This window comes from Mesorhizobium sp. M0051 (genome assembly GCF_040323235.1).
Classification (GTDB): Bacteria; Pseudomonadota; Alphaproteobacteria; order Rhizobiales; family Rhizobiaceae; genus Mesorhizobium.
This window is the reverse complement of sequence record NZ_JAMYUT010000001.1, coordinates 227,909-281,984: the sequence shown is the minus strand read 5'-3', so window position 1 is coordinate 281,984 and position 54,076 is coordinate 227,909. Positions and strand designations below refer to the sequence as shown.

General features: G+C 62.8%; 64 protein-coding genes, 1 tRNA gene and 1 pseudogene (1 of these 66 only partly in view). 30 read left to right on the top strand and 36 right to left on the bottom strand.

Going from position 1 to position 54,076, the window contains the following annotated elements; translation table 11 throughout:
- Positions 1-177: 177 nt before the first annotated feature.
- The 5 genes from NKJ90_RS01365 to NKJ90_RS01345 all read right to left on the bottom strand — a co-directional run bounded on the left by NKJ90_RS01365 (position 178) and on the right by NKJ90_RS01345 (position 6,112).
- Complete coding sequence (locus tag NKJ90_RS01365; protein WP_023760755.1) at positions 178-2,463, bottom strand: ATP-binding protein; 2,286 nt, start codon at positions 2,461-2,463, stop codon at positions 178-180.
- Positions 2,464-2,606: 143 nt separating this feature from the next.
- Positions 2,607-3,596: an acrylyl-CoA reductase (NADPH) gene (gene acuI, locus NKJ90_RS01360; RefSeq protein WP_023760754.1), complete on the bottom strand. Its 990-nt coding sequence runs from the start codon at positions 3,594-3,596 to the stop codon at positions 2,607-2,609.
- Positions 3,597-3,651: 55 nt separating this feature from the next.
- On the bottom strand, positions 3,652-4,149 hold the full coding sequence (gene lspA, locus NKJ90_RS01355; RefSeq protein WP_023760753.1) for a signal peptidase II: 498 nt from the start codon (positions 4,147-4,149) through the stop codon (positions 3,652-3,654).
- 13 nt (positions 4,150-4,162) lie between these two features.
- The gene (locus NKJ90_RS01350) at positions 4,163-5,020 is read right to left on the bottom strand and encodes a TrmH family RNA methyltransferase (protein ID WP_023760752.1); all 858 of its coding nucleotides are present in this window, start codon (positions 5,018-5,020) and stop codon (positions 4,163-4,165) included.
- Positions 5,021-6,112, bottom strand: a complete 1,092-nt coding sequence (locus NKJ90_RS01345; protein ID WP_023760751.1) for an RsmD family RNA methyltransferase — start codon at positions 6,110-6,112, stop codon at positions 5,021-5,023.
- 136 nt (positions 6,113-6,248) lie between these two features.
- On the opposite strand from NKJ90_RS01345, the gene NKJ90_RS01340 reads away from it, so the two are divergent.
- From NKJ90_RS01340 to NKJ90_RS01330, 3 genes are all read left to right on the top strand, one after another.
- Entirely contained in the window at positions 6,249-6,938 is a 690-nt protein-coding gene (locus tag NKJ90_RS01340; protein WP_023760750.1) for a helix-turn-helix transcriptional regulator, read from the top strand.
- A gap of 74 nt (positions 6,939-7,012) precedes the next feature.
- Positions 7,013-7,408: a VOC family protein gene (locus NKJ90_RS01335; protein ID WP_023760749.1), complete on the top strand. Its 396-nt coding sequence runs from the start codon at positions 7,013-7,015 to the stop codon at positions 7,406-7,408.
- 63 nt (positions 7,409-7,471) lie between these two features.
- Complete coding sequence (locus NKJ90_RS01330) at positions 7,472-7,843, top strand: EVE domain-containing protein (protein ID WP_348626171.1); 372 nt, start codon at positions 7,472-7,474, stop codon at positions 7,841-7,843.
- Here NKJ90_RS01330 and lhpI read toward each other — a convergent pair.
- From lhpI to sppA, 4 genes are all read right to left on the bottom strand, one after another.
- Positions 7,840-8,805 carry a bifunctional Delta(1)-pyrroline-2-carboxylate/Delta(1)-piperideine-2-carboxylate reductase gene (gene lhpI / locus NKJ90_RS01325; protein WP_023760748.1) on the bottom strand — a complete coding sequence of 322 codons (966 nt, stop codon included), beginning with the start codon at positions 8,803-8,805 and terminating at the stop codon, positions 7,840-7,842. The two genes, NKJ90_RS01330 and lhpI, sit on opposite strands and share 4 nt — an antisense overlap.
- 37 nt (positions 8,806-8,842) lie before the next feature.
- Positions 8,843-9,208 carry a DUF1049 domain-containing protein gene (locus tag NKJ90_RS01320; protein WP_023760747.1) on the bottom strand — a complete coding sequence of 122 codons (366 nt, stop codon included), beginning with the start codon at positions 9,206-9,208 and terminating at the stop codon, positions 8,843-8,845.
- Between the two features lie 56 nt (positions 9,209-9,264).
- On the bottom strand, positions 9,265-9,549 hold the full coding sequence (locus NKJ90_RS01315; protein WP_006200394.1) for an integration host factor subunit beta: 285 nt from the start codon (positions 9,547-9,549) through the stop codon (positions 9,265-9,267).
- An 82-nt stretch (positions 9,550-9,631) separates the two neighbouring features.
- Positions 9,632-10,588, bottom strand: coding sequence for a signal peptide peptidase SppA (gene sppA, locus NKJ90_RS01310; protein WP_023760746.1), 957 nt, complete (start codon positions 10,586-10,588; stop codon positions 9,632-9,634).
- A 403-nt stretch (positions 10,589-10,991) separates the two neighbouring features.
- Here sppA and lptC point away from each other — a divergent pair, with 403 nt between their 5' ends.
- The 6 genes from lptC (at position 10,992) to ptsN (ending at position 16,240) form a co-directional block, all read left to right on the top strand.
- Positions 10,992-11,705 (top strand): LPS export ABC transporter periplasmic protein LptC, encoded by a 714-nt coding sequence (gene lptC / locus NKJ90_RS01305; RefSeq protein ID WP_023760745.1) that lies wholly within the window; start codon positions 10,992-10,994, stop codon positions 11,703-11,705.
- A complete protein-coding gene (locus NKJ90_RS01300; protein WP_023760744.1) occupies positions 11,692-12,276 on the top strand; it encodes an LptA/OstA family protein in 585 nt (194 codons plus the stop codon). The genes lptC and NKJ90_RS01300 overlap by 14 nt, the downstream gene beginning before the upstream one ends.
- Entirely contained in the window at positions 12,276-13,094 is an 819-nt protein-coding gene (lptB, locus tag NKJ90_RS01295; protein ID WP_023760743.1) for an LPS export ABC transporter ATP-binding protein, read from the top strand. The genes NKJ90_RS01300 and lptB overlap by 1 nt, the downstream gene beginning before the upstream one ends.
- A gap of 200 nt (positions 13,095-13,294) precedes the next feature.
- Positions 13,295-14,821: an RNA polymerase factor sigma-54 gene (gene rpoN, locus NKJ90_RS01290; protein ID WP_023760742.1), complete on the top strand. Its 1,527-nt coding sequence runs from the start codon at positions 13,295-13,297 to the stop codon at positions 14,819-14,821.
- Positions 14,822-15,086: 265 nt separating this feature from the next.
- The gene (gene hpf, locus NKJ90_RS01285) at positions 15,087-15,671 is read left to right on the top strand and encodes a ribosome hibernation-promoting factor, HPF/YfiA family (protein ID WP_023760741.1); all 585 of its coding nucleotides are present in this window, start codon (positions 15,087-15,089) and stop codon (positions 15,669-15,671) included.
- Positions 15,672-15,775: 104 nt separating this feature from the next.
- Positions 15,776-16,240, top strand: a complete 465-nt coding sequence (gene ptsN, locus NKJ90_RS01280) for a PTS IIA-like nitrogen regulatory protein PtsN (RefSeq protein WP_013529589.1) — start codon at positions 15,776-15,778, stop codon at positions 16,238-16,240.
- A gap of 65 nt (positions 16,241-16,305) precedes the next feature.
- On the opposite strand, the gene NKJ90_RS01275 is transcribed toward ptsN, so the two are convergent.
- Complete coding sequence (locus NKJ90_RS01275; protein ID WP_023760740.1) at positions 16,306-16,560, bottom strand: BQ00720 family protein; 255 nt, start codon at positions 16,558-16,560, stop codon at positions 16,306-16,308.
- Positions 16,561-16,625: 65 nt separating this feature from the next.
- Positions 16,626-17,051: an Hsp20 family protein gene (locus NKJ90_RS01270; RefSeq protein ID WP_023760739.1), complete on the bottom strand. Its 426-nt coding sequence runs from the start codon at positions 17,049-17,051 to the stop codon at positions 16,626-16,628.
- 315 nt (positions 17,052-17,366) lie between these two features.
- Here NKJ90_RS01270 and NKJ90_RS01265 point away from each other — a divergent pair, with 315 nt between their 5' ends.
- The gene (locus tag NKJ90_RS01265; RefSeq protein WP_023760738.1) at positions 17,367-18,308 is read left to right on the top strand and encodes a nucleoside hydrolase; all 942 of its coding nucleotides are present in this window, start codon (positions 17,367-17,369) and stop codon (positions 18,306-18,308) included.
- A 55-nt stretch (positions 18,309-18,363) separates the two neighbouring features.
- On the opposite strand, the gene NKJ90_RS01260 is transcribed toward NKJ90_RS01265, so the two are convergent.
- From NKJ90_RS01260 to NKJ90_RS01225, 8 genes are all read right to left on the bottom strand, one after another.
- The gene (locus tag NKJ90_RS01260; RefSeq protein WP_023760737.1) at positions 18,364-18,978 is read right to left on the bottom strand and encodes a LysE family translocator; all 615 of its coding nucleotides are present in this window, start codon (positions 18,976-18,978) and stop codon (positions 18,364-18,366) included.
- Positions 18,979-19,137: 159 nt separating this feature from the next.
- Positions 19,138-20,589: an amidase gene (locus NKJ90_RS01255; RefSeq protein ID WP_023760736.1), complete on the bottom strand. Its 1,452-nt coding sequence runs from the start codon at positions 20,587-20,589 to the stop codon at positions 19,138-19,140.
- A 1-nt stretch (position 20,590) separates the two neighbouring features.
- Entirely contained in the window at positions 20,591-21,496 is a 906-nt protein-coding gene (locus tag NKJ90_RS01250) for a ribokinase (RefSeq protein ID WP_352485552.1), read from the bottom strand.
- A gap of 155 nt (positions 21,497-21,651) precedes the next feature.
- Positions 21,652-22,134 carry a hypothetical protein gene (locus NKJ90_RS01245; protein ID WP_023759630.1) on the bottom strand — a complete coding sequence of 161 codons (483 nt, stop codon included), beginning with the start codon at positions 22,132-22,134 and terminating at the stop codon, positions 21,652-21,654.
- Positions 22,109-22,621 carry a hypothetical protein gene (locus NKJ90_RS01240; protein ID WP_023759631.1) on the bottom strand — a complete coding sequence of 171 codons (513 nt, stop codon included), beginning with the start codon at positions 22,619-22,621 and terminating at the stop codon, positions 22,109-22,111. The genes NKJ90_RS01245 and NKJ90_RS01240 overlap by 26 nt, the downstream gene beginning before the upstream one ends.
- Entirely contained in the window at positions 22,588-22,980 is a 393-nt protein-coding gene (locus tag NKJ90_RS01235; RefSeq protein ID WP_023759632.1) for a hypothetical protein, read from the bottom strand. The genes NKJ90_RS01240 and NKJ90_RS01235 overlap by 34 nt, the downstream gene beginning before the upstream one ends.
- Positions 22,981-23,002: 22 nt before the next feature.
- The gene (locus NKJ90_RS01230) at positions 23,003-23,473 is read right to left on the bottom strand and encodes a hypothetical protein (protein WP_023759633.1); all 471 of its coding nucleotides are present in this window, start codon (positions 23,471-23,473) and stop codon (positions 23,003-23,005) included.
- Between the two features lie 222 nt (positions 23,474-23,695).
- Positions 23,696-24,571 carry a methylated-DNA--[protein]-cysteine S-methyltransferase gene (locus tag NKJ90_RS01225; protein WP_023759634.1) on the bottom strand — a complete coding sequence of 292 codons (876 nt, stop codon included), beginning with the start codon at positions 24,569-24,571 and terminating at the stop codon, positions 23,696-23,698.
- A 113-nt stretch (positions 24,572-24,684) separates the two neighbouring features.
- Here NKJ90_RS01225 and NKJ90_RS01220 point away from each other — a divergent pair.
- Positions 24,685-24,789, top strand: a pseudogene (locus NKJ90_RS01220) (class I SAM-dependent methyltransferase); the annotation flags it as partial.
- 35 nt (positions 24,790-24,824) lie between these two features.
- On the opposite strand, the gene NKJ90_RS01215 reads toward NKJ90_RS01220, so the two are convergent.
- Positions 24,825-25,319, bottom strand: a complete 495-nt coding sequence (locus NKJ90_RS01215; RefSeq protein ID WP_023759636.1) for a DUF2244 domain-containing protein — start codon at positions 25,317-25,319, stop codon at positions 24,825-24,827.
- Positions 25,320-25,341: 22 nt separating this feature from the next.
- Here NKJ90_RS01215 and nth point away from each other — a divergent pair, with 22 nt between their 5' ends.
- A complete protein-coding gene (gene nth / locus NKJ90_RS01210; protein ID WP_023759637.1) occupies positions 25,342-26,136 on the top strand; it encodes an endonuclease III in 795 nt (264 codons plus the stop codon).
- 22 nt (positions 26,137-26,158) lie between these two features.
- On the opposite strand, the gene NKJ90_RS01205 is transcribed toward nth, so the two are convergent.
- Positions 26,159-26,614, bottom strand: a complete 456-nt coding sequence (locus NKJ90_RS01205) for a DUF2214 family protein (RefSeq protein ID WP_023759638.1) — start codon at positions 26,612-26,614, stop codon at positions 26,159-26,161.
- 198 nt (positions 26,615-26,812) lie between these two features.
- Between NKJ90_RS01205 and NKJ90_RS01200 the strand changes: the two genes are divergently transcribed.
- Together NKJ90_RS01200 and NKJ90_RS01195 are read left to right on the top strand one after the other, a co-directional pair.
- Positions 26,813-27,346 carry a GNAT family N-acetyltransferase gene (locus tag NKJ90_RS01200; RefSeq protein WP_023759639.1) on the top strand — a complete coding sequence of 178 codons (534 nt, stop codon included), beginning with the start codon at positions 26,813-26,815 and terminating at the stop codon, positions 27,344-27,346.
- Positions 27,347-27,539: 193 nt separating this feature from the next.
- Positions 27,540-28,640 (top strand): OmpA family protein, encoded by a 1,101-nt coding sequence (locus tag NKJ90_RS01195; protein ID WP_023759640.1) that lies wholly within the window; start codon positions 27,540-27,542, stop codon positions 28,638-28,640.
- A gap of 150 nt (positions 28,641-28,790) precedes the next feature.
- On the opposite strand, the gene NKJ90_RS01190 is transcribed toward NKJ90_RS01195, so the two are convergent.
- Both NKJ90_RS01190 and NKJ90_RS01185 read right to left on the bottom strand, forming a co-directional pair.
- Entirely contained in the window at positions 28,791-29,267 is a 477-nt protein-coding gene (locus tag NKJ90_RS01190; protein WP_023759641.1) for an NUDIX hydrolase, read from the bottom strand.
- A gap of 126 nt (positions 29,268-29,393) precedes the next feature.
- The gene (locus NKJ90_RS01185; protein ID WP_245266640.1) at positions 29,394-29,663 is read right to left on the bottom strand and encodes a hypothetical protein; all 270 of its coding nucleotides are present in this window, start codon (positions 29,661-29,663) and stop codon (positions 29,394-29,396) included.
- A 155-nt stretch (positions 29,664-29,818) separates the two neighbouring features.
- On the opposite strand from NKJ90_RS01185, the gene NKJ90_RS01180 reads away from it, so the two are divergent.
- On the top strand, positions 29,819-30,031 hold the full coding sequence (locus NKJ90_RS01180) for a hypothetical protein (protein ID WP_156938556.1): 213 nt from the start codon (positions 29,819-29,821) through the stop codon (positions 30,029-30,031).
- The gene (locus NKJ90_RS01175; RefSeq protein WP_023759644.1) at positions 30,031-30,606 is read left to right on the top strand and encodes an invasion associated locus B family protein; all 576 of its coding nucleotides are present in this window, start codon (positions 30,031-30,033) and stop codon (positions 30,604-30,606) included. Before NKJ90_RS01180 ends, NKJ90_RS01175 begins: the two co-directional genes overlap by 1 nt.
- Positions 30,607-30,704: 98 nt before the next feature.
- Here NKJ90_RS01175 and coaBC read toward each other — a convergent pair whose 3' ends face one another.
- The 3 genes from coaBC to ubiE all read right to left on the bottom strand — a co-directional run bounded on the left by coaBC (position 30,705) and on the right by ubiE (position 34,689).
- Positions 30,705-32,174, bottom strand: coding sequence for a bifunctional phosphopantothenoylcysteine decarboxylase/phosphopantothenate--cysteine ligase CoaBC (gene coaBC / locus NKJ90_RS01170; RefSeq protein WP_023759645.1), 1,470 nt, complete (start codon positions 32,172-32,174; stop codon positions 30,705-30,707).
- A 93-nt stretch (positions 32,175-32,267) separates the two neighbouring features.
- Positions 32,268-33,842: a 2-polyprenylphenol 6-hydroxylase gene (gene ubiB, locus NKJ90_RS01165; RefSeq protein ID WP_023759646.1), complete on the bottom strand. Its 1,575-nt coding sequence runs from the start codon at positions 33,840-33,842 to the stop codon at positions 32,268-32,270.
- Positions 33,843-33,912: 70 nt separating this feature from the next.
- Entirely contained in the window at positions 33,913-34,689 is a 777-nt protein-coding gene (ubiE, locus tag NKJ90_RS01160) for a bifunctional demethylmenaquinone methyltransferase/2-methoxy-6-polyprenyl-1,4-benzoquinol methylase UbiE (protein ID WP_023759647.1), read from the bottom strand.
- 133 nt (positions 34,690-34,822) lie between these two features.
- Between ubiE and NKJ90_RS01155 the strand changes: the two genes are divergently transcribed.
- The 3 genes from NKJ90_RS01155 (at position 34,823) to NKJ90_RS01145 (ending at position 37,358) form a co-directional block, all read left to right on the top strand.
- Positions 34,823-35,797: an adenosine deaminase gene (locus tag NKJ90_RS01155; protein WP_023759648.1), complete on the top strand. Its 975-nt coding sequence runs from the start codon at positions 34,823-34,825 to the stop codon at positions 35,795-35,797.
- 146 nt (positions 35,798-35,943) lie between these two features.
- Positions 35,944-36,573, top strand: coding sequence for a uracil phosphoribosyltransferase (gene upp, locus NKJ90_RS01150; RefSeq protein WP_023759649.1), 630 nt, complete (start codon positions 35,944-35,946; stop codon positions 36,571-36,573).
- Between the two features lie 221 nt (positions 36,574-36,794).
- A complete protein-coding gene (locus NKJ90_RS01145; RefSeq protein ID WP_023759650.1) occupies positions 36,795-37,358 on the top strand; it encodes a TIGR02281 family clan AA aspartic protease in 564 nt (187 codons plus the stop codon).
- Here NKJ90_RS01145 and deoA read toward each other — a convergent pair whose 3' ends face one another.
- The 6 genes from deoA to NKJ90_RS01115 form a co-directional block, all read right to left on the bottom strand.
- Entirely contained in the window at positions 37,359-38,678 is a 1,320-nt protein-coding gene (deoA, locus tag NKJ90_RS01140) for a thymidine phosphorylase (RefSeq protein WP_023759651.1), read from the bottom strand.
- Entirely contained in the window at positions 38,678-39,487 is an 810-nt protein-coding gene (locus NKJ90_RS01135; RefSeq protein WP_352485547.1) for a purine-nucleoside phosphorylase, read from the bottom strand. The genes deoA and NKJ90_RS01135 overlap by 1 nt, the downstream gene beginning before the upstream one ends.
- Positions 39,488-39,500: 13 nt before the next feature.
- Positions 39,501-39,893, bottom strand: coding sequence for a cytidine deaminase (cdd, locus tag NKJ90_RS01130; RefSeq protein ID WP_023759652.1), 393 nt, complete (start codon positions 39,891-39,893; stop codon positions 39,501-39,503).
- Between the two features lie 63 nt (positions 39,894-39,956).
- Positions 39,957-40,928: an ABC transporter permease gene (locus NKJ90_RS01125; protein ID WP_023759653.1), complete on the bottom strand. Its 972-nt coding sequence runs from the start codon at positions 40,926-40,928 to the stop codon at positions 39,957-39,959.
- Between the two features lies 1 nt (position 40,929).
- A complete protein-coding gene (locus tag NKJ90_RS01120) occupies positions 40,930-42,069 on the bottom strand; it encodes an ABC transporter permease (protein ID WP_023759654.1) in 1,140 nt (379 codons plus the stop codon).
- Positions 42,066-43,598 carry an ABC transporter ATP-binding protein gene (locus NKJ90_RS01115; RefSeq protein WP_023759655.1) on the bottom strand — a complete coding sequence of 511 codons (1,533 nt, stop codon included), beginning with the start codon at positions 43,596-43,598 and terminating at the stop codon, positions 42,066-42,068. Before NKJ90_RS01115 ends, NKJ90_RS01120 begins: the two co-directional genes overlap by 4 nt.
- 212 nt (positions 43,599-43,810) lie before the next feature.
- Here NKJ90_RS01115 and NKJ90_RS01110 point away from each other — a divergent pair, with 212 nt between their 5' ends.
- Together NKJ90_RS01110 and NKJ90_RS01105 are read left to right on the top strand one after the other, a co-directional pair.
- Positions 43,811-44,020, top strand: a complete 210-nt coding sequence (locus NKJ90_RS01110) for a SlyX family protein (RefSeq protein WP_031260294.1) — start codon at positions 43,811-43,813, stop codon at positions 44,018-44,020.
- Between the two features lie 23 nt (positions 44,021-44,043).
- A complete protein-coding gene (locus tag NKJ90_RS01105) occupies positions 44,044-44,427 on the top strand; it encodes a hypothetical protein (protein WP_023759657.1) in 384 nt (127 codons plus the stop codon).
- Positions 44,428-44,443: 16 nt separating this feature from the next.
- On the opposite strand, the gene NKJ90_RS01100 is transcribed toward NKJ90_RS01105, so the two are convergent.
- From NKJ90_RS01100 to NKJ90_RS01085, 4 genes are all read right to left on the bottom strand, one after another.
- Positions 44,444-44,905 (bottom strand): GNAT family N-acetyltransferase, encoded by a 462-nt coding sequence (locus NKJ90_RS01100; RefSeq protein ID WP_023759658.1) that lies wholly within the window; start codon positions 44,903-44,905, stop codon positions 44,444-44,446.
- Between the two features lie 112 nt (positions 44,906-45,017).
- A complete protein-coding gene (locus NKJ90_RS01095) occupies positions 45,018-46,007 on the bottom strand; it encodes a BMP family lipoprotein (protein WP_023759659.1) in 990 nt (329 codons plus the stop codon).
- A 210-nt stretch (positions 46,008-46,217) separates the two neighbouring features.
- Positions 46,218-46,877 (bottom strand): peptide-methionine (S)-S-oxide reductase MsrA, encoded by a 660-nt coding sequence (gene msrA / locus NKJ90_RS01090; RefSeq protein WP_023759661.1) that lies wholly within the window; start codon positions 46,875-46,877, stop codon positions 46,218-46,220.
- 35 nt (positions 46,878-46,912) lie between these two features.
- The gene (locus NKJ90_RS01085) at positions 46,913-47,233 is read right to left on the bottom strand and encodes a hypothetical protein (RefSeq protein WP_023759662.1); all 321 of its coding nucleotides are present in this window, start codon (positions 47,231-47,233) and stop codon (positions 46,913-46,915) included.
- 398 nt (positions 47,234-47,631) lie between these two features.
- Between NKJ90_RS01085 and NKJ90_RS01080 the strand changes: the two genes are divergently transcribed.
- The 9 genes from NKJ90_RS01080 to NKJ90_RS01040 form a co-directional block, all read left to right on the top strand.
- Positions 47,632-47,721 (top strand) — tRNA-Ser (locus tag NKJ90_RS01080).
- A gap of 193 nt (positions 47,722-47,914) precedes the next feature.
- The gene (locus NKJ90_RS01075) at positions 47,915-48,139 is read left to right on the top strand and encodes an alkylphosphonate utilization protein (protein WP_023759663.1); all 225 of its coding nucleotides are present in this window, start codon (positions 47,915-47,917) and stop codon (positions 48,137-48,139) included.
- 157 nt (positions 48,140-48,296) lie between these two features.
- Positions 48,297-48,461 (top strand): hypothetical protein, encoded by a 165-nt coding sequence (locus tag NKJ90_RS01070; protein ID WP_023759664.1) that lies wholly within the window; start codon positions 48,297-48,299, stop codon positions 48,459-48,461.
- Positions 48,462-48,883: 422 nt separating this feature from the next.
- On the top strand, positions 48,884-48,973 hold the full coding sequence (gene kdpF / locus NKJ90_RS01065; protein WP_023759665.1) for a K(+)-transporting ATPase subunit F: 90 nt from the start codon (positions 48,884-48,886) through the stop codon (positions 48,971-48,973).
- 19 nt (positions 48,974-48,992) lie between these two features.
- Positions 48,993-50,696: a potassium-transporting ATPase subunit KdpA gene (gene kdpA / locus NKJ90_RS01060; protein WP_023759666.1), complete on the top strand. Its 1,704-nt coding sequence runs from the start codon at positions 48,993-48,995 to the stop codon at positions 50,694-50,696.
- Between the two features lie 7 nt (positions 50,697-50,703).
- Positions 50,704-50,919: a hypothetical protein gene (locus NKJ90_RS01055; protein ID WP_023759667.1), complete on the top strand. Its 216-nt coding sequence runs from the start codon at positions 50,704-50,706 to the stop codon at positions 50,917-50,919.
- Positions 50,916-53,009, top strand: coding sequence for a potassium-transporting ATPase subunit KdpB (kdpB, locus tag NKJ90_RS01050; protein WP_352485543.1), 2,094 nt, complete (start codon positions 50,916-50,918; stop codon positions 53,007-53,009). Before NKJ90_RS01055 ends, kdpB begins: the two co-directional genes overlap by 4 nt.
- 11 nt (positions 53,010-53,020) lie before the next feature.
- Entirely contained in the window at positions 53,021-53,590 is a 570-nt protein-coding gene (gene kdpC, locus NKJ90_RS01045) for a potassium-transporting ATPase subunit KdpC (protein WP_023759669.1), read from the top strand.
- Positions 53,591-53,644: 54 nt separating this feature from the next.
- A protein-coding gene (locus tag NKJ90_RS01040) for a DUF4118 domain-containing protein (RefSeq protein ID WP_023759670.1) crosses the window boundary here: on the top strand, positions 53,645-54,076 show its 5' portion. 2,298 nt of this gene lie beyond the right edge of the window; 432 of the gene's 2,730 nt are visible here — the first part of the coding sequence; it begins with the start codon at positions 53,645-53,647; its stop codon lies beyond the right edge, outside the window.

Sequence of the window (54,076 nt, the reverse complement as noted above, 5' to 3'; positions counted from 1 at the left end):
GTATGCACGAGTGATTCTCCTTCGAGCCATCCCTCTTGGCACGGGGATACGGTGTAGGTGCAACAGGATTGTGACAGTACCGTGATGCGGCCTTGCGGGCAATACTTCGTCGGCTGGCGAATACGATCAACCGGCTACGTTACGTGATCGCGTGGCGCGGATTGGACGGTGAAAAACTCAGGCTGCGACGACCTGTCCCTCGACGGCATTGACCAGCGCCTCAGGGTCGAGCGGCTTGGTGACAAAGCCGCTGGCGCCATGAGCCAACACCGCATGGCGGGTCTTTTCCTGGCTGTCGGCCGACAGTACCATGATCGGCACCGGCGACATTGCGGTTTCTTCCTCATGGCGGCGGATGGCGGCAATCGCGTCCAATCCGTCCATGACCGGCATGTGCAGGTCCATCAGAACCACGTCGAAGCGGTGGTTGTGCCCGGCGCCCGTGACAGCCTCGACGGCGGCCTTGCCATTGCCGACCACTTTGACGCGATGCCCGGCCTTCAACAGCGTGGCGCGGGCCAGCATGGCGTTGATGTCATTGTCCTCGGCGATCAGCACCGACAGGCCCCGCTGTCGGTTGCTGACGGTGCGAAGCGTCGGCCCGCCACGCTTTTCCGGCTGCGGCTGGGCGAGGCTTGGGGCATGGCTGCTCAACAGCACGCGCAGAAGCGTTCCGCCACGCACCGGCCTGGCCAGGAAAGTTGCGTAGCCGCTGGCGCGGAACTCGCCGAGCATGCCGCGGTCGGTCGGCGCGATCAGCGTGATGGCCTCGCAGTGGGAAAAACCGCTGAGGCGTAGGCGCTTGAGCAGCCTTCCGTCGCTTTCTTCCATCGCCGCATCGACCAGAAGCGCATCGCAGCCGGCGGCGAAGGGGGCGGCCTGCGCGGCGGTGGTGGCGAGGTCGACCGCGCCGCCATTGGCGCGGATGGTGCGGGCGATGGCATCGGCCTCGACAGCGTTTTTCGAAAGGATCACCGCGCGCCTGCCCGAAAGCGCGTTTTGGCGGCCCTGCTGTGCCTCGGTGGCTGCTATCGCCGGGATCTCGAAGACGAACTCGGATCCCTGGCCGATCCGGCTGGACACCGAGATCGTGCCGCCCATGGCGGCCACTAGGCGTTTGGAGATGGCAAGGCCAAGACCGGCCCCGCCATGCGCACGCGTCGACGTGCCGTCGGCTTGCTCGAACTCCTCGAAAATGCGGTCCAGATCCTCATCGTGCAGGCCCGGACCGGTATCGGCGATGGTGAAGCAAATGCGGTCGGTGGTTTCGGTGCGCACACGCGCAACGCTCACCAACACGCCGCCGCTGTCGGTAAACTTGATGGCGTTGCCGATAAGGTTGAGCAGCACCTGCCTGACCCTGCCCGGATCGGCAGTGATCAACTGCGGCACGTCGGGTTCGACATAGCAGCCCAGCCCGATATCCTTGGCGAAGGCGCGCGCGGCCAGCAATTCGATGATGTTGTCGGCGATCTCGCGCACCGACATCGGCTGCGGCTCCGGGTCGAAGCGCCCGGCTTCGATCTTGGAGTAGTCGAGAAGATCCTCGATCAGGGCAAGCAATGCGCTGGCTGAGGTCGAGACGGCGCCGACATAGGTCTGCTGCTCCGGCGACAGGCTGGTGTCCGCCAGCAGCCTGGCCATGCCCATGATGCCGTTCATCGGCGTGCGAATTTCATGGCTGACGGTGGCGAGGAAGCGCGATTTGGCCTGGCTGGCGTATTCGGCCCGTTCGCGTGCGGTGATCAGCGAGGATTCGGCGCGTTTGCGGGCGGTGATGTCGCGGGCGATGGCGCGATGCGAAACGGCGCCGCTGTCCTTGTCGCGCACCGATAGTTCGATCCACGAAAACCAACGCGGGCCGCTGGGCGTATTGATGGCGACATCGGTGGAACTCAGGCATTCATGATCGGAAAAGGCGGCATCAGGGACGATGCCGACCTCGATGCCGAGTTCCGCCAGGGTCTTGCCTGCAAGGTCGCGCTGATCGGTTTCGACGAGATCGGCGAAGACCCTATTGGCATAGACGATGTAGCCGTCGCGGTTGCGATGAATGACGAGATCGCCGAGCGCATCGATCAGGCCGCGAAAGCGCTCATCACTCTCCTGCATTTCCCACATGCGATCGGCCAGCGTCTCGATCTCGGCGCGGCTGCGGGCGGTGGTTTGGTCAAGAAGGGCAGCGGTGCGGTGTTCGCTCCGCATCGAGTGCAGATGCAAGCCAATGCCGGCAAGGCCGGTTGCCAGCAATGCGACGCTGATGAAGATTGGTGCTCCGGTCAGATGCGCCAGGCCTGCCAGCACGATGATGGCGACGAAGGCCAGGAGCGGAAGCCCCTCGCGTCTGGCGGGCCCCGGCTCAGGCATCAGCGGTGGCGCGGCGACAAAGCGCCGCGCCGACGTCTGCACTGCATCGGCGTCGTTGTCAGTGTCCGCCTCTTGGCTGCCGGATTCCGCGATCATGCGAAACCCTTGCCAGACAGAGATTATGGAAAATTGCGGCGGATCGTTCGAATTTTAGCGGATGGGCCGATTTTGCCGAAGCTGCGGCAGATTTGCCATCAGGCGCAGCAATTCCGTCCGCCTTTCTCCGGCATTCGCACGGTTCACATGTCCACGACGACCCGGCCGCGGATCTTGCCGTCAACGATATCGCGCGCGGCATCGATGATGCCGTCGAACCCGATGGTCCTGGACAGGCTGGCGAGCTTCTGCAGATCGAGGTCGGTGCCGATGCGCCGCCATGCTTCGAGGCGGACGACCTTCGGCGCCATTACTGAATCGATGCCGAGCAGCGAGACGCCACGCAGGATGAAGGGGGCGACGCTGGTCGGCAGGTCCATGCCGCCGGCCAGGCCGCAGGCGGCGACCGCACCGCCATAGGATGTCATCGAAAGCACATTGGCCAGCGTGTGGCTGCCGACGGCGTCGACGCCACCAGCCCAGCGCTCCTTGGCCAGCGGCTTTGCCGGCTGGGCAAGCTCCTCGCGCGATATTACTTCGGCAGCGCCAAGGTTGATCAAATAGGGGCTTTCGGCATTGCGGCCGGTGGAAGCAATGACATGATAGCCGAGACTGGACAGGATCGAGACCGCGACCGAGCCGACGCCGCCGGCCGCGCCCGTCACCACCACAGGGCCGCGATCGGGCAGAATGCCGTGCCGTTCCAGCGCCATGACGCAGAGCATGGCGGTGTAGCCGGCAGTGCCGACGGCCATCGCGTCATGAGGGCTGATGCCTTGCGGCAGCGGCACCAGCCAGTCACCCTTTACACGGGCGCGGCCGGCATAGGCACCGAAATGGGTTTCACCGACGCCCCAGCCGTTCAGGATGGCCTTGTCTCCAGCCCGCCAGTCGGGATGAGAGGACGAGATGACAGTGCCGGCGAAATCGATGCCCGGCACCAGCGGCCAGCGGCGGATCACCGGCGCTTTGCCTGTGATCGCCAGACCATCCTTGTAATTCACGGTCGTCGCCTCGACCGCGATGGTGACATCGCCTTCCATCAGGTCAGCTTCGGTGAGATCGGTCACGGTTACCGACTGCTTTTTCTCGGCGTCACGCGAAACGACGATGGCTTTGAAGGTTTCGGACATCTCTTTCTCCGCGTCTGCTTGGCGACATGAACTGTGCGGCGCCGGCCGCGTGAGGTCAATCTTTGGAAGACTTGGCGTTTGAAGGCTTTGGCTCGCGCCGCCAGCCGAACAGTTCGTCGAAGACGACCAGTGCCGCGCCGACCGAGATGAAGGCGTCGGCAAGATTGAAGACGGCGAAGGACCAGACCGGCGTGTGGAACAGGACGTAGTCGATGACGTGACCGTAGACGGCGCGGTCGATCAGATTGCCGAGGGCGCCGCCGACGATCAGCGCAAAGCCGGCGCGGGCAAGGATCTGGGACGGCGCGATCCGCGTCGCCAGGAACAGCACGAATGCGACGACCGCAAGCGAGATGACGATCAGCCCGGTGTCGCCGAAGGACGAGAACATCGAGAAGGCGATGCCGGTGTTGTAGGTGCGAAACAGCGCCAGGAAGGGCACCAGGTCGAGCTTTTCCTGAAAGGCGAGACCGGTCTCGACCAGGTGTTTCACCCACTGGTCCAGCGCTATGGCCGCGACGACGAGCAACGCGTAGGGAGACCATGATCTCACGAGTGGGCAACTTTCATTGCTGGTCCAAGATTGGCTCGAGCTTCAGCGCGCCGCGCCGGATCTCGAACAGCATGACGCCGGTAGCAACGGCCAGGTTAAGCGAATCGGCACGGCCCGCTTGCGGAATTCTGAGCAGCCTGTCGCAACTCGCAGCCAGGATTTCGGGCAGCCCCTGCTGCTCGTTGCCCATCATCAGCAGCACGGGCCCGCGGGAAAAATCGACCGAGCGGTAGTCGACCGCGCCCTTCAGGTGGGTGCCGGCGACGAGGCCTGAAAAGCCGCCTCGCCAGGCAAGGAAAGCCTCGGTTGTCGCCTTGGCCACCGGCACGGCAAAGATCGAACCCATGGTGGCGCGAACCGTCTCCACGGAAAAAGGATCGGTGGTGTCGCCGACCAGGATGACGCCCTTGGCACCGACGGCGTCGACGGTGCGGATGACGGTGCCGAGATTGCCGGGATCGCGCACCCGGTCGAGCGCAACCCAGACATCGCCATTGTCGGCGCGGACATCCTTCAGGGCCAGGAATTTTTGCGAAAAGACGCCGACCACCATTTGCGGATTGTCGCGGCGGGTGATGGCGACCAGTACCTTTTCCGATACTTCGAGCACCATGCCGCCGGCGGCAACCGTGCGTGCGGCGACTTTCTCCACCGCCGCGTTGCCGCGCCCGGCCTTGGCGAAAACCAATGTCCTGATCTGCCAGCCGAGATCCAGCGCATCGATGACCAGCTTCAGTCCCTCGGCCATGAAAGCATTCTGCTGGTCGCGGAATTTCTTCAGGGCGAGCGCCTTGATATCCTTGACCAGCGGATTCGCGAGGCTGGTGACTTCCTTCACCTGCCCGGGTGCGCCTGCGTGCCGTTCGTTCATTCAGGCCACCCAACGCGAAAACAACGAGGTCGAAAGTGCCCGGCCAGCGGACTTTTCGCGGATGATCAGCTCGCCTGATTCGACTTTGCCGCCCAGGCCGGCAAAGGTGTCGCGCATCAGGGCATGGATGGCGAAGAAGGAGGCGCGGATCGAATAGGCGGTCAGCACAACGGCAAGCGGCTTCGGGGTCAAGATCGCGCGGCATAGGTCGGTCAAATCAGGCAAATCCTCGAACAATTGCCAGACCTCGCCCTTGGGACCGCGGCCATAGGCCGGTGGATCGAACAGGATGATGTCGTAGCGGCTGCCGCGACGCTCCTCGCGCTCGGCGAATTTCACCGCGTCGTCGACGATCCAGCGTATCGGCTTGCTGCCGAGGCCCGCCATCTCCTGGTTTTCGCGAGCCCAGCCGATCGCCTTCTTCGAGGCATCGACATGGGTGACCTCGGCGCCGGCACGAGCCGCAATCAGCGAGGCAAGACCCGTATAGCCGAATAGGTTCAGCACCTTGACCGGCCGCTTCGCAGCCGCGATCAGCCCGGCCATGTGGTCCCAGTGAGAAGCCTGCTCGGGAAAGACGCCGACATGGCGAAACGAGGTGAAACGGCCGAGATAGTCGATGCCGTCATGTTTCATCGGCCAGGTCTCGCCGAGCGGCATCTTAGGGAAGCGCCAGCGGCCGATGCCTTCCTCGTCGACGTCACCGGTGAAGACGGCGTCGGCGCGCTCCCAGTCTTTTGCCGGCATGGCCTTTTGCCAGATTGCCTGACCTTCAGGCCGCACGATCCGGTAAGGGCCGTATTGTTCGAGCTTTTGGCCGGCGCCACTGTCGAGCAGCGCATAATCGGCATTAGGCGCCACTTCGAGGATCACCGGAAGATGCTCAGCGGGCAAGGTGCCGGCGCGGCGGGCAAGGACGCGTGGCGCCGATTTCGGCTCGGACCGGTTGCCCGCTTTCGCCTCATGCTGTTGGCGCGGCTGGGCGTCCGGTCCGGCAGGAACCTGGCCGGTACGCGGGCGTGACACCTCCGCCGCAGCCTTCGCGGAGGGATGCGGACGGTTGTCGCGGCGTTTGTCGCGAAAAGACTTCAAGCAGGAGCAACTCCGAGCGGCGTGGCCGCTTTTGACATAGGGCAACCCGCTTCGCAACCAAGTCCGACGCGCCAGCCTCTCCGGTTTATGTCGGCCGGCGATGGACCAATGTCAAAGAAACAGGCAAATCTGCCGGATGTCCCGCTCCGAACGCCTGCTCGACCTGATCCAGACGCTGCGCCGGCACCGCCGGCCGGTGAGCGGGCAGGCTCTGGCCGATGAGCTCGGGATTTCGATCCGCACGCTCTACCGCGACATCGCGACGTTGCAGGGCCAAGGTGCGCCGATCGAGGGGGAGGCGGGGCTGGGCTATGTGCTCAAGCCAGGCTTCATGCTGCCGCCGCTGATGTTCAGCGACGAGGAGATCGAAGCCATCGTGCTTGGCTCGCGCTGGGTCGCCAAGCAACCGGACCAGCGTCTCTCGGCTGCTGCCGCCAACGCGCTGGCCAAGATCGCCGCCGTGCTGCCGGACGATCTGCGCGAGGATCTCGACGCGAGCACGTTGTTGGTCGGGCCTCCGGCCGCGGCCGTCGAGGGCATCGATCTCGGTATCGTGCGGCAGGCCATCCGCAACGAGCGCAAGCTCGGCTTCCTCTACCGCGACGCGGCCGGCGCCGCGTCCGAGCGCGTGGTCTGGCCGTTTGCCCTTGGCTTCTTCGACAAGGTGCGGGTGGTGGTGGCATGGTGTGAGATGCGCAAGGATTTCCGGCATTTTCGCGCCGATCGCATCGAAGCACTTCAGGCAACAGACTTGCGCTATCCGCGCCGCCGCCAAGTGCTGCTCAAGGAATGGCGGGCGACGCTCGACAAATCGCGCGGTCCATGACGGCTACTGCCAGAAACTGACAGTATGGCATCCTATGTTCGGCAGATCGAAACCCTGAACCTTGGAGAACGGACATGACCACCCCGAATTTCGTCATCCTCTATGTCGACCAGCCGCAGCAGAGCGGCGCCTTCTACAGTGCGCTGCTCGGCCGCGAGCCGGTCGAAAGTTCGCCCACTTTCGTGCTGTTCGTGCTCGATGCGGGTTTTAAGCTCGGCCTCTGGTCGCGCCACACAGTCGAACCGACAGCGGCCGCGGCAGGTGGCGGCGCCGAGCTCGTCTTTGCGCTGGATACACCCGACGCGGTCGATGCCGCTCATGCCGACTGGTCGGGGCGCGGGCTGAAGATCCTGCAGACGCCGACCGACATGGATTTCGGCCGCACCTTCGTTGCGCTCGATCCCGATAATCATCGGCTGCGCGTCTGCTGGCTGTCCGACGGGGAACAGGCCAATGGAGGACAGAAATGAGAGCATACTGGGATCGCCGTAGCCTCGGCTGAACATGTCAGGCGCGGCCGCCAGGTCGGCTTCATGCAGGTCAACCACGGCAAGGCGTCACCGCTGCGCCGGGTCCGGCCCGGTGATGGCATCGTCTATTATTCGCCGACCACCATTTTCGGCGAAAAGGACGGTTTGCAAGCTTTCACCGCGATCGGCACGGTGCGGGAAGGCGAACCCTATCAGGGCGACATGGGCGGCGGCTTCACGCCGTTCCGTCGCGATGTCGAGTGGGCAAAGGCCGAGGAGACGCCGATCAAGCCGCTGCTCGACAGGCTGGACTTCAGCGCGGGGAAGTCGAATTGGGGCTATCAGCTTCGGTTTGGCCTCTTCCCGATCAGCGCGCATGATTTTTCGCTGATCGCCGAAGCGATGGGCGCCAAAATGGCTGTATCGGCGAACTAGGGCTTGAGCACGTCATAGACCGCTATGCCGGCGGCAAGGTCTTCGAGCGCTGCGCCGACCGATTTGAACAGCGTGATCTCACCAGCGCTCTCGCGGCCTTTCTTCTGGCCGCGTGCGAGTTCATGCAGATCGGCGACAATGGCTTCCGGCTTCAATACGCCGGAGGCGAGCGGCTGGACGATGTCGCCAGCCTCCTTGGTGGCGCCGGCGCGGGTGTCGACAAAGACGCGGGCAAGCGCGATCGCGTCATCATCGCTTTCGCGCATCGTCGGCGTAAAGCCGCCGACTAGGTCGACATGTGTTCCCGGCCGCAACAGTGTGCCCTTGATCAGCGGCGTCGTCGTGATCGTCGCCGACGAGACGATGTCGGCCTGCTGAAGCTCGGCATCGAGATCGGTGGCGGCGCTGGCGGCGAAGCCTTCGGCCCGCAAATCGGCTGCGACCTTCTCGGCATTGGCCGGGGTGCGGTTCCAGATGCGGATGGATTTGATCGGCCGCACGGCGCTATGCGCCTTGGCGAGGAAAGGCGACAGCGCGCCGGCTCCGACCACAAGCAGCCGCGAGGCATCGCCGCGGGCCAGATAGGAGGCCGCGAGCGCCGAAGCGCAGGCGGTGCGCCACTGAGTCAGCCGCTGGCCGTCGATCAACGCCTCGGGCTCGCCGGTGGCGCCATTGAGCAGCAGGTAGAGTCCCATCACCGCAGGCTTGCCGACGGTGTTGTTGTCGGGCGAGACGGTGACGATCTTGACGCCGATGTGACCACCAGCCGACGTTCCGGCCGCGTTGAAATCGGTCCAGGCCGGCATCAAAAGCAAGGTGGAGGCCGCACCATCGGGCCGCTCGATCGTATGATGATGCCTGACCGGCTGCACCGCACCCTCGCGAAACGCCGTGCGCAGCGTCTCGACCAGTCCGGGAAAGTTCAGCGCGTGGTCGACCTCTGCGGCCGAAATGGTCAGCATGAAAAACTCCGTGGGGACAAAACCGCCGACGGGCGGTTCAAGTGGTCGGCTTCGGCAATGCCGCCCCTTGGGTCGATCCCTGGGCCGATCCTTGGTCCGGGCCTTTCGCCGCCGGCACGCGGCTGACCGCCTGGCGCAGGTTCTCGGCCTCGATGCCGCGCTGGCGCGCCAGCTTGCGATAGCGGCCCTGCTTGACCCAGGTTGCCAGGCTGCCAACGATCATGCCGATGGCGAGGGCCAGGAACAGAAAGATGAACAGCGGCAGCGTCAGCGTCAGCTTCGGATTGCCGGGATTGAACGGATCCAGCGTGAAGGCAACCAGTTCGCGATTGGCAACGGCGAGTGCGATCAGGATGATCGCAAGGGGCACGAAGATCACGATGAGGACGAAGCGATTGAACATGATGTTTTCCGTCGGAAGCTGGCCTCTCCGAGAGGCCGTCTGGCGCAGACGCCCGCCTACTTGCCGCCGTTCAGCCTTTCACGCAGTTCCTTGCCGGTCTTGAAGAACGGCACCCATTTCTCCTCAACCTCGACGGATTCGCCGGTGCGCGGGTTGCGGCCGGTGCGGGCGGGACGGTTTTTCACCGAAAAAGCACCGAAGCCGCGCAGCTCGACCCGGTTGCCTTCGGCAAGGGCGTCGGTGATTTCATCGAAGATCGCGCCAACGATGTTTTCGACGTCGCGTAGGAAAAGATGCGGATTGCGCGTGGCAATAATCTGCACAAGTTCGGACTTGATCATGAGACGGATCCCCGTGAAAGCAGTGCGGTCAAAATTATGAGGATGATTTTATTTGTTTTTTTCACTTGCCCCAAGCGGCATCTCAAGGGTGCCAGACGGAAACGAGACCGTCAAGAAACAAGCGGTCGGCGCCGAGTTCATGGATGATGTCGCCGCTGGAGGCCGGCAGGCCGAGCGCGCTGCCGATCGTCTGCGCCATCGCCTTGGAGAATAGGAAGCCGCCCCGCCGTCCGGTGTCTTTCCATTCGACGACCTCGAGTTTGGCATCGACGCCCTTGGTCGCCAGCCAGTTGACGGCTTCGGTCTCGCCGCCGACGGCGTCGATCAGTCCGTTGGCGACACCCTGGCGACCGGTGAAGATCGAGCCGTCGGCAAGTGCCAGCGCTTGTTCGCGGGTCATCTTGCGGCGCTCGGCAACAATGCCGACAAACCAGTCGTAGCTGTCGAGGATGAGCTTGCGGACCATGGCGCGCTCGTCGTCATTGGTCGCCTTGAACGGAGAGGGCGCAGCTTTCAGCGGCGAGGATTTCACTTCCTCCAGCTTGACGCCGAGCTTGTCCATCAGGCCGCTGACGTCGGGATATTGGATCAGGACGCCGATCGAGCCAACGATCGAGGTCTTGCGGGCAACGATATGATCGGCGGCACTGGCGATCATATAGCCCGCCGATGCGGCGAGCGTGCCGACCTCGGCCACGACAGGTTTGTCGGCGGCCAGCTTGCGCACCTCGTCATAGATCGATTCACCGCCGACCGTGGTGCCGCCAGGCGAATCGATCGACAGGATCACGCCTTTCACCTTCGATGACAGGCGAATGGTTTCCAGCCGCTTGATCAGTTCCTCGTCCTCGGTAATCGTGCCTTCGATCTTGACCTTGGCGATATGGTCGACCACCGAGCCGCCGAAATCGTCGCCATAGAACCAGGCTGAAAGCGCGATCACCCCGAGGGCTACGATGCCGATCGCGGCAACGCGCCAGAATGTCAGCTTGCGCCGTAAGCGGCGGCGGTCGATCAGGTCGTCGGCTCTCGGTGCCATGGTCAGCCTTTCAGTCGGCGGGAGGAGACGCTTTTAGACCATGATCCTCCCATCGGGAAGCAATTCTCTTTTGTGCATGGCGAGACAATTCATTCAGCAGGGGCGAGATGGCCACCCGCGTCGGCAATCGAGTAGGACGGCTAGACGGGCTCCCACCCCTTTCTGCTCACGTATTTGTGCAGTCGCCCCGAGGCGCGCAGCGCGACCGATGGCGGATATAATTTTACGCCGCGTGTCTGTTTCTGCTATGGAGAACGTGCGGTTGTGCGGATCTCGTTTTCATCTGTACAAGAGCGGCTGTCACATTTTTGCAGTTTTCGTGGGCTTGTGCTTGCTTGAAGGCGCCGGCGTCCCACCTATAGGCGGTGCTCGGGGCGGGCAGGGGTTTAGAAGAAAGCAGTGAATGTTAGCGCGACCGATTGAACCGACCAACGCCGAGATGGAGTTGGCTCCCCCGGCGGACGGCCGGACGCGCGGCGACGCTTTCGACCGCGCGCGGCGTCATTCGCGCCGCGTGCGCGTTCTCAAATTCGCCGTGCCGCTGGCTGCTGCACTGATCGCCATTGCTTTCCCGGTCTATTCCTATCTCGCCGCACCAGTCTCCGTCACGGTCCAGGCGGAAGGCACGGCCTTTTCCAACGGCAAGCTGGTGATGGCCAATCCTAAGCTAAACGGTTTCACCAAGCAGAAGCAGCCCTATTCGATGACCGCGCTGCGGGCCATTCAGGATGTCGGCACGCAAGGCATCATCGAACTGGAAGGCATCGATGCCAAGGTGCCGATCGCGCCTGACAATGTCGCTGCGATCAAGGCTTCGCATGGCACTTACGATCGTGACGGCAACACGATGAACCTGACAAGCGACGTGACGATCACCACAAGCGACGGCATGCAGGCCAATTTCAAATCTGTCTTCCTCGACATGGGCAAAGGCACTATGAAGACGGGAGATCCCGTCGATGTCAGCCGAGGCGGTTCGCGGATAACAGCGGATTCGATGTCGGTCCGGGACAATGGCAAGGTTCTGGTTTTCGAAAGCAAAGTGCGCGTCAATATCGATTCCGCCGCCTTGAAAACGGCAGAGGGAAACAGCGGAGAAACCAATGCGGCTCAGTAGTTCGACGCGGCTCGCGGCTGCAACTTCAGCGTTGCTGCTGCTCGGACTGGCGCCGTCATTGGCGCAGACCACCAGCCAATCAGGTCTCAAGCTGTCCGGCGACAAACCGATCCAGATCGAAAGCGACAAGCTGGAAGTCCGTCAGGCCGACAGTGTCGCCATCTTCACCGGCAATGTCAGCGTCGTCCAGGGGCCGACATTGATGAAGGCCGGCAAGATGATGGTCTATTACGTCAAGGATTCCAACGCCGGCGGCAAAGGCACGGAAGCGGCCGGCGCGGCGGCGATGACCGGTTCGGCCAACATCGATCACATGGAGATATCCGACAAGGTCTACATCAAGTCGGATGCGCAGATCGCGACCGGCGATCAAGGCAGCTTCGATATGAAGAGCCAGGTTCTGGTGCTTTCGGGCAAAAAGGTCGTTCTGTCGCAAAACGACAACGTCCTGGTCGGCTGCAAGCTCACAGTGCAGATGAAAAGCGGGCTGGCTCAGGTTGATCCATGCGCTGGTCAACGCGTCCAGATGTCGATCACCCCGCCGCCGAAATCGGGAGCGACGAACCCCTGATGGCCAGCCTGTCGTCGCTGACGGCGCGTCTTCCGGGACGGGCCGCCGGCAAGCTTTCGGCGCCGACCACGGTGACCGTCGATACGGGAAAGTTCAAGGGAACCCTAATCGCCAAGGGTCTGACCAAGAGCTACAAGGGCCGCAAGGTCGTCAGCGGCGTCACCATCGGCGTGCGCGCCGGCGAGGCCGTCGGACTGCTCGGGCCCAACGGCGCCGGCAAGACGACCTGTTTCTACATGGTCACGGGCCTGGTGCCTGTGGATGAGGGTACGATCGAGATCGACGGCTTCGACGTGACCTCGATGCCGATGTACCGTCGCGCCCGCCTCGGCATCGGCTATCTGCCGCAAGAGGCCTCGATCTTCCGCGGCCTCAATGTCGAGCAGAACATCCGCGCCGTGTTGGAAGTGGTCGAAAAAGACCGCAAGGTGCGCGAACGCAATCTCGACGAGTTGCTTGAGGAATTCCACATCAGCCATCTGCGCAAGTCGCCGTCCATGTCGCTCTCCGGTGGCGAGCGGCGGCGCCTGGAAATCGCGCGTGCGCTGGCGACCCGTCCGGCCTACATGCTGCTCGACGAGCCTTTTGCCGGTATCGATCCGATCGCCGTCGCCGATATCCAGCAATTGGTGCGCCACCTGACAGCGCGCGGCATCGGCGTCCTCATCACCGATCACAATGTGCGCGAAACGCTTGGCCTGATCGACCGCGCCTATATCATCCATGCCGGCCAGGTGCTGACCCACGGTCGGGCCGACGAAGTGGTTGCAAACGCCGATGTGCGGCGGCTTTACCTCGGCGAGGGTTTTACGCTCTGAGCGTGAAATTTGTTTCCTGACGCGATTTTTTTGCGCTCGCGGGGCTTTTTTCCTCGATTTTGCTCCGCGATAACGCTCCGGTAAGTGGGTTTTGCTAGCAATTGCCTTGACAAGCAAAAGCCGGGCCAGTTTCTATGACCGGCTGCAAAAATTGTTCTCCGGAAGTCCGGATGCGTAGACGAGGCGTTTGAAACCGAACCATGGCATTGGCGGCCAAACTACAGCTACGACAATCACAGTCGCTGGTGATGACGCCGCAGCTGATGCAGTCGATTCGGCTGCTGCAGTTCACCCATGTCGAACTCGAGCATTTCATCGACGAGGAAATCGAGCGCAACCCGCTGCTTGAGCGCGCCGAGCCGCAGGACGATGCCGCCAGCGAACAGGCGCAGAAGGTCGAGGCGGAGCCGCAGGCCACCACCGAAGGCGACTGGTTCGAAAACGAAATGCAGTGGAGCGCCGAAGCGATTTCGGACAAGCTCGACACATCACTGGAAAACCTGTTTCCCGACGACCCGGGAACCAGCGAGCGGCTCGGTCCCGACCTGACGGCGCAATGGAAATCGGCTTCCGGCAATGGCGCGAGTTCCTCATCCGAAGGTTTAGACGCCGGCGACATGGCGGCCGCGGCGATCACGCTGCGTGACCATGTCGGCGAACAGGTCGCGCTTGCCTTTGCCGATACGACGGCACGGTCGATCGCCGCCGACCTGGCCGATGGCCTCGACGAGGCCGGTTATCTGCGCGCCGACCTGGCCGAGATCGCCGCCCGTATCGGTACGGACGCCGCCGCAGTGGGGAAGGTACTGGCGGTGTGCCAGACCTTCGAGCCGGCCGGCCTGTTTGCCCGCGACCTTGCCGAATGCCTGTCGCTGCAGCTTGCCGTGCGGGACCGGCTCGATCCGGCGATGACGGCGCTGATCGCCAATCTCGAACTCCTGGCGCGGCGTGATTTCCACGCGCTGAAACGGATCTGCGGCGTCGACGAGGAGGATCTGCTCGACATGCTGGCCGAGATCCGGGCGCTCGATCCCCGGCCCGGTATGGCATTTTCGGGTGGCGCCAGCGATGCGATCGTCGCCGATGTCGAGGTGCGTGCCGCCAATGACGGCAGCTGGACGGTAGAACTCAATGCCGAAACGCTGCCGCGCGTGCTGGTCGATCATATCTATTTCGCCCAGGTCTCGCCGCAGGCGAAGAACCAGGCCGAAAAGGATTTTCTGGCCGAATGCCTGCAGAACGCCAACTGGCTGACACGCAGTCTCGACCAGCGGGCGAAGACGATTCTTAAGGTGGCCTCGGAAATCGTGCGTCAGCAGGATGCCTTCCTCGTCCATGGCGTGCGCCAGTTGAAGCCGCTCAACCTACGCACGGTGGCCGATGCCATCGGCATGCACGAATCGACGGTCAGTCGGGTCACCGCCAACAAATACATGCTGACGCCGCGCGGCGTGTTCGAACTGCGTTACTTCTTCACCGCCTCGATCGCGGCGTCGGGCGGCGGTGACGCGCATTCCTCGGAAGCCGTGCGTGACCGCATCAAGCAACTGATCGACGAGGAAAAACCCGTCGACGTACTTTCCGACGATGCGATCGTCGACATGCTGCGGGAGAGTGGTGTCGATATTGCCAGGCGTACGGTCGCCAAGTACCGGGAAGGAATGAATATTCCCTCCTCGGTGCAGCGCCGGCGCGAGAAACGGGCAATGGCCAGCGCCGGGCGCTGACGCGGTTCGACTTTCCTCAGGCCAGCACTTCATTGACAAGCCGCGGTGAAGTGGCTAGAAGCCCGCCCGCATGAGACGGGCTAGATGCCTGCATGCGGATGGTCCGTCACGACGTTGGCCTCGGGACGGTCAAAAGGCGGCTTGTGATCAACCGGAAAGTTCGGATTTAAAATCGGCGCGAGTGACGCCGCAAAGCTTGTGCGCACGGATCACGAGTATAAACTCGGGCCAGTTTGAAGCCTGAGCAAGGAAGGTCAGTTTTCAGATGAATCTGCGCATATCGGGAAAACACATGGATATCGGCGATGCGTTCCGCACACGCATCAATGATCGTGTCGGCGAAGCGATCGGCAAATATTTCGATCGCGGCTTTGCCGGACACGTCACGGTCATCAAATCGGGCTCGCGCTATTCGGCGGATTGCATGATCCGGCTGGATTCCGGCGCTTCGCTGCAGGCTACCGGCGATGCCCAGGATCCGACATTGGCCTTCGAGGCCGCGGCGGATCGTCTGGAGACCCGCCTTAGGCGCTACAAGCGGCGACTGAAGTCGCACAGTTCGGGTGCCGCAAATGGCGAACCGACTGACATTGCCTACACGGTGATGGCGCCGCTTGCGGACGACGACGAGGATATTCCGGAGAATTTCGCACCGGCTATCGTCGCCGAATCGACCATGACGCTGAAGACCATGTCGGTGGCGTCGGCGGTCATCGAGCTCGACAACAAGGACAGCCCGGTCTTCGTCTTCCGCAATGCCGGAAACGACCATCTCAACATCGTCTATCGCCGGCCCGATGGAAACATCGGCTGGATCGACCCGTTCACGACCAAGGTCGCACAAGCGTGACGACAAGGATCGCACGGACGTGACGACCACGGTCGCACTGGGATAAGAGCCGGCCGCACGAGGGGTGGGGACTGGTGACGGCAGGCGAACAAGGGATTTCAAGCATGGATCTGAGCGATCTTATCAACGTTCCGGCGATACTGCCGGCGTTGAAGGCGAACTCCAAGAAGCAGCTGCTGCAACTGCTGTCCGAACGGGCAGCGGCGATTTCCGGCATTCCGGAACGGGAGGTGTTCGACACCATCCTGCAGCGTGAACGGCTGGGCTCGACCGGCGTCGGCAACGGCATCGCCATTCCGCACGGCAAGCTGGCCGGCGTGAAGCGCATCGCGGGGGTTTTCGCGCGGCTGGAGACGCCGGTGGATTTCGAGTCGCTCGACGATCAGCCGGTCGACCTGGTGTTCCTGCTGCTGGCGCCGGAAGGTGCTGGCGCCGATCATCTCAAGGCCTTGTCGCGCATCGCGCGGGTGCTGCGCGACGCCGACACTGTGGCCAAGATCAGGGGCACACGCGACGCCGCGGCAATTCACGCGCTTTTGTCGGACACCCAGGCCTCACACGCGGCCTGAACTCAGGACGAAACCGTCGCAAGGGCCGCCACGGACGGCCCTATTCGTTTCAATTGGGGATCACCTCAGTGAATGGCGACCGTGGTCAGGTCGTTTTCCATGGCGCCGGCCAGTGCACGGTCACGCGCATCGGAAAGCAGGATCGGCTGACCATTAGCGGCAAACAGCGCCCACAGTTCCATGCCGGGCGCGATTTCGCCGAGGTTGGGGAACCGGCCGAGCAATTCGTCGCTCGAGACTTTTCTGAGATAAGCGACCGAGCCCTCGCCGAGATGCGCGAATTCGCCATTGGTCATGGTGATATTTTCAGTTCTGGTCATTTCAAAGCCTCCTTGGCGCGAGGACGCCGCTCAAGGCCATCCCGCATGAGAGCCATCGGTAAAGACTAGTCTTTCACCGATATATTTATTTTCCGTACCAGCCGTTCGGACTCCGGCCGATCGAGATCGATCGACAAAAGGCCGTTCTTCAGTTCCGCCGCGATCACCCGCATGCCGTCGGCCAGCACGAAACAGCGCTGGAACTGGCGCGCGGCGATGCCGCGATGAAGAAATTCGCGCTCGGTGTCGTCAGTTTGACGGCCTCGCACGACCAACTGGTTTTCCTCCGTTGTGACATCGAGATCGCTTTCGGCGAAACCGGCGACCGCCAATGTGATGCGCAACCTTTCGGTCTTGCCGTCGGCGCCGCTGAGGCGTTCGATGTTGTATGGAGGATAGCTGTCACCGGACTTCGCCAAACGTTCCAGGGTCTTTTCCATGGCGTCGAAACCAAGGAGAAGCGGGCTGGAAAAAGGCGTCATTCGGCTCATGTTACACTGTCCTCTCAAGAGCGACATCAAGTGGAAAAACCCAGATGGCATTTTTCCCGATGGCCTTGATATGGTCCGCCCCGCGACCAAGTTCAAGCCGTCAATAGACTCGCCCAAAAAGACCAGGTCGTGGACTCACAGGAATGATCGGCATGGCGCTTGAAACGGCGAGCAGATGCAAGGAGAAGCGCTCGGGCCGGGATCGTCTTCCCAGGTCGAGCGGTTCGACATGGCAGCTCGCGGCCGCTTCGGCGTCATTTGGATGTTTCGGTCAGATTCATCCAGGTCCATGGCTTCGCCAAACAAGGAATTGAAATGCCCCAATCACGCAAGATCATCATCGACACGGATCCCGGCCAGGATGATGCAGTCGCCATTTTGCTGGCGCTCGGCAGCTCCGAGCTGGAGATCGTCGGCATCACCGCCGTTGCCGGCAACGTGCCGCTGAAGCTTACCGAAAAGAATGCACGCAAGATCTGCGAGCTGGCTGGCCGCCCGGACATCAAGGTCTATGCCGGCGCCATCCGGCCCTTGATGCGTGAACTGGTCACCGCCGAGGAGGTACATGGCAAGACAGGTCTCAACGGGCCGCAATTGCCCGAGCCGACGATGAAGCTGCAAGACCAGTACGCGGTCGATTTCATCGTCGAGACGCTGATGACGGAAGAAAGCGGCACGATTACGCTTTGCCCGCTCGGGCCGCTCACCAACATTGCGCTGGCGCTGATCCGCGAACCGCGCATCGCACCGCGCATCAAGGAAATCGTGCTGATGGGCGGCGGCTTCTTCGAAGGCGGCAACGTCACGCCGGCCGCCGAATTCAACATCTATGTCGATCCGCATGCCGCCGATGTCGTGCTCAAATCCGGCATTCCGATCGTGATGATGCCACTCGACGTCACCCACAAGGCGCTGACCACCGCCAAGCGCACGCAGACTTTCCGCGCGCTCGGCACCAAGGTCGGCACCGCAACCGCGGAGATGCTGGAATTCTTCGAGCGTTTCGACGAAGAGAAATACGGCACCGACGGTGGGCCGCTGCACGACCCTTGCGTCATAGCCTATCTCCTGAAGCCTGAACTCTTCAAAGGTCGCAACTGCAACGTCAGCGTGGAAACCGCTTCGGAACTGACCATGGGCATGACCGTGATCGACTGGTGGGGTGTCACCAAGCGGCCGAAGAACGCCATGGTGATGCGCGACATCGACCATGACGGGTTTTTCGCCCTGCTGGTGGAGAGATTGGGGCGGCTTTAGGGCCCTCTTTGCCTTCTCCCCTTATGGACCCATAAGGGGAGAAGGCGAGGCGGTCCTACTTCGACCGTGAGAACGCCAGCCACAGGCCGCCACCGACCATGAAGCTTCCGCTGATCCTGGACATGAGCTTGATGCGGCTGGCCGACAGCAGGCGTCCGGCGCGGCCGGCGGCCAGCGCGTATGTCGAATCCGACATGGCCGCGAAGATCATGGCGGTGAGGCCCATGACGGCGATCTGCAGCGAGTAGTTGCCTTGTGGCGAAATGAACTGCGGAAAGAAGGCGCCGAAGAAAATCAGCGTCTTGGGGTTGCTGAGCGCCACGAGCAGACCCTGCAGGAAGAAGCCGCCGCGCGGCTTCCTGGCGGTCCCGTCAGCGTTCAACTTGCCCTTTGAGCGGAACATCTGGACACCCATCCAGATCAGATAGGCGGCGCCGATCAGCCGCACCCATTCGAACCAGTGGCCCATGCCCGAAATCAGCGTGTTAAGGCCGATGCCGACGATGGCGATCATCACGGCAAGCCCGGCCTGCGTGCCGGCGACATTGGCGAGACCGGCGCGGGTGCCATGGCGGATGCTGTTGGCGATGATCAGCGTGACCGTCGGACCGGGCACCAGGATGATGACGATGCAAGCGACGACATAGGCGGCGTAGAGTTCGAGCGACATGATTTTTCCCTGTTTGCTGGAGCATGATCTTTTCCGAAAACCAGTCCCCACTTTTCGGGATCATGCTCTAGGAATGCCGCCGATGCGGCGCGGCTGAGGATAATCAATGCATGGCAGCGCTGACGGTGCAAGCCGGTGCGCGAAACGCCGCGATGCTGCTCAGGCGCCGGCCTGCCAGGGCATCGTTGCCTCGTAGGCCGCCGCCGCCTTAAGCACGGCGAGATCGCCGCGCGGCCGGCCGATCAACTGCATGCCCATCGGCCGGCCCTTGTCGTCGAAGCCGACCGGCACGTTGACCGCCGGGCAGCCGCCCAGCGTGGCGAACGCCGATACCTGCATCCAGCGGTGGTAGCTGTCCATCGCGCGTCCGGCGACCTCACGGGGCCAATGCGTGCTTACATCGAACGGGAAGACCTGCGCGGTCGGCAGCGCAATGAGATCATAGCGGTCGAAGAGCGACAGCAGCGTTCGATGCCAGGAGGTGCGGATGACGGAGGCGGCGCGGATCTGCGGCGCCGTCAGCCGTATCGCGTTCTCCACTTCCCAGATGGCTTCCGGCTTGAGCAGGCGGCGTTTCGCGGGGTCGTCATAGTGTGTCTTGAGCGCACAGCCGCTGCTGGCTTGCCGCAGCGTCACGAAGGCCTGCCACAACGCTTCGAAATCGAAATCCGGCAGCAGGGGTTCGCTGGGGAAGGACGCATCCGCAAAGCGGCCAAGTGCTGCCTCGCACAGGCTGAGAATGCCGGGTTCGACCGGCAGATGACCGCCGAGGTCGCCAAACCAGGCGATGCGGCCGCCAGTCGCTTTTGCTGCAAGCCCTCCGAGGAATGACGTCGGTTTCTCATAGGACAAAGGCGCCTGCGGATGGTAGCCCGCCTGCACATCGAGCAGCAACGCCATGTCGCGAACATTGCGGCCCATCTGTCCGTCGACGCCCATCTGCGCATGAAAGACCTCGAAGTCCGGTCCGCCGGGAACAAGTCCTTGTGACGGGCGGAAGCCAAAGACATTGTTCCAGGCGGCCGGGTTGCGCAGCGAGCCGCCAAAATCGCTGCCATCGGCGACCGGCACCATGTCGAGCGCCAGCGCCACCGCCGCGCCGCCGCTCGAGCCGCCGGCTGTCAGAGCCGGATCGAAGGCGTTGAGCGTCGGCCCGAACACGGTGTTGTAGGTGTTGGAGCCAAACCCGAATTCGGGGACGTTGGTCTTGCCGACGATGATGGCGCCGGCGTCGCGGATGCGTTCGACGAAGAAATCGTCTTCTTGCGGCACGAAGTCAGCGAAGATCGGCGAGCCGAAAGAGGTTCTGAGGCCCGCGGTCGAGGCGAGGTCCTTGATGGCGATAGGCAGGCCGAACAGCGCCCCGGTTTCGACACCCGCTTGCCGCCGGGCATCGGCCGCATCGGCTTCGCGCAGTATATCGGCGCGATCACGCAAGGAGACGATGGCGTTGACGAGCGGATTGACCGTCTCGATGCGGTCGAGGAATGCCGTGACCACCTCGCGCACGGAAAGTGTCTTCCGGCGGATCGCGTCGGCGAGCTCGATGGCGGACAGGCGGCAGATGTCGCCGGCCGGCGTCACGGCATGCTTTGTCCGAGGGCGCAGCATCTCAACGGGTTTCCTGCAAAACCTGATCGACATCCTTGGCCAGCGGTATCGCCGGCTGGGCGCCCGGCTTGAGGCAGGCCAACGAGCCGGCCGCGCCGGCGCGCGCCAGCGCCTGTTCGAGCGCAAGGCCGGACGACAGACCGGCGGCGAAATAGCCGCAGAACGTGTCGCCGGCACCGACCGTGTCGACAGGCGTGATCTTCAGTGCCGGAACGGTCAGGAAGTCGCTTGGCGTCGCCGCCATCACGCCGTCGCCGCCAAGCGTGACGACGATGGTGCGGCCGGTTTTCCCGGCAAAGTCGCGCATGCGCGCCGCCCGGTCGCGGCCTTGCAGTGACAGTGCTTCGCCATAGAGATCGAATTCGGTCTCGTTGGCGACGGCATAGTCCGCCTTGCCGAGAAAGCCGGCTGCTTCGCCCTGGAAGGGTGCTGTGTTGAGCACGGTGACGGCCCCGGCCGCTCTTGCCTGGTCGAGGGCGGCTGCGACGGTCGCCAGCGGAATTTCATGCTGCAGCAGCACGACATCGCCCTGTTTGAAAAAGGCCTTTGAGAGATCGCCGGGCACCACAGACGCGTTGGCGCCCGGTATCACGGCGATGATGTTCTCGCCGTCGTCGCCGACCATGATCAGCGCCGTGCCAGTCGAGGCGTGGGTCTCGGCGACGCCGGACAGGTCGACCTTGCCGTCGCGCAGCAGCGCCAGCGCGTCGGCAGCGAAGCTGTCCTTGCCGACGGCTCCCACCATGCGCACCGAGGCGCCGGCGCGCGCGGCGGCCAGCGCCTGGTTGGCGCCCTTGCCGCCGGGCGCGGTGGTGAAGGCCGAGCCGGCCACCGTCTCGCCGGGGCGCGGCAGGCGGTCGACATTGGCGATAAGGTCGAGGTTTATCGAGCCGATGACGATAATCAAGCAAGGCCTCCTGGCAGTACAAATTCAAAGTGTCGGAGCGTCCTCGTTGGTCCGCGCGGGCGAAGGTCGTTTCCAATCGTGCGCGAAAGCTAACCTGTAAGGCCGCAGCTTGCCAGACCGCGCGAAGGGTCCGCCTCGATTTGATGCGTCATGGCCTATTCGCAGCGCACAGTGACCGCTCCCTGATAGTTGCCGGCGGGAAAGATACCGCTCGACTTGGTGGCGGTGAGGTCGACCTGCATGGTGTGAGTGCCGTTGACGACCCGTTGCGGCGCACTTCCGTTGATGTCGACCCCCGAGCCATCGAGGCGGAAGACTGAGGCGAAGGTCACGTTGGTGTCGCCGCCGCTCGGTGCGGACGTGAATGCGGCCGGCGCCGGCGCCGAAACCGAATAGCAGTCCAGCAGATTGAGCAAGGAGCACAGCAGTGAGTTTGCCACGATGGTGGCGCTGGCGCTGGATCCACCCGCCTGTTTGGAGCCCAGTATGCCGATAGCGGGATTTGCGGTCATTGTTCCCGACGTCCCGACCATGATGGTGCAGGTGCCGGTGATCGCCGCTTGCACCGGAAGGCAGAAGCCGGCAAATGCTGCCATCGCAAGCAGCGCACGGTTATTTCTTCTTCTTTTTCTTGCCATCGCCGTTTCCGGTCCTGATGCTCCAGCCTTCGTTTGCCCATCCGGGTGATGCGGCCGCGGGAGCGCTGGCGGCCACGCTCGCCGTCTGGCCGTCGGCGCCAAGGCCCATCTTCAGCAGTTTCAGTTCCAGTTGCAGGCGGTCGACCTCGAGTTCGTAGAGCCGGCTGCAGTCGACGCGCTTCGGCGTACGCCCGATCGGGATCACAACCCGGCCATAGGTGGCAACGCTGTTGTCCGACTGACTGTTACCTCTGATGACGCCGAGATCAACATAGGCGCCGGTGCCGGAGACTGCGGAACGGCAAGTGGTGCCGTCCGCGGCATGGACCTCGTCCTGGCCCTGGGGCAAGGTGACGCCGGGCAGGTTGAAACCGCTCTCGTTCTGGTTGAGGTTGTAGACATCCTCGGCCACCGCAGGCGAGATGCCCGCCGAAGCAGCCGCGAGCGCGACTATCAGGATTTGCGGCGCCCAAAGAACTTTCCGCATATCTGTGCCCTTATCTGCGTCTGTTGATTGGGGAAGGGGATGCTTTCGGTACAGATACGCACTTTACGCTCGGGGGCACCGTCGAAAGGCACGACCACAAGGACAGGACGTGAAGCCTGCGAAGCCAATTGGAAGACTTTCGGAGAGATCCTGGCGTCTACTGGCTGAAAATCCTGATCGTAGACGTGGATTTCGACCCGGATCTTCCGGTCATAGGGATTGGCGGGGAAAATGCGGACAGCGAAGGCGTCACTGAAGCTGTTGACCTCGCCACGCATCGGCGACATCGACTGGGCTTCGGCGGCAATGGGTGCCAATCCGATGGCCAGTGCCGTCGTCAGGATTCGAGCATGTTTCAAGGACCCCTCCATCGCTACGGCGTCATTCGCAGCGCAGCGTTACCGTTGCCTGATAGTTGCCGGAGGCGAAGCGGTTGCTGCCACCCTTGGTGCCGGCGAGATTGACCGAGACGAGGTCGGCGCCGGGTGTTCCGATGCTGGTGGCCGAGCCGGTTTCAACGATAGAATGCGTGCCCGCAGCGGAGTAGGTCGGTGTCCAGGTCGTCGACGTTACGTCCGCCGAAGGTACCGTCGTCGTGGTGACCGGATCGACGCTGAGCGACACGCCTCCGGTTGTCGTCAGCGTCACGGTTCCGGCAGAACCGCCGCTGTTGTGAGAGCTGAGTGACTGCAGGTCGGGGCTGACTGTCATCGTGCCATTGGTGGCAATGACAAGCGTGCAGGTTGGCGTGATCGTGCCGTTGAAAATGACATTTTGCGTCGTGGCCAATACGGGTTGGTCAAGACAGGCAAACAGCATTGCTGCGCCGAGGGCGGCGCGAAACCATGTCATCGAGACCTCCTATCAATTCGGATCGCCCGAATTAATAGGGGTCATCATCACTTTGTCGTAGTTAATTTTGAGTTAACTGAAATAAATGCTAAAAACAACAAACAGGAAAACCGGAGGTTGCTCCCGGTTGCAAGAAATAAAATTGACGCGGATATCGCACTTATACTTGGGAATTTATCAGTATCTATACATCTCTCCGGCAAAGCTCGAAAAATCGATATTTCACGACACCTGTCCCGCTTCCCAGCCCAGGATAGCGCGCTTGCGCGTCAATCCCCAGTGATAGCCGGTGAGGTCGCCGGATTTGCCGATAGCGCGGTGGCAGGGAACCACGAAAGAGAGCGGGTTGGCGCCGTTCGCCGCACCGACCGCACGGCTGGCGGACGGCGCACCGATGCTGGCAGCAATCGAGGAATAGGTGCGGGCCTTGCCCATCGGGATCTTGAGCAGCGCCTCCCAGACCCGAACCTGGAAGTCGGTGCCGATCATGACGACATGCAGCGGCTGGTCCGGGCGCCACAGCGTCGGGTCGAATATGCGCGCGGCATAGGGGCCCGTAGCAGCCATGTCCTCGACATAGATGGCGTTTGGCCAACGGCTGGACATGTCGGCGAAGGCAGCACGCTCCTCGCCGGGATCGCTGAAGGCAAGGCCGGCAAGTCCGCGGTCGGTGGACATGATCAGGGCGGTGCCGAACGGCGAGGGATGATAGCCGTAACGGATGGTGAGACCGGCGCCGCGCGTCTTGTAGTCGCCCGGTGACATCGCCTCGTGGGTGACGAAAAGATCATGCAGCCGGCCAGGGCCCGACATGCCCAATTCGAACGAGGTTTCAAGCAGCGGCATGCCTGAATCGAGCAGCCTGCGGGCATGATCCAATGTCACCGCCTGCAGGAAGGCCTTGGGCGACAGGCCGGCCCAGCGTGTGAAGAGCTTTTGCAGGCCGGTGGGCGTCTCGCCGACCTCCTCGGCCAGCTCTTCGAGGGAAGGCTGATCGCGATAGTCGAGGCTGATCTTCTCGATGGCGCGGCGCACGATTTCGTAGTCGCTACCTTCAGGCGTGATGTCCTTTTTGAGGACCGCTGTGTGTGTGCTCATGGACTATCTCCTTGAGCCGGAATATCGCCCCTTGCGGCGGTGACCGCCACCCGAAACTTGCCTTCTGGCCGCGCATACCCAGATAGACTCGGATCTTGAGCCAGGAGTCGCTCATGGCTGGCGAAAAAGTAGCCCTCACCGGCGCTAAGGAAACCTTGCTGATTACGCTCTACGGCAAGGCGCTGGAGAGCCGGATGTCGGATTCGCTGCTCGGGGATCAAGCGCGCAGCGCTTTCCGCGGAGTTGCTTTGCTTTAGCGCGCCTTGGCTGTGGCCAGCGCGCGTGAAAAGGCAGTGGCAAAGCTTTCTCGGGAGTCAGGGTCCAGGAAAGATCCGATCGGCACGTTCTGGCCTTGGCCTTCCACCGTCATCCTTGTGATCCCGATCTCGGCATGACGGGCGATCGAAAACCGCGTCCAGAACGGATTGAAGCGATGCGCTTCCGATTTACCGGATGGTGCCGTCTTGCGGATGTCGAGGCTGGTGCGCGAAACCGACACTTCCTCGCGTGCGCGGGCAGCACGGTAGTTGAGGCGAAAGGCGATGTAGACGCCGGCCACGTCGAGGCCGAAGAATCCGAACACCGGCCAGGCGCCGCGCGACAGGAAAAACGCGCCTGTGACCAGCCAGCCGAACAGCAGCGCGCCCATCAGGATGAAGAAGCCTGTCCGGCCCAGCGACCGGTGCGGGGTCAGTAGCGCCTGAAAGAATGGTTCGTCGGCCTGAAACGAGGCGTTTGTGTCGCTCATGGCGGGATATTATAGGAGGGAAATGGCGAGCCCCAAGTCCAAAGATTCTTCCATGTCCAAAAAAGAATTGCTGCCCGGCCGGCGCGAGGGGTCGAACGCCAAGCCGCGCCCGAAGCCGGTGCGGAGCACTTCGCGCTACAGCCCGGCGGAAGTGCACGAGATATTCCGGCGCTTTTCGATCCAGCGGCCGGAGCCGAAGGGTGAACTCGAACATGTCAATGCGTTCACGCTGCTGGTCGCGGTGGTGCTGTCGGCGCAAGCAACCGACGCCGGTGTCAACAAGGCGACGCGGGCGCTGTTCAGGGCCGCCGATACGCCGCAGAAGATGCTGGCACTGGGAGAAGCCAAGGTCGGCGAGCATATCCGCACCGTCGGGCTCTGGCGCAACAAAGCCAAGAATGTGATTGCGCTGTCGCAGGCGTTGATCCGCGACCATGGCGGCGAGGTGCCCGACGAGCGCGATCAATTGGTCAAGCTGCCCGGCGTCGGGCGCAAGACCGCCAATGTCGTGCTCAACATGGCTTTCGGCCAGCACACGATGGCGGTCGACACCCATATTTTGCGCCTCGGCAACCGGCTCGGGCTGGCCCCTGGCAATACGCCGGAACAGGTCGAGCAGGGGCTGCTCAAGATCATCCCGGACGAATATATGCGGCACGCGCATCACTGGCTGATCCTGCATGGCCGCTATGTCTGCAAGGCGCGCAAGCCGGATTGCCCGGCCTGCGTCATCGCCGACATCTGCAAGGCAGAGGTGAAGACGACCGATGTGCCGGCACCGCTGATCGAGCTCGCGCCGCTCGCCTCAACGGCATAACTCTCCAAACGGCCTATTCTAGCTAATAGCCGTAGCCGCGCGCCATCGCCGCAGCGAAGACCGGGATGAGCAGGAAGATGAAGGCCCCGGCGCGGATGTAGCTCTTCACGGACGCAAGCTCGGCCGCCGGCACCTGGAACGAGGGACTGGCGCTCGCCTGTCTGTTCCAGGAAACAAAGCGGATCGTCGGGATGATCGACAACAGGCCGACGACGGCAAACGCCGTCATCTTGGCCCAGAACACCCAGTTGTAAACGTAGAATTCCCAGCCCTTGAGGCCATAGAACACACGGCCGATGCCGACGACGATGATAAGCACGGCGATGATGCCATAGTGGCGGTCGATGCCTGCGAGCCGCTTGAGCGTCGCGGCGGCCAGATCGCCACGGGTCAGTACGAATTCGGCGCCGATGATCCCCGCCAGCGAAAACACCAGCACATGATGGGCAATGGCAAGCACAAGATCGGTGGTGTCCATGCTCTATCCCTTGGTTTGACGGCACCGCCGCGCCTAAAAGGGGAGGCGTCGGCAGGTGCTGAATCAGCCTGCGGTCAAAGTAACACCGTCGCGCGAAAATCCCAGCAGCGGCGCGTGGATGATGGCCCGTATCGCCCCTGGCCCTTGCACCGCGCCGGCTATTTGCTAAGCGCTGACTATCCGTGCGAGACAGATCTCATGAACAATCCACAAGCGACCAGCGCTCCGGTCATCGAGACGAAGCGAACCATCCTGCGAGCGCACCGGCTGGGCGATTTCGACACCTATGCCGCGATGTGGACCGAGCCCGTCGTCACCCGTTTCATCGGAGGCAAGCCGCGCACGCGCGAGGAGAGCTGGATGCGTTTCCTGCGTCACGCCGGCCTGTGGTCGCTGCTCGGCTACGGTTTCTGGGCAATCGAGGAGAAGGCGACGGGCCGTTTCATCGGCGAGGCCGGCTTTCACGATCTGAAGCGCGATATGGAGCCGTCGATCGAAGGCATTCCCGAGGCCGGCTGGGCGCTGGTTCCGACTGTTCACGGCGCAGGCTTCGCCACCGAGGTGGTAGGCCGCGTGCTCGCATGGGGCGAAGACGCGTTCGGGCGTGCGAAGACCGTCTGCATCATCGATCCGGAGAACGCCGCTTCGCTGAGGGTTGCGGCGAAGTGCGGCTACCGGGAAGTGGTGCAGACCACCTACCATAACGCCCCGACCATCCTGCTGGCGCGATGACCTTAGCGACAGATTCAGATCTCAGGTCGAATCGACCGACCTGAGATCTGAATCTGCCTCTAAATCAAAGGGATAGAGCATGATGTCGCCCGAAAAACCGCTTCGCACTTTTCGGCATCATGCTCTCGGCGGCGTCATCGACTGGACATACCCGGTCTGCTAGCATCGATCATAGTGCGAAGGGGGATGATCGATGCGTGCATTCAAGACGATAGCCATGGCGTTTTTCTGGGCGGGGTTTGTTCTCGTGCTGACATTGCGGTTGGCCGCTGCCGACGCGACGGTGCCGACCGCCGATATCAAGGGTGCCGCCGACAACCATCTCGCCAAGCGCTACGAAGGCTCATTCATCGTCTCATACGAGAAACTAGCCTTCACCGATTTCAGCGTGCCGCTGTCGCCACTCAAGCCGAGCGCCGACCCGGATGCGCGTGATGCGATGAACAATCGTGTCTTTGCACCTGACAAGAAGGCCGAGGTCGAAGGCGCCCTGACCCGCATTGCCTATGTGCTGCCGGCCGAGCGCTCGCCGCTCGAAGTGCTGCGCAACTATCAGGATGTGATTGCGGCGGCGGGCGGCGAAATCCTGTTCGAATGCAAGAAGGAGGAATGCGGCGGCGCCGCCGACCGTTCGTCGAGTGGCGGCGGTGGCGACATGAGCCTGACGATGTATTCCTTTCATGAGAGCGATCTGAAGGACGCAGCCTTCTCGAATGGCGCCTGCGCACTGACCTCCGGCATCAATGACCAGCGTTATTTCTCGGCCAAGGTGCCGCAGGAAGGCGGCGACGCCTATGTGACCGTGCAGACCTATTCGATGACCGGCGATCTCTACTGCAAGGAACTCAACGGCCGCACCATAGCCATCGTCCAGGTGCTGGAACCCAAGGCACGCGACAAGAAGATGGTGGTCGTCGAGGCGGCCAAGATGGCGGATTCGCTTTCCGCCACCGGCAGCATTTCGCTCTACGGCATCCTCTTCGACACCGACAAGGCCGACATCAAGCCGGAGTCGGAACCAACACTGAAGGAAATTTCGACGCTGCTGGCCAACGACCCGAAGATGGCCGTGATCGTCGTCGGCCACACCGACAACCAGGGCGCCTTCGACTACAATCTCGACCTCTCGTCGCGACGGGCACAAGCGGTCAAGGCAGCGCTAGTGGCGAAATACGGCATCGACGGGGGGCGGTTGACCGCGGCCGGCGCCGGCATGATGGCGCCTGTCGCCAGCAATGATGACGACGCGGGCCGCGCCAAGAACCGCCGAGTGGTTCTGGTCAAGTTGAACTGAGCGAGCCTTCCCAACGAGGACGCATTCTACGACAGCGCGTCCGCCGCGAGGCTCGCCTGCTCGAGCATGGAGGCGTCCTCGCCGAAGGCGCAGGTGGCGGCCGACGAGTGAGGCTCGGAGCTCTTTGCTCGCGGCCTGATTGATCTTGCTCTAGGCCTGATCGACCGTCACGGGCTGGGGGACCTTCAAGGTTTTCACCAGCGTCGAAAGATCGGGTTCATCGATGAGCATGGCTGCGTCGGCCGGCGTCAGCCAGGCCCGCTGGCGTCGTTTTGCTTCCTGCCAGTTGCCCAGTTCCTCGGTCACTTCAAGCAGGTAGACGATGACGTCGACGCGGACAAAGCGGTTGGCCAGCCGCTTCCAGTAGGAATAGATGCCCGCCGGCTGCTTCAGCGTCTTGCCGAGCACGCCAGCTTCCTCCTGCGCCTCGATGGTCGCCGCCTTGCGTCCGTTCTTGCCTTTCATCGGCCATCCCTTGGGCACGATGAAGCGCCTGGTGGTTCGCGACGTGACCAGCATGACCTCGATATCGCCGCGCGCGTTCAGCCGAAAGGGAATAGCAGCTACCTGGCGGATCCTGTCGCCCTTCTTTGCCTTGCGGACGGCCTTTTTCTTGGGGGCTGCCATTCGTCATCCAGTCGATGCAATGCCGCATAGCCGCGACCAGGCATCGTTGCAAACCAAACATTTCGCTTGTGCCGCAGGGCGCTCCGAATACATAAGTCGGCTAAATAAACGAAAAACGACTGGATGTCAGCGGCAATTGCGCACCGCGGTGGTGCCGATTATCTGCGTCTGGCAGCTTGGATTGAGTTGTTGCACCATCGGTGGCGGTTGCTGAACGATCTGGCGGTCCTGGGCGCGATACTGCTGCTGTTGCTGCTGGAATTGTTGGCGCTGTATCCTGTTTTCCAGAATTTGCAGGTCGTTCTGCCGAATCAACGCGTTGTCGCCGGCGGCGGAATCGATGGCTTGCGCGAAAGTGGGCAGGCAAGCGCCCACCAGCATTGCCGTGGCCAGCATTGCCGACCTGAAAATCATTGATGGTCGAAGTGCTAACATCCATTCATTCCCGCGCAAAAATCCTCGCCTTAATATAGGGCATCTGCCCGGCCGTGCCATATCCAGGCGCCGTTCCAAGCGACATCGGCTTGTCGACCGTTGGGTGACCCCGCTCGGTGGCGGAGAATCTGCCCGGCAACCCCGCATTGCACTTGACGGAGGCCGTCGATTCGCCGCTCTATCGGGTCGGCGTCAGCCTTGTGCTGGATGCGTCAATGGTGGCCGTCGGGTATGATGGCGCCTTCGGCGAAACGGTTAAACAGAACGCGATCAGCGCGTCTCTCAAGGTCAGCTTCTGGCCCGAGGCGGAGCCGGGCGGGAGGACTTGATGAGGAAGTACGCGTATCTCATGGCGATGCTGGGTGTTGCCTGTGCCATCGGCGTGCCGGCCGCGGCGGCGCAGACCAAGGGCGACAAGGTGGCGGCGCCGCCCGCCGCCGATGCGCCGCAGTTGCCTGGTGGAGCGTCCGCCCTGTCCGAAACCCATGGCGACTGGACCGTCAATTGCCAGATATCAGGCACGACCAAGATCTGCAGTCTGTCGCATCAGCAATTCAACAAGCAAACCAACCAGCGCCTGCTGGCGATCGAGCTGTCGAGCAAGACCGGCGAGGACGCCACGGGAACGCTTGCACTGCCGTTCGGGCTGGCGTTGGCCAAGGGGGTCAGTCTGTCCATCGACGACCAGAAGCTGGACGGCACCCTGGCATTCAACACCTGCCAGGTCGTCGGATGTCTGGTGCCGGTGGCGCTCGATGCGACGGTCACGCCGCTGCTGAAGTCAGGCACCACACTGAAGATCGATGCCTTCGCGGCCGACACCGGACAGGCGGTGAGCTTTTCCATTCCGCTCAACGGCTTCGCCGGCGCGCTTGCCCGAACCGCGGAGCTTTTGACCAATTGACCGCAAAGGTCATGTGGAGCCGCAGGACCTGAAGCGCGGCGCTTGAAGGCGGTGCGTCGCCGCAGCAGAACGCAGTGGCCGGACGTCTTCGCGTCGGCTCAAACGACGATCGTTTTCAGCCTTTCGGCGATCAGGGCGGCGAGCCGCGCCGCCACTTCGTCCTTGCTCATCTCGGGCCATTCCTCGACGCCGGACTTCGATACGATCCGCACCCGATTGCGATCGCCGCCCATCACGCCTGAAGGGCCAACGCCGCTGGACTGCGACACGTCGTTGGCAACGATGAAATCGGCACCTTTCTTCCGCAGCTTGGCCTCGGCGTTGCGCAAGAGATCCTGTGTCTCGGCGGCGAAGCCGATCACAAGGCCGGGTCGCTGGCTGTGATGCCCAATCCCGGCGAGAATGTCGGGGTTCTCGATCATGCGCAGCACCGGCGGCCCTTCGCCCGCAACCTTCTTGATCTTCTCACCGGCCGAATTTTCGCTGCGCCAGTCGGCAACCGCGGCGACGAACACCGCCGCGTCGGCGGGCAGGAGTTGTTCGACCGCATCGCGCATCTCTTGCGCTCGTTCGACATGGATGGTCTTGACACCGGCGGGATCGGCAATGCCGACCGGGCCGGAGACGAGACGGACATCGGCGCCGAGTCTCGCCAGTGCCGCGGCGATGGCATGGCCCTGCTTGCCGGAGGAACGGTTGGCGATATAGCGCACCGGGTCGATAGGCTCATGCGTCGGGCCGGAGGTGACGATGATCTTGCGCCCCGACAGCGGCTTGGGGCCGACATCGAGCAGCGCCTCGATGGCGGCGACGATCTCCAGCGGCTCGGCCATGCGGCCTTCGCCCGCCTCGTTGCTTTCGGCCATCTCGCCCTTGGCCGGGCCGACGAAGGCAATGCCGTCCTTCTGCAGCGTCGCTCGGTTGCGGCGGGTGGCCGGATGCGCCCACATCCTGGGGTTCATGGCAGGCGCCATCAACACAGGCTTGTCGGTGGCGATGAGCACGGTGGAGGCAAGATCGTTGGCGTGGCCATTGGCAAGCTTGGCCATAAGGTCGGCGGTGGCGGGAGCCACCACCAGCAGATCGGCCTCGCGCGACAGCCTGATATGACCGACATCGTGCTCGTCCTGGCGGTCGAACAGGTCGGCGAAGACATGATCGGCGGAGAGCGCGCCGACCGACAGCGTGGTAACGAATTCCTGTGCAGCGGATGTCATAACCACCCGAACCGCAGCCCCACGCTCGCGCAGCCGACGTATCAGATCGAGCGCCTTATAGGCGGCGATGCCGCCGCCGATGATGAGCAGGATGCGCTTGCCGGAGAGACCGTGCTGCAGCCTCTTGCCTGCCGGTGCGTTAGCGGGGACCGCCGCGCCGTGCGCGCTGGTCAGTTCGCGCAGCGTCTTCTCGATCTGGTCGATGCGACCCACCGGGCCGATCTGCCCGTCAACGGCGGCACGGATCATCACCCGTGCCTGTTCTTCCATGGAGCGATCGTTCTCCGCCGCCAACCGGCGCAGCAGCTCCTTGACCTCATCGTCTAGGTTGCGGATCGTGATGCTGGCCATGTGATTGCACTCGGCTGAGATGGGCGAATGCAATGATAGCAATGCAATCAAATTGGCGCAAATTGCAGCCTCGGAGTCCGAAGCGACTAAGTACTAGACGATCTTCCAAGCGATATAGACCAGCGCCAGCGCGATCACCCACAGCGCCAGACGGCCGGAGCGGCTGTAATGCGCCTCGGCCTTGCCGATGGCGCGCGCGGTGGTCTCGTCGAAGCGCAGGCCGTGCTCGGCCATCAGATCGATCTCGCGCGACAGGCGATCGGTGCGCGCCGCAAGCTCGGGCGCCTGGCGGGCGAGCGTCAGCAGCGCCTTGGCGCCGTCGCGCGCATCGAGCATCATGCCGCGCGGCCCGAGGTTACCGGCGATCCAGCCGCTTACCACCGGTTCGGCCGTCTTCCACATGTTGAAGGCCGGGTCGAGCGTGCGCGCGACACCTTCGACCACCACCATGGTCTTCTGCAGCAGGATCAGTTCCGGCCGCGTCGCCATGTCGAAGAGTTCGGTCACCTCGAATAGCAGCGTCAAAAGCTTGGCCATCGAAATGGTCTCGGCCGGCTGGCCATGGATCGGCTCACCGATCGCCCGGATCGCTTGCGCGAAGGCCGCGACATTGTGCTGGCGCGGCACGTAGCCGGCCTCGAAATGCACCTCGGCGACGCGCAGATAGTCGCGCACGATGAAGCCGTAGAGGATTTCGGCGAGGAACCGGCGCTCCTTCTTGCCGAGGCGTCCGGCAATGCCGAGATCGACGGCGACGATGGTGCCGTTTGCCTCGACGAAGAGGTTGCCCGGATGCATGTCGGCATGGAAGAAGCCGTCACGCAACGTGTGGCGCAGGAACGACTGGATAAGGTTGGCGGCGATCGCCTTCAGGTCATGGCCGGCGGCTTCGAGGCCAGCAATGTCGTTCATCTTGACGCCGTCGACCCATTCCATCGTCAGCACATCGCGGCCGGTGCGCTCCCAGTCGACAGATGGCACACGAAAGCCGGGGTCGTTCCTGGTGCTTTCGCCGAGCTCGGAAAGCGCGGCCGCCTCGAGGCGAAGATCCATCTCGATCTTGGTGGTCTGCGCCAGCGTCTCGGTGACCTCGACCGGCCGCAGACGACGGGACGACGCGATGTATTTTTCCTGCAGGCGGGCGGCGAGGAAATAGCTTTCGAGATCCTGGAAGAAGCGGCGGCGCACGCCCGGCCGAATCACCTTGACCGCCACCTTGGTGGCAACGCCGTCATGGACCGCGTCGGCGGCATGGACCTGGGCGATGGAGGCGGCAGCGACCGGATCACCAAACTGCGAATAGAGATCGCCGATCTTGCGCCCGAGCGAAGCCTCGATAGCCGCGATAGCCTCGACCTTCGGGAAGGTGTGCATCTTGTCCTGCAACATGGCGAGATCGAGAGCCATGTCGTTGCCGACAACGTCGGGCCGTGTCGCCAGGAACTGGCCGAGCTTGACATAGGACGGTCCGAGCCGGACAACCGCCTTGGCCAGCCGGTCGCTGCGCTCATAGGCAAGCGCGCGGCGGCGGGTGAACAGCCGCGCCAGTCGCCAGCCGAATTTCGGCAGGCCGGACAGTTCCTCGCCTGGCAAGGCGGCAACGACGCCCTCGCGCATAAGCACCCAGCCGGCGCGCATAAGCCGAAATCCAGCGCTGGCGGTGCTCATGGCCGCGCTCGTTCTGCCGGCTCTTCGAACCGGCATAGCGCATGTCGAATGTGAAAAATGCGCCCCGGCCTCAAAGCTTCCAGCCCGAATGAAGCGCGGCAATACCGCCGGAATAGTTGCGGAAGGAAACGCGATCGAAGCCGGCGCGGGAAATCATCGTCGCGAAATTCTGCTGGTTGGGAAATCTGGCGATCGATTCGACCAGATAGGAATAGGGCTCGCCGTCGCCGGTCACCATCCTGCCGATCTTCGGAATGGCGTTGAATGACCAAGCTTCGTAGACCTTGTCGAGCAGCGGCATCTCGACTTCGGAAAATTCAAGGCACAGGAATCGCCCGCCCGGCTTCAACACGCGAAACGCTTCGCTGAGCGCGACATCGATGCGCGGCACGTTGCGAATGCCGAAAGCGATGGTGTAAGCATCGAATGAGGCGTCAGCGAAGGGCAGTTCCTCGGCATTGGCCTCGACGAAATCGGTGTTGCCGGACAGGCCTTTCTTTTCGGCGCGATCGCGGCCGACGGCCAGCATCGAGCCATTGATGTCGAGCACCGTGGCATGGGCAGTGCCGTGGCTGGCATCGACGATGCGAAAGGCGATGTCGCCGGTGCCGCCGGCAACGTCGAGCACGCGCCAGCCGATCCTTTTTGGAGGATTGAGCCATGTCACCATGGCATCCTTCCACAGCCGGTGCAGGCCGGCCGACATCAGATCGTTCATCAGGTCGTAGCGGTTGGCGACCTTGTGGAAAACATCGTTGACCAGAGACTGCTTGTCGCCAGCCCCTACACGCTTGAAACCATAGGAGGTTTCCATGCCGCCCGCGGCCGTGGTTCTCTCAACTGACATTTTTTTGATCCGTCATAAAACCGGCGGGACCATAGCCGATCGATAGTGTGGGCGCTATTGTTTAAGGCGCGGTGTTCAGCCGCGCTTCCAGGTGGCGGTTTTCGAGACCTGGACTGACCGACGGGATGATTGAATGCCTTTGAAAGCGGAACTGCACTGCCACATCGAAGGGGCAGCGTCGCCAGAGCTCGTCATCCGCCAGGCGCAGAAATACGGCAAGGACACCTCGCCCTATATCCAGAACGGTTCGTTCGTCTGGCACGATTTCACGTCCTTCCTCGCCGCTTACGACTTTTCGTCCGATCTGTTCCGGACCGAGGAGGACTATGCGCGGCTGGCCGATCATTATCTGACCAGCCTTGCCCGCGACGGGGCTATCTATTCCGAGATATTCACCTCGCCGGACCATGCAAGGAAGGCCGGGCTTTCGCCCAAGGCCTATACCGACGCGCTTGGCGAAGGCATGGCGCGTGCCAAGGCAAAGACCGGCATCGAGGGCCGCATGATCGTCACCGGCGTGCGCCATGTCGGCGTCGAGTCGATCGAGCAGGCGGCGCGTTTCGCGGCGCGCTGCGAGCACCCGCTGGTCACCGGTTTCGGCGTTGCCGGAGATGAGCGCATCGGCGAGATGGATGACTATGTCAGGGCTTTCGAGATCGCGCGCGAGGCTGGGCTCGGCATCACTATCCATGCCGGCGAACTGACGGGCTGGGAGACCGTCCAGGCGGCGCTCGATCACATCCGTCCCTCTCGCATCGGCCATGGCGTGCGTGCCATCGAGAATCCGGATCTTGTCCGGCGCATTGCCGACGAGGGCGTCGTGCTCGAATGCTGCCCCGGCTCCAACGTCGCGCTCAAGGTGTTCGACAGTTTTGCCGACCATCCGTTTCCGGCGCTGCAGGCGGCCGGCTGCAAGGTGACACTCAATTCCGACGATCCGCCCTATTTCTGGACCTCGCTGAAGCGCGAATACGACATCGCGGCCGAGCATTTCGCGATGAACGAAAAGGCGCTGGTCGCCGTTACCCGGACCGCCATCGAAGCTGCTTTCGTCGACAAAAAAACCAAGTCAGCACTTCTTGCCCGGTTAAACAGCGCGGCACGCTGATTTCTGCCGACAAAACTGTGGTCGGGTTGGGCCAGGCGGTTCCTTGGCCGCCGCATTGTCGCTAGGGTTCGCTCAAGCAGCTTGAAGCGCGGCGCGTCTCATAAGGACCATGCGCGCACTTTCGGGCGCAGCATCAGGAGAACACCATGCAGGGCGTCACCGTCATCGATCATCCGCTTGTCCAGCACAAGCTGACAATCATGCGCAAGAAGGAGACCTCGACGGCCGGCTTCCGCCGGCTGCTGCGCGAAATCTCGCTGCTGCTTGGCTACGAGGTCACCCGCAACCTCGAACTGACGACGACGACGATCGAAACGCCGATGGAAACGATGGAGGCGCCGACGCTGGAGGGCAAGAAGCTGGTCTTCGCCTCGGTGCTGCGCGCCGGCAACGGCTTGCTGGAAGGCCTGCTCGACCTGGTGCCGGCGGCCCGCGTCGCCCATGTCGGTCTCTATCGCGATCACGAAACGCTGGAAGCGGTGGAATATTTCTTCAAGGCGCCGAGCGACCTCGCCGACCGTTTGGTGATCGTCGTCGATCCGATGCTGGCAACCGCCAATTCGGCGATCGCGGCGATCGACAAGCTGAAGGAGCGCGGCGCCACCAATATCCGCTTCCTTTGCCTACTGGCGGCGCCCGAAGGCATCGAGCGCTTCACCAAGGCGCATCCGGACGTTCCCGTATTCACGGCTTCCATCGACCGCCAGCTCAACGAGAAGGGCTACATCATGCCCGGCCTCGGCGATGCCGGTGATCGCATGTACGGGACCAAATAGTACCAGCCAAAGTTGCCTGGTACGATTTACCAGATATTTACGCAAAGGCGGGGTTTTGGCGCGTGTTAAAGCGGCAAACACCATCCGGGCTTAAGGATCGGCTCACTACAGCGCCGCGCGACCATTCGGACGCGCAAATAACGCTGTAGCACTTTGATTTTGCGCATGATCCTTTCCGAAAATCGATCCCGATTTTCGGGGTCATGCGGCGAGGCCGATCCATGCTGCGCAAACTTCTCATCCTTGGCGTTTTCGCCGGCACGTCGGCATCGATACCGATCGTGTATCAGTCGAATCCGCAACTCGTTGAAAGCCTGCTGAGATCGGCGGCACCGGGCAAACAAACGGTCGAAACGCAGCCTGGCGTCAATTTGGCTTCGGTGCCCGACAAGCCGGCGGCGCCGCTGCCGATGGGCCGCAGGGTGGTCGTCGCGGCAGACGATCGCGGACACTTCTCGTCGGCCTTCAAGCTCAACGGACGTCAGATCGACGGCATGATCGACACCGGCGCCACGCTGGTCGCCATCAACATTTCGACGGCGCGCAGGATCGGCCTGTCGCTGAACCCTTCCGAGTTCACTCACGAGGTCAGCACCGCCAACGGCACCATCAAGGCCGCCGTGGCAGTGATCGACCGCCTGCAGATCGGCAGCATCACCGTCAACGAGGTCCAGACCATCGTGCTCGACGACAAGGCGCTGCGCACCAACCTGATCGGAATGAGCTTCCTCAACCGGCTCGACAAATATCAAGTCGAGAACGGCACGCTGCTGCTTGTTCAGTAATTAGCCGCGCGGCAGAATCCGACGGATGACCGACTTGTCGGCCGCTGGCTTCGAGGCCCCGATCGCGTAGGCCGAAAGCACGGCTGCCGCCGCAGTCTCGGCATCCGACATCGTGCGGGCATGGATCAGAGCCAAGGGCTCGCCGACCCTGACCTCCGCTCCGACTGGCAACAGCCTGGTGATGCCGACCGCAGGGTCGACCTTGTCGTCCGGCCGCGTGCGTCCACCGCCCAGGGCAACCACGGCGAGCCCGATGTCGCGAGTGGCAATGCCGCTGACGAAGCCGTTCGCGGTCGCCTTGACGGCAAATTCGGTCGCAGCCGGAGCGAGGTATTTTTCCGGCTTCTCGATGAAATCTGCGGGGCCGCCGAGCGCGGCCACCATGCGCGCGAACGTGGCGGCGGCACGGCCGCTGGCGAGCGTCTCGGTGGCGCGCCGCATGCCATCCTGATTGGACGACACCAGTCCCGCCGACTGCAGCATTTCGGCGGCCAGCGCCAGCGTCACGTCCTCCAGCCGATGGTCACGAAACCGGCCGGTGAGGAAATCGACGGCATTGCGCACCTCGACGGCGTTGCCGGCGGCCGAGGCCAGCGGCTCGTTCATGCCGGTGATCAATGCCGAGGCCTTCAGCCCTGCACCATTGGCGATCTCGACCAGACTGTTGGCCAGAGCCGTCGCGTCGCGCGACTTCTCCATGAAAGCGCCGTTGCCGACCTTGACATCGAGCACCAGCGACTGCAGCCCGGCCGCCAGCTTCTTCGACAGGATCGAAGCGGTGATCAAGGGCACTGATTCGACCGTGCCGGTGACATCGCGGATCGCATAGAGCCGGCGGTCGGCGGGTGCGAGGTCGGCGGTCTGGCCGATAATGGCGCAGCCGGTTTCAAGCACCGCCTTGCGAAACAGGGCGATGTCAGGCTGGCTGACATAGCCTGGGATCGCGTCCATCTTGTCCAGCGTGCCGCCGGTGTGGCCAAGGCCACGGCCCGATATCATCGGCACATAAGCGCCGCAGGCGGCGACGATCGGCGCCAGCATCAGCGAGACGTTGTCACCAACGCCGCCTGTCGAATGCTTGTCGGTAACCGGGCCGGGCAGGTCCGACCAGTCGAGCACATCGCCGGAATCGCGCATGGCGAGCGTCAGAGCCACCGCTTCGTCGCGGTTCATGCCGTTGAAGAACACCGCCATGGCGAAGGCGCCGACCTGGCCGTCCGAAACGGCGCCTGATGTCACCCCTTCGACGAAGGCGGCGATCTCCTGCTCCGACAGCCTCAGGCCATCGCGCTTGCGGCGGATGATTTCCTGCGGAAGCATCAGCTCTCCAGCAGGCCGTCGCGGAACACGCGCTGCAGGATCGTTGCCAGCCGCGCGCCTCCAACCGGTGCCATGTCCTTGGTCTCCTGGTGCGAGAGCTCGGCCCCGGTCATGCCGGCAGCCAAATTGGTGATGACCGAGCAGGCGGCGACGCGCAGCCCGAGGAAGCGGGCGAGAATGACCTCCGGTACGGTCGACATGCCGACCGCGTTGGCGCCCATGATGCGCGCCATCCGGATCTCGGCCGGTGTTTCGAAGCACGGGCCGGAGAACCACATGTAGACGCCCGTGTGCAATGCGGTGCCGGTCGCCTTCGCCGCGTGTTCGAGCGCCCTGCGGATGCCGGCATCATAAGCTTCGGTAAGACCAACGAAGCGGCGGTCGCTGGGTTCGCCGATCAGCGGATTGCTGCCCGAGAAATTGATGTGGTCCGATATCAGCATCACCGATCCCGGCGGCATTTCCGGATCGACCGAGCCGGCGGCATTGGTGAGGATCAGCTTCGTGATGCCGATGCCGGCAAGCACTTCCAGCACCGGCCGCATCGCCGCCGCGTTGCCGTGCTCGTAATAGTGGGCGCGGCCGGACAGCATCAGCACCGGCACGCCGGCAAATAGCCCCGCCACCACTTCGCCGGCATGGCCGGTGACGCCGCTTCGGGGAAAACCCGGCAGCTTGCCATAGGAGATGCGGATCGGATCCTCGATCTGATCGACCAGCCCGCCCAGGCCCGAACCCAGCACAAGCGCCGTCAACGGCGCCAGGCCGTCCAGTCTTTCGATGAGATGATCCAGCGCCTTTTCCGTCATCACAGCCGCCTCTTCATTTCAAAATGTCGCCCCGGAAGCCGTAAGGCAGCATGTCGCCCATGGTCACGGTCTCGGCCACGCCGGCATCGTCGCAGAGATAGAGCTTGGTTTCGGGCTGGCAGAATTCGGCCAGCCGCTGCCGGCAGCCGCCGCAGGGCGAGCATTTGACCATGCGTTCGGCGACAACGGCGATTTCCACGATCTTGCCACCGCCGCCCATGATGTAATGGCCGAGCGCGGTGGTCTCCGCGCACCAGCCTTCCGGATAGGAGGCGACCTCGATATTGGCACCGGCAAAGACGCGACCGTCCTCGGTGCGCAAGGCAGCGCCCACGGGAAACTTCGAATAGGGCGCGTAGGCCTTGGCCATGGCGGTCTTGGCGGCCTCGAACAGATCATGCGACATTCAGGTGTTCTCTCCGAGGATCATGTCCAAAACCCGGCGCTTGCGCCGAGCAGCATTTCGACCTTAGCGTTCCTTGACGTAGGGGACGCCGCCGGCGCGGGGCGGGATCGCCTTGCCGATGAAGCCGGCGAGCAGGATGACGGTGAGGATGTAGGGCAGCGCCTGCATGAACTGCACCGGCACCTTGCCGATGATGGGCAGCGGCGAGCCTTGCAGGCGGATCGACAGCGCGTCGAGGAAGCCGAACAGCAAGCAAGCGAACATGGCGTTGACCGGCTTCCACTTGGCGAAGATCAGGGCTGCCAGCGCGATATAGCCCTTGCCGGCGGTCATATCCTTCACGAAGCCGCCATTTTGCACCATCGACAGATAGGCGCCGGCAATGCCCGTGAGGATGCCGGTACAGATCAGCGCCCGGTAGCGCAGCCAGGCGACCGAGATTCCGGCGGTGTCGACGGCGGCCGGGTTCTCGCCGACGGCGCGCAGGCGCAGGCCGAAGCGGGTGCGAAACAGCACCCACCAGGTAAACGGCACCATCAGGAAAGCGAGATAGACCAGGATCGAGTGGCCCGACAGCAGCTCGGCATAGATCGGTCCGATGATCGGCACATCGTGGATGGCATCGGCGCCGGGCCAGATGATGGCCTCGAAGCGCTCGCCCGGTTGCAGCGCCGGCGTGCGCCCGCCTTGCTGGAACCAGGCTTGGCCGAGGATGATGGTCGATCCGGCGGCGATGAAATTGATCGCCACGCCGGAGACGATCTGGTTGCCGCGATGGGTGATCGAGGCAAAGCCGTGGATCATGGCAAAGGCGACCGAGATCAGGATGGCCATGCCAAGGCCGAGAAAGGCCGAATGGAACACGGAAGCCGCCGCCGCGCCGGCGAAGGCGCCGACCAGCATCTTGCCTTCGAGGCCGATATCGAAGATGCCGGCACGTTCCGAATAAAGGCCGGCTAGGCAAGCGAGCAGCAGCGGCACCGAGAGCCGGATGGTCGAGTCCAGTGTCTGGACGATTGCGTTGAACACATCCATCTCAGGCACCCTTCCCCTTTATCGCTTCCATGCCGACCGACCTCGGGTTGAACGAGGCGAACAGCGCCTGGATGTAGGGCCTGAACATGTGCTCGAGAGCGCCGGCAAACAGGATCACCAACCCCTGGATGATGACGATCATGTCACGGCTGATCGCCGGCATCTCGAAAGCGAGTTCGGCGCCGCCCTGATAGAGCATGCCGAACAGAATTGCCGCCAGCACGATGCCGACCGGGTGCAGGCGGCCCATCAGCGCCACCGCGATGCCGACGAAACCGGCGCCTGAAACAAAGTCGATCGCAACATTGTGCTGGTCGCCCATCACCGGATTGAGCGCCATCATGCCGGCCAGCGCGCCCGAGATCATCATGGCGGTGATGATGATGCGGGTTTCGGAAATGCCGGCATAGCGCGCCGCCTTGGGGCTGTGGCCATAGGTGCGCATCTCATAGCCGAGCTTGGTGCGCCAGATCAGCAGCCAGACCAGGAAGGCCATGGCCAGCGCCAGCAGGAAGGAAATGTTGAGCGGCGCCGAACGGATCTTGGCGCCGAACAGTTCGATGATCCAGTTGAGCTTAGGCAATTCCGCACCGGCGAAGAAGTTGCGCGTCTGCGGCGCTTGCGAGGCTGCCGGCTTCAACGGGCCAACCAGCAGGTAAACCATGATCGAGGCGGCGATGAAGTTGAACATGATGGTGGTGATAACGATGTGTGAACCGCGCTTGGCCTGCAGATAGGCGGGTATCAATGCCCACAAAGCGCCCACGACCGCTGCCGCGACGATGGCCAGCGGAAAGGTCAGCCACCATGGCAGCGTCGTGTCGAAGCTGAGGCAGACGACGGCTATGCCGAGGCCCGCTATGTAGGCCTGTCCTTCGGTGCCGATGTTGAACAAGCCGCAATGTGCCGCCACGGCCACCGAAAGCCCGGTGAAGATGAACGTGGTGGCATAGAAAAGGGTGAAGGCAATGCCTGTGCCCTTGCCGAAGGCACCCTCGACCAGGATGACGGCGGCGCGCAGCGGGTTTTCGCCGACCAGAAGCACGACGAAGCCGGCGACCACGAAGGCAACGAACAGATTGATCAGCGGGATCAGGCCGTAGTCGGCCCAGGCCGGCAGCTTGGCGTAAGGCGTGCTCACTCTGCGGCCTCCTGGTGTTCGACGCCGGCCATCAGCAGGCCGAGTTCGCCTTCGGTCGCCTCCGGGCCGCGCTCGCCGACGATGCGGCCGGCAAACATCACCAGGATGCGGTCGGAGAGTGAACGGATCTCGTCCAGTTCGACCGACACAACCAGCACTGCCTTGCCCTGGTCGCGCATGGCGATCAGGCGCTTGTGGATGAATTCGATGGCGCCGACGTCGACGCCGCGTGTCGGCTGGCCGACGATCAGCACGCCGGGATCCTGTTCCATTTCGCGCGCGAGCACGATCTTCTGCTGGTTGCCGCCGGAAAAATTGGCGGTCTTGAGCCGGCAGTCCGTCGGGCGGATATCGTATTTGGCGATCTTGTCCTTGGCATCGTTGCGGATGGCATCGATGTTGAGGAAGGGGCCCTTCAGATAGCGCGGGTCGTCATGATAGCCGAGGATGGAATTCTCATTCTCCTCGAAGGCAAGCACCAGCCCGACGTGATGGCGATCTTCCGGCACGTGCGCGAGCCCGCGGTCACGCAATTCGCCTGGATCGGCGGCGCCGGTCAGGTCGATCGGCTTGCCGTCGAGCATGACCGAGCCGGAGACAGCCCGCCTGATGCCGGAAATCGCCTCGAGCAGTTCGGATTGTCCGTTGCCGGCGACACCGGCGATACCGACAATCTCGCCGGCCCTGATATCGAAGGAGATGTCGTCGACCATGGTGACGCCGCGTGTATCCTTCACCGTCAGGTTCTTGACCGCCAGCTTGACGCCGCCGGCTTCCGCCTCGCCCTTTTCGACCCTCAGGAGCACGCGCCGTCCGACCATCAGCTCAGCCAGTTCCTCGACCGTGGTCTTGGCGGTCTCGCGCGTCGCTACCATCGTGCCCTGGCGCATGACCGACACAGTGTCGGTGATATCCATGATCTCGCGCAGTTTGTGAGTGATCAGCACCACCGTCTTGCCCTGGTTCTTCAGCTGCTTGAGGATGCGGAACAGATGGTCGGCCTCTGCCGGTGTCAACACGCCCGTGGGCTCGTCGAGGATCAGGATCTCGGCGCCGCGATAAAGCGCCTTCAGTATCTCGACACGCTGCTGCAGGCCGACCGGCAGTTCCTCGATAATCGCATCGGGATCGACTTCCAGTCCGTATTCGCGCTCCAGCCGCTCCAGTTCGGATCGCGCCTTGGCGATGCTCTTCTTCAGCAGGGCATCGCTCTCGGCGCCGAGGATGACGTTTTCCAGCACCGAGAAGTTGTCGACCAGCATGAAGTGCTGATGCACCATGCCGATGCCGAGCGCGATGGCGTCATTGGGCGTCTTGATCGCCGCCGGCTGACCTCCGACTCGGATCTCGCCGCTATCGGCCTGGTAGAAGCCATAGAGGATCGACATCAGCGTCGACTTGCCCGCGCCGTTCTCGCCGACAATGCCGTGGATGGTGCCGCGCGCGATCTCCAGATTGATGTCGCGGTTGGCGCGCACGGCGCCAAAACTCTTGTTGATGCCGATCAACTCGATTGCGGCTTGCGCCATGCAGCCTGTCCCACTCTTATTTTTTATCGCTTGGTCAAAACGCCTAGCATGACGCTCCGCCCGTGCCAATTGGCCGGAGCAGGGCCACTCTCGACAAATCCCGGTGCGCTTGTCAATTTCCAACGTGTCCGGGGCCTTCATATTCGCTAATATGGCGAAGCCGAAATTCGCATCACGGCGCAAAGGCTTTACGCTGCAAGACAAGGATTTGAATGACCATGCCCTCCGACCGGCTGACGACGCTGGAGATCCGCGCCACCGAACAGGAGAAGACCATCGAGGAGCTGTCCGGTCAGATTGCCGAGCAGTGGAAGGTGATCGAGCGCATGCAGCGAAAGCTCGATGCGCTGGCCGAACGGTTCCTGGCGCTGGAGGAGCAGGCAGGAGACGAAGTGCCTGTAACCAAGCCGCCGCACTGGTGAGGAAAGAGGGGAGGGTGCACGCCGTGGCCGGTGAAAGCAATCGCATCGCGCGGGCCGGCGACTATGTGCTCGGCCTGATGAACGACACGGAACGCGAACGAGCCGAGCGCGATCTGGAAATCGACCCGGCCTTTCGCGACGCGGTCGTGCAGCTTGCCGAACGCATGCATGTCTTCGACCATGCCGAGCCGGAAGAGCGCTGGAAGCAGATCACGCAGCGCATCGGCGACCTGCCGCAGATGCGCAGCTCTGGGCTCATCGATGCCGCGTCGCCAGCCGTGATCCAAAGCCTGTCGCAGCGGCCGCACGGCATCGGCTTGCACGCGCTTGGCGGCCGGCGCGGATTTGCCGTGGCCGTCGGCCTGATCGTGGCTTTTACGCTGGGGTATCTGGCGGGCAAATTCTAGGGGTTTATTTTCGGGATCACGCTCGCGGCCGGCACGACATCAGAGCCATTGTTTCGTTGTCCTGCCCAAAAACCTCAATCATGTTCCAGCCAAGGGCTGCGTAGAAATCACGTGCTTCCCATGTGTAGAGATAGAGCGTCTCGACACCCTGCCCAACTGCATGGGCTTCAGTCGCCCTGACCAGCGCACCGCCAATTCCCCTGTTTCTGTGACCACCATCGACAGCCAATCCTGCCAGCCATGGTGTCAGATCATGCGCCGGTTCCAGTTCGTGGCGGACCAGCAGGCGCGAGCCAACCGCTACATCGCCGATCCGGGCCACGAATGCCGCCTCGAAGCCGTCACCGGCGAGCAGTTCGCGAAGGCCTGCCGCGTCCTCTTCGAAAGTCCTTGCGGTCCCCTCGAAAAAGGTGGCGAGGCGCAGTCGCGCGATCGTTTCGACATCGCGCTCGTCCATGGGTTCGATTATCGGCTGCATCGTTGTCTCGAAATGTCATCCGTGGCGGAGCGGTGACTATTTCGCTCGATCCGGTAAAAGACAAACCGCCAGGCTTGCGCCCGGCGGTTTGCAGATCATGGCCGGATGCCGCTCAATAGGGGCAGGCGTTGTCGGCGGTGTAGTCGTGCACCTGGATCTTGCCGGAGATGATGTCGGCTTTGGCCTTTTCGACGGCTGCCTTCATCTCGTCGGTCACCAGTGCCTTGTTGTTGTCGTCCATGGCGTAGTCGACGCCGCCTTCCTTGAGGCCGAGATTTTGCAGGCCGCCCTTGAAAGTGCCGTTCTTGCCGTCCATGAAGGCGTTGTAGACGGCAACGTCGACGCGCTTCATCATCGAGGTCAGCACTTTGCCGGGCTGCAGGCCGTTCTGGTTGGAATCGACTCCGATGCCAAGCTTGCCGGCATCGGCCGCCGCCTGCAGCACGCCGACGCCGGTGCCGCCGGCCGCGGCGTAGACCACGTCGGAGCCCTGGTCGATCTGCGTCTTGGCGATCTCGCCGCCCTTGGCCGGGTCGTTCCAGGCGGCCGGCGTGTCACCGGTCATGTTCTGGATGACGTCCGTCGCGCCGGCCGCCTTGGCGCCGCCGACATAGCCGCATTCGAACTTGCGGATCAGCGGGATGTCCATGCCGCCGATGAAGCTGACCTTCTTCGACTTCGAAGCCATCCCCGCCAGGATGCCGACCAGATAGGAGCCTTCATTCTCCTTGAATACCAGCGAGCGGACATTGGGGAGATCGACGGCGTCGTCGATGATGGCGAAGTTGAGGTCAGGATATTCGGCCGCGACCTTCTTCAGCGCGTCCTCCCAGGCAAAGCCGGCCATGACGATCGGGTTGCGGCCGTCCTCGGCGAAGCGGCGCAGCGCCTGCTCGCGCTGCGAGGCGTTGGAAACCTCGAACTCGACATAGGCCGTGCCGGTTTCGGTCTTGAACTTTTCGGCGCCGTGGAAGGCAGCTTCGTTGAAGGATTTGTCGAATTTGCCGCCGAGATCATAGAGGATGGCCGGCTGGACATCCGCGGCGAAAGCCGGAAGAACCATTGCGGTTGCGGCCAGGAGGCCGAGAACGATACGTTTCATGTGATCCACACCCTGTCGGTTATTTTTTCCGTTATGCACCGCATACCGGCCCGGTTCTCCGGCAGGCATGCGACATCAGCCAGGAGTGTATTCCCCTCCCGCTCGGCGGCAATCTGGCACGGCCCGAAACAAAATTCACGCGGAATTTTGACCTTTTGGAAAAGCATGGCGAAGGCCAGCCGCAGCAGCTTGATCTTTGCGCCTAAGACCTCAGGCGGCGGCCGGAATGCCGTAAGCGACGCCCGTGCCTTTCAAGTTGCAAGTGCCGTAAGGGTTCTTCGCCAGATATTGCTGGTGATCGGCTTCGGCGAAGTAGAATTCGGTCGCCGGCGCGATCTCGGTGGTGATTCCGCCGTGGCCGGCGCCGCGCAGCGAAGCCTCATAGGCATCGCGTGAGGCGCTCGCCGCCTGCAATTGCGCATCGCCGATCGTGTAGATCGCGGAGCGGTAGGTGGTGCCGATATCATTGCCTTGGCGCATGCCTTGCGTCGGGTCATGGCTTTCCCAAAACAGCTTCAGAAGCGCGGCATAGGAGACGATCCTGGGATCATGGACGACCATCACAACTCCCGCATGGCCGGTGAGGCCGGTGCAGGTTTCCTGGTGGGTCGGATTGGGCGTGATGCCGCCGGCATAGCCGACCGCCGTAACCCAGACGCCTTCGATCGGCCAGAACAGCCGCTCCGCCCCCCAGAAGCAGCCGAGCCCGAACATCGCCGTCTCCAGCCCCTCGGGATAAGGACCCTTGAGCGGTCGTTTCGAGACCTGGTGCCGTCGTGCGGTCGGGATCGCTCTGGTACGGCCCGGCAACGCCTCCGACGGCTTCGGCAGATTGAGCTTCTTGTTCAGCATGTCGCTGAGAAAGAACATGCGCTGCTTTCCTCTGAGTGAAACGCGGAAGGGAATCAGTTCGCGGCGAACCGTCCGCGCGGTTGCCGCCTGTAGCCGATCGCATAGAGCAGGAAGGCCAGCGCGGCGAACACGGCGAAGCCCGGCTGATTGAGCACCCAGGCGACGGCGCCGTCCCACAGCAGCGGGCTGGCCTTGGTTCGCACGAAGGTCTCGAATTCGGCCCGAGTGTCCGGCGAGACCGCCAGCCAACTGGTGTTGAGCGGAGTCAGAACCAGTGCCGAAGCCGCCACGGTACGCGTCGCGTCAAGCACCGCCATGATGACGGAAATCGACAGGGCGACCATGGCGGCAAGACGAAAGATGAAGCGAAACATCAGCGACCTTCCTCCCGGGCCAGTCCTCAAGCTCCTCCCGAGGGCGTTCCGGCACGTTTCGAACGAGAGATAGAATGGGCCTGCCTACTTCGCAATCGTCCTACGCGAATTCCGGCGCTTTGTCCGGTCGTAGCTATACCGCCGGCTTGCGTTTGCGCCGCGCTGGCGGCTTCGCGAAACGCTGTGTGGCCGGCAAAGCGAATAGACTGCCGTTATGGCTTGGCATTCGGCGCCGGATCGACTAGATGAGCCCCGCGCCTGTTGCTTCGACGGCTCAGGTGCAGGGGAAGGGCGTTCGCTGGTTGGCGACGCCGGCGAGGAATTCCACGCCTCCGCCCCAAGGGAGGTGCATCTCCCCAACCCGCGCGGCGAAACCGGCCGGCGTGACATGCATGGACGGAGAGGTGGCCGAGTGGTTGAAGGCGCACGCCTGGAAAGTGTGTTTACGGGAGACCGTAACGCGGGTTCGAATCCCGCTCTCTCCGCCATTCCACAAAAATGGTAGAATCGTCTGATATCGTTGCGTTTCGTAAGGGGCGCCAGAAGGATCAATGCCCTATTCTGGTGTCCAAATTCACGGTGATCTTGTCGGCTAGCAAGGGTGCATGTGTGAATGCCGACAAGCCGGTTTTGGAATTGTTGCGCGATCTGGTAGTGGTGATCCAAATCACAGGAGACGGCATGCCAAACGATGTAGTCGTGCGCGACAGCAATGGCGCTCAATTGAATGACGGCGATTCCGTCACGCTGATCAAGGACCTCAAAGTCAAAGGCACTTCGGAGACGATCAAGCGGGGTACATTGGTGAAGAACATTCGCCTCAACGGCAATCCCGGCGAGATCGAATGCAACACCAAGCAAGTGAAGGGCCTGGTGCTCAAAACCGAGTTCGTGAAGAAGGCGTGACCCTCAAGGCGGCAACCGCCACGTCCCTGCCAAACAGCGCACAAGGCGGGGTGATTGTTGCTAATCGCCTCTGTCTGCAGCCTTCCGTCCAGCCCACCGGCTGCGAGCAGTACATCGTTCGATAGGGTGTGCCGTCACGGTCGGCTATTTCGCCTATATGGCCGCCATGGCCGCCAACCAAAAATCGCCGGCCGATATGGCAGCGCTGGCAGTGTCGATTCTCAAGTCCAGCGATGCTTCCCCGGAAATGCGGGAATGGGCCTCGGATGCCAGAGGAATACAGAACGATATTGGAATGCCGGCCAAATCCGTTCAGCAATGACGGCGCCTCCCATCGTCTCCGGCCCCTTTCGGCGTTTCGGACTGGCTGTACCATGATGCCCCGCATGGCCGGTGTGACGGCCAGCCGGTAGAGCGTGCACGACGCACCGACCGCGACGCCTCGGACGGCCGCCGGACCGAAAACCTTTATGAAATTCCTATTTCTTTCCGCCCCGTCCCGTCTCGAACCTTTATGGCGATCGGGTCCATATTCCCCTTGAGAAAACACAACTGGTTTCGTCGGCGGCAAAGTGTGCGGCGGGCCACGATTTTGCGCACCTTTTCGTCAAGGGCGCAAAGTACAGACAGGCGCAAGGAACAAACACAATGGACATCATTGTTCTCGGGATCGGGGTTTTGTTTTTCGCCCTGTTCTTCACCTACGTCAAAGCATGCGACCGAATTTGAGCTGAGGATAGGACCATGCTTCTCGACTACATCCTCAGTGGTGGCGTGACCTTGTTCCTGCTCGCCTATCTGACCTACGCGCTCGTTCGTCCAGAACGCTTCTGAAGGCACGGAAAGCACAGCCATGACCCTGAACGGTTGGATACAGATCCTGGTCTTTTGCGGGATCATCATTTTGCTGGTGAAGCCGCTCGGCGGCTACATGCACCGCGTCTTCAACGGCGACCGGACGCTGCTCTCGCCAGTCTTCGGCCCGCTCGAGCGCGGGCTCTACCGCGTTTGCGGAACCAACGAACGCGAGGAACAGCACTGGACCACCTATGCGGTGGCTTTGCTGCTCTTCAACCTTGCCGGCTTCCTGGTGCTCTATGTCCTGCAGCGCCTACAGGGAAGCCTGCCCTACAATCCGGCCGGCATGACCGCGGTTGAACCAGGTCTGGCCTTCAACACCGCCGCCAGCTTCATGACCAATACCAACTGGCAGAACTACGGCGGCGAGAGCACGATGTCCTACCTCGTGCAGATGGCTGGCCTGACGGTGCAGAATTTCGTTTCGGCCGCCACCGGCATTGCCATCGCCATTGCGTTGATCCGCGGCTTTGCCCGCGCTTCCGGCAAGTCGATCGGCAATTTCTGGGTCGATATGACCCGTTCCACGCTTTATGTGCTGCTGCCGTTCTGCATCGTGCTGACGCTGGTCTATGTCTGGCTCGGCATGCCGCAGACGCTTGGCGCCTACGTCAACGCCACCACGCTCGAAGGGGCACAGCAGACCATCGCCGTCGGCCCGGTCGCTTCGCAGGTTGCCATCAAGATGCTCGGCACCAATGGCGGCGGCTTCTTCAACGCCAATGCCGCACATCCCTTCGAGAATCCCGACGCGATCTCCAACCTGATCCAGATGGTGTCGATCTTCGCCATCGGCGCAGCCTTGACCAACGTCTTCGGACGCATGATCGGCAACCAGCGCCAGGGTTGGGCAATCCTGTCGGCCATGGGCGTCATGTTCGTCGCCGGCGTCATCGTCTGCTACTGGGCGGAAGCCGCCGGCAACCCGCTGGTGCATGCGCTCGGCATCGACGGCGGCAACATGGAAGGCAAGGAGACGCGCTTCGGCGTCGCCTTGTCGGCGCTGTTTGCCGTCATCACCACCGCCGCCTCCTGCGGCGCCGTCAATGCCATGCACGGCTCCTTCACGGCGCTCGGCGGCATGATCCCGATCATCAACATGCAGCTTGGCGAAGTCATCGTCGGCGGTGTCGGCGCCGGTCTCTACGGCATCCTGATGTACATCGTCATCGCCGTCTTCGTCGCCGGCCTGATGGTCGGCCGCACGCCCGAATATCTCGGCAAGAAGGTCGAGGCCAAGGAGGTCAAGATGGCGATGCTGGCCATACTGTGCCTGCCGCTGGCGATGCTGATCTTCACCGCCATCGCGGTCGTGCTGCCGACCGGTGTGGCGTCGATGGGGAATGCCGGCCCGCACGGCTTCTCCGAGGTTCTCTATGCCTATACGTCGGCTGCGGCGAACAATGGCTCGGCCTTCGGCGGCCTCAGCGGCAACACGCCCTGGTACAACATCACCATCGGCATCGGAATGTTGATGGGCCGCTTCCTGGTCATCATCCCGGCGCTGGCCATCGCCGGCTCCCTGGTGGCGAAGAAGACGGTTCCGGCTTCCGCCGGCACCTTCCCGACTGATGGCCCGCTGTTCGTTGGGCTGCTGGTCGGCGTCATCCTCATCGTCGGTGGTCTGACCTTCTTCCCGGCGCTCGCCGTCGGACCGATCATCGAGCATCTGGCTGGCATCCACGGGCAGACCTTCTGAGGCTGTCATGCCCTGGTTCAGCACCAAGCGCCGCAACATCAGCCACAGTGGCGATCAAGGAAAGGAGGAGAGACCTCCTCCTTTCCCGACCCTGTCGACCTTTCTCGGCCTCGCGGCAGTCATGCTCGTCCTCTGGTTGCTGGTCTACGGGCCGCCGCACTTCCTTTCGGCATCCGATCATCCAGTGCCGTCCAACAACACCGAAGCCGGAGCTTCAAAATGAGCCGCTCGAAATCAGCAAGCATCATGGATGCCCGCATCCTGCTTCCCGCCATTGGCGACGCTTTCCGCAAGCTTGACCCGCGCACGCTGGCCAGGAACCCGGTGATGTTCGTCGTCGCCGTCGTCTCGGTGCTCACCACGGTGCTGTTCGTCAAGGACCTAGTCACCGGCGGCGGCAATCTCGGCTTCACGCTGCAGATCATCATCTGGCTATGGTTCACCGTGCTGTTCGCCAATTTCGCCGAAGCGGTCGCCGAAGGCCGCGGCAAGGCACAGGCGGATTCGCTGCGCAAGGCGCGCACCGAGACCCAGGCCAAGCTTTTGACCGGCGAAGATCGTACGAAATACAAACTCGTGCCCGGCACCAGCCTCAAGGTCGGCGATGCGGTGCTGGTCGAGGCCGGCGACATCATCCCGTCCGACGGCGAGGTGATCGAAGGCGTCGCTTCGGTCAACGAAGCGGCGATCACCGGCGAGTCCGCGCCGGTCATCCGCGAATCCGGCGGCGATCGCTCGGCGGTCACCGGCGGCACGCAGGTCTTGTCCGACTGGATCCGCGTGCGCATCACGGCGGCGTCCGGCCACACCTTCCTCGACCGGATGATTTCGCTGGTCGAAGGCGCGGAGCGGCAAAAGACGCCGAACGAGATCGCGCTCAACATCCTGCTCGTCGGCATGACACTTATCTTCGTGCTGGCCACCGCAACGATCCCGAGCTTTGCGACTTATTCGGGCGGCTATATCTCGGTCACCGTGCTCGTCGCCCTGTTCGTCACCCTGATTCCGACCACGATCGGCGCGCTGCTGTCGGCCATCGGTATCGCAGGCTTGGACCGCCTGGTGCGCTTCAATGTGCTGGCCATGTCGGGACGCGCCGTCGAGGCTGCCGGCGACGTCGACACGCTGCTGCTCGACAAGACCGGCACGATCACGCTCGGCAACCGCCAGGCAACCGAGTTCCGCTCGGTCAAGGGCGTCACCGAGCAGGAACTGGCCGACGCGGCACAACTCGCCTCGCTTGCCGATGAAACGCCGGAAGGACGTTCGATCGTCGTGCTGGCCAAGGAGAAATACGCCATCCGCGCCCGCGACATGGCCACGCTGCACGCCACCTTCGTGCCTTTCACCGCCCAGACCCGTATGAGCGGCGTCGACATCGATGGCTCCTCGGTGCGCAAGGGCGCGGTCGATTCCGTGCTTGCCCATGTCAGCCAGTCGACGGTCGCCGCCCACGCGACGCGGCCCGGCAGCGATACCGTCCGCGACCTGCAGGCGATCGCCGACGAAATCGCCAAATCGGGCGGCACGCCGTTGGCTGTCGAGCGCGACGGGCGCCTGCTCGGCGTCGTCCACCTCAAGGATATCGTCAAGGGCGGCATCAGGGAGCGCTTCGCCGAATTACGCAAGATGGGCATCCGCACGGTGATGATCACCGGCGACAATCCGATGACGGCGGCAGCCATTGCCGCGGAAGCCGGCGTCGACGACTTCCTCGCCCAAGCAACGCCGGAGGACAAGCTAAAGCTGATCCGCGACGAGCAGGCCAAGGGCAAGCTGGTCGCCATGTGCGGCGACGGCACCAACGATGCGCCGGCCCTTGCCCAGGCCGATGTCGGCGTCGCCATGAACACCGGCACGGTCGCCGCGCGCGAGGCCGGCAACATGGTCGACCTCGACAGCGATCCGACCAAACTCATCGAGATCGTCGAGATCGGCAAGGCGCTGCTGATGACGCGAGGCTCGCTGACAACCTTCTCCATCGCCAACGACGTGGCCAAGTACTTCGCCATCATCCCGGCGATGTTCGCTGCCTTCTACATCGCGCCTGGGCAAACCACCGGCCCGTTGCAGGCGCTCAACATCATGCATCTGGCGACGCCGCAAAGCGCCATCCTGTCGGCCATCATCTTCAACGCGCTGATCATCATCGCGCTGATTCCGCTGTCGCTGAGAGGCGTCAAATATCGTGCCATCGGCGCCGGCGCGCTGCTCAGCCGGAACCTGCTCGTCTACGGCCTCGGCGGCATCATCGTCCCCTTCGTCGGCATCAAGGCGATCGACATGATCGTCACGGCGCTTGGCCTCGCTTAAGGAATATCCCCATGCTCACCCAGATAAGACCCGCGATCGTCATGATCGTCTTCTTCACGGTGCTGACCGGCCTGATCTATCCGATCGGCATGACCGGCATCGCCCAGGCACTGTTCCCCCGCCAGGCAAATGGCAGCCTGATCGAAAAGGACGGCAAGGTCATCGGCTCCGAACTGATCGGCCAAGGCTTTGCCAGCGACCGGTATTTCCATGGCCGCCCCTCGGCTGCCGGCAGCAACGGCTATGACGCTTCCGCCTCCGGCGGCAGCAATTTAGGTCCGACCAATCCCAAGCTGATCGACCGCATCAAGGGCGATGTGGAAAAGCTGAAGGCGCAGAATCCGAGCCAGCCCGTGCCGATCGACCTGGTCACCACCTCAGGCAGCGGCCTCGATCCTGACATCAGCCCAGAAGCCGCGTACTTCCAGGTCGCAAGGGTGGCCAAGGCCAGGGGGATCGACGAGGCCAGGATCAAGGCGCTGGTCGACGCCCGTGTCGAGGGCAGGGAGCTCGGCTTCATGGGCGAACCGGTGGTCAATGTGCTGGGTCTCAACCTTGCACTGGACGTAGCGAAAGAGTGAATGGCTCGGGCCGGGGATCGACAGTATCCCCGGCTCCATCCATGATCGATAATGATGCCGGACGACAGAAGCAACGACACCAGACCTTCTCCCGACGCACTGCTCGATCATGCCGAGCGGGAAGGTCGCGGCCGTCTGCGGATATTCCTCGGCGCGGCACCGGGCGTCGGCAAGACCTACGAGATGCTGATGTCTGGCCGCGCCAGGGTGGCCGACGGCGTGGACGTGATCATCGGCATCGTCGAGACGCATGGCCGCAAGGAAACGCTGGCCCTGGTCGAGGGCTACGAGGTCATTCCGCGCCGCAAGGTCGACTACAGAGGGCGCATCCTCGAAGAGATGGATATCGACGCCATCCTTGCCCGGCGCCCGGCGCTGGTTCTCGTCGACGAACTCGCCCACACCAACGCGCCCGGCAGCCGCCATCCCAAGCGCTATCTCGACGTTCAGGAAATCCTGACGCACGGCATCGACGTCTATACGACG

Coding starts and splice junctions, on each gene's coding strand:
- NKJ90_RS01365 (WP_023760755.1), bottom strand. CDS start 2,463: ATGATCGCGGAATCCGGCAGCCAAGAGGCGGACACTGACAACGACGCC.
- acuI (WP_023760754.1), bottom strand. CDS start 3,596: ATGTCCGAAACCTTCAAAGCCATCGTCGTTTCGCGTGACGCCGAGAAA.
- NKJ90_RS01350 (WP_023760752.1), bottom strand. CDS start 5,020: ATGAACGAACGGCACGCAGGCGCACCCGGGCAGGTGAAGGAAGTCACC.
- NKJ90_RS01340 (WP_023760750.1), top strand. CDS start 6,249: ATGTCCCGCTCCGAACGCCTGCTCGACCTGATCCAGACGCTGCGCCGG.
- NKJ90_RS01335 (WP_023760749.1), top strand. CDS start 7,013: ATGACCACCCCGAATTTCGTCATCCTCTATGTCGACCAGCCGCAGCAG.
- NKJ90_RS01330 (WP_348626171.1), top strand. CDS start 7,472: ATGCAGGTCAACCACGGCAAGGCGTCACCGCTGCGCCGGGTCCGGCCC.
- lhpI (WP_023760748.1), bottom strand. CDS start 8,805: ATGCTGACCATTTCGGCCGCAGAGGTCGACCACGCGCTGAACTTTCCC.
- NKJ90_RS01320 (WP_023760747.1), bottom strand. CDS start 9,208: ATGTTCAATCGCTTCGTCCTCATCGTGATCTTCGTGCCCCTTGCGATC.
- NKJ90_RS01315 (WP_006200394.1), bottom strand. CDS start 9,549: ATGATCAAGTCCGAACTTGTGCAGATTATTGCCACGCGCAATCCGCAT.
- sppA (WP_023760746.1), bottom strand. CDS start 10,588: ATGGCACCGAGAGCCGACGACCTGATCGACCGCCGCCGCTTACGGCGC.
- lptC (WP_023760745.1), top strand. CDS start 10,992: ATGTTAGCGCGACCGATTGAACCGACCAACGCCGAGATGGAGTTGGCT.
- NKJ90_RS01300 (WP_023760744.1), top strand. CDS start 11,692: ATGCGGCTCAGTAGTTCGACGCGGCTCGCGGCTGCAACTTCAGCGTTG.
- lptB (WP_023760743.1), top strand. CDS start 12,276: ATGGCCAGCCTGTCGTCGCTGACGGCGCGTCTTCCGGGACGGGCCGCC.
- rpoN (WP_023760742.1), top strand. CDS start 13,295: ATGGCATTGGCGGCCAAACTACAGCTACGACAATCACAGTCGCTGGTG.
- hpf (WP_023760741.1), top strand. CDS start 15,087: ATGAATCTGCGCATATCGGGAAAACACATGGATATCGGCGATGCGTTC.
- ptsN (WP_013529589.1), top strand. CDS start 15,776: ATGGATCTGAGCGATCTTATCAACGTTCCGGCGATACTGCCGGCGTTG.
- NKJ90_RS01275 (WP_023760740.1), bottom strand. CDS start 16,560: ATGACCAGAACTGAAAATATCACCATGACCAATGGCGAATTCGCGCAT.
- NKJ90_RS01270 (WP_023760739.1), bottom strand. CDS start 17,051: ATGAGCCGAATGACGCCTTTTTCCAGCCCGCTTCTCCTTGGTTTCGAC.
- NKJ90_RS01265 (WP_023760738.1), top strand. CDS start 17,367: ATGCCCCAATCACGCAAGATCATCATCGACACGGATCCCGGCCAGGAT.
- NKJ90_RS01260 (WP_023760737.1), bottom strand. CDS start 18,978: ATGTCGCTCGAACTCTACGCCGCCTATGTCGTCGCTTGCATCGTCATC.
- NKJ90_RS01255 (WP_023760736.1), bottom strand. CDS start 20,589: ATGCTGCGCCCTCGGACAAAGCATGCCGTGACGCCGGCCGGCGACATC.
- NKJ90_RS01245 (WP_023759630.1), bottom strand. CDS start 22,134: ATGGCAAGAAAAAGAAGAAGAAATAACCGTGCGCTGCTTGCGATGGCA.
- NKJ90_RS01240 (WP_023759631.1), bottom strand. CDS start 22,621: ATGCGGAAAGTTCTTTGGGCGCCGCAAATCCTGATAGTCGCGCTCGCG.
- NKJ90_RS01230 (WP_023759633.1), bottom strand. CDS start 23,473: ATGACATGGTTTCGCGCCGCCCTCGGCGCAGCAATGCTGTTTGCCTGT.
- NKJ90_RS01225 (WP_023759634.1), bottom strand. CDS start 24,571: ATGAGCACACACACAGCGGTCCTCAAAAAGGACATCACGCCTGAAGGT.
- NKJ90_RS01215 (WP_023759636.1), bottom strand. CDS start 25,319: ATGAGCGACACAAACGCCTCGTTTCAGGCCGACGAACCATTCTTTCAG.
- nth (WP_023759637.1), top strand. CDS start 25,342: ATGGCGAGCCCCAAGTCCAAAGATTCTTCCATGTCCAAAAAAGAATTG.
- NKJ90_RS01205 (WP_023759638.1), bottom strand. CDS start 26,614: ATGGACACCACCGATCTTGTGCTTGCCATTGCCCATCATGTGCTGGTG.
- NKJ90_RS01200 (WP_023759639.1), top strand. CDS start 26,813: ATGAACAATCCACAAGCGACCAGCGCTCCGGTCATCGAGACGAAGCGA.
- NKJ90_RS01195 (WP_023759640.1), top strand. CDS start 27,540: ATGCGTGCATTCAAGACGATAGCCATGGCGTTTTTCTGGGCGGGGTTT.
- NKJ90_RS01190 (WP_023759641.1), bottom strand. CDS start 29,267: ATGGCAGCCCCCAAGAAAAAGGCCGTCCGCAAGGCAAAGAAGGGCGAC.
- NKJ90_RS01185 (WP_245266640.1), bottom strand. CDS start 29,663: ATGCTGGCCACGGCAATGCTGGTGGGCGCTTGCCTGCCCACTTTCGCG.
- NKJ90_RS01175 (WP_023759644.1), top strand. CDS start 30,031: ATGAGGAAGTACGCGTATCTCATGGCGATGCTGGGTGTTGCCTGTGCC.
- coaBC (WP_023759645.1), bottom strand. CDS start 32,174: ATGGCCAGCATCACGATCCGCAACCTAGACGATGAGGTCAAGGAGCTG.
- ubiB (WP_023759646.1), bottom strand. CDS start 33,842: ATGAGCACCGCCAGCGCTGGATTTCGGCTTATGCGCGCCGGCTGGGTG.
- ubiE (WP_023759647.1), bottom strand. CDS start 34,689: ATGTCAGTTGAGAGAACCACGGCCGCGGGCGGCATGGAAACCTCCTAT.
- NKJ90_RS01155 (WP_023759648.1), top strand. CDS start 34,823: ATGCCTTTGAAAGCGGAACTGCACTGCCACATCGAAGGGGCAGCGTCG.
- upp (WP_023759649.1), top strand. CDS start 35,944: ATGCAGGGCGTCACCGTCATCGATCATCCGCTTGTCCAGCACAAGCTG.
- NKJ90_RS01145 (WP_023759650.1), top strand. CDS start 36,795: ATGCTGCGCAAACTTCTCATCCTTGGCGTTTTCGCCGGCACGTCGGCA.
- deoA (WP_023759651.1), bottom strand. CDS start 38,678: ATGCTTCCGCAGGAAATCATCCGCCGCAAGCGCGATGGCCTGAGGCTG.
- NKJ90_RS01135 (WP_352485547.1), bottom strand. CDS start 39,487: ATGACGGAAAAGGCGCTGGATCATCTCATCGAAAGACTGGACGGCCTG.
- cdd (WP_023759652.1), bottom strand. CDS start 39,893: ATGTCGCATGATCTGTTCGAGGCCGCCAAGACCGCCATGGCCAAGGCC.
- NKJ90_RS01125 (WP_023759653.1), bottom strand. CDS start 40,928: ATGGATGTGTTCAACGCAATCGTCCAGACACTGGACTCGACCATCCGG.
- NKJ90_RS01115 (WP_023759655.1), bottom strand. CDS start 43,598: ATGGCGCAAGCCGCAATCGAGTTGATCGGCATCAACAAGAGTTTTGGC.
- NKJ90_RS01110 (WP_031260294.1), top strand. CDS start 43,811: ATGACCATGCCCTCCGACCGGCTGACGACGCTGGAGATCCGCGCCACC.
- NKJ90_RS01100 (WP_023759658.1), bottom strand. CDS start 44,905: ATGCAGCCGATAATCGAACCCATGGACGAGCGCGATGTCGAAACGATC.
- NKJ90_RS01095 (WP_023759659.1), bottom strand. CDS start 46,007: ATGAAACGTATCGTTCTCGGCCTCCTGGCCGCAACCGCAATGGTTCTT.
- msrA (WP_023759661.1), bottom strand. CDS start 46,877: ATGTTCTTTCTCAGCGACATGCTGAACAAGAAGCTCAATCTGCCGAAG.
- NKJ90_RS01085 (WP_023759662.1), bottom strand. CDS start 47,233: ATGTTTCGCTTCATCTTTCGTCTTGCCGCCATGGTCGCCCTGTCGATT.
- NKJ90_RS01075 (WP_023759663.1), top strand. CDS start 47,915: ATGCCAAACGATGTAGTCGTGCGCGACAGCAATGGCGCTCAATTGAAT.
- NKJ90_RS01070 (WP_023759664.1), top strand. CDS start 48,297: ATGGCCGCCATGGCCGCCAACCAAAAATCGCCGGCCGATATGGCAGCG.
- kdpF (WP_023759665.1), top strand. CDS start 48,884: ATGCTTCTCGACTACATCCTCAGTGGTGGCGTGACCTTGTTCCTGCTC.
- kdpA (WP_023759666.1), top strand. CDS start 48,993: ATGACCCTGAACGGTTGGATACAGATCCTGGTCTTTTGCGGGATCATC.
- NKJ90_RS01055 (WP_023759667.1), top strand. CDS start 50,704: ATGCCCTGGTTCAGCACCAAGCGCCGCAACATCAGCCACAGTGGCGAT.
- kdpB (WP_352485543.1), top strand. CDS start 50,916: ATGAGCCGCTCGAAATCAGCAAGCATCATGGATGCCCGCATCCTGCTT.
- kdpC (WP_023759669.1), top strand. CDS start 53,021: ATGCTCACCCAGATAAGACCCGCGATCGTCATGATCGTCTTCTTCACG.